A 55,132-nucleotide genomic window follows, 5' to 3' on the forward strand; every position below is an offset into this window, starting at 1 on the left:
GGAGGCTAGGGCGAACGCAGCCTCCAGCCGTCCGCCGGCCAAGTGCCCGGCGGCGATGTCGAGGACCAGCAGGGCGCGTTGCTTCGCGTGGCCGGTGGTCAGAGCCTCCACGTCCTCACCAAGCACCCACTCCGGCAGTTGGAGACGTGCGCCGCAGGTCACGCGGCAGGCGGCCACCTTGTCCGGGGTGAAGGAGAACACCCACGGCCACGGTGGCGGCTCCTGGTCGGCTTTCAGCGCCTCCGCGGCTGTGCGGGATGTCGTCAGCGCCTGGTCGGCGCTGCGCCGGTCCCCAGCCGCCGCGTGCCCGAGAGCCTCGACGCTGGACAGCCATGCGTCGGCGACGGCCGGACGCTGGTCACCGAGCACCCGGCGGGCGCGTCGGGCCAGGTTCAGGGCCTGGACGCCGTTGCCGGCGTGTGCCTCGAACTGGGCGAGCGTGCCGGTCTGGTAGGCGGTCAGAAGCGCATTCCCGGCTGTTCTCGCGGCTTTGACGGCCCCGCCGTACCAGGATCGGGCCGATCCGTGGTCGCCCTTGTCCCAGGAGAGCCAGCCCGCGAAGGAGGCGGCCTCGCTGCCCACAGCGGCCAGCCGCGACCGGTCTGCGTCGCCGGTCGCCCTGCGGGTGATGGTCTGGATGAGCCGGATATGGCCGTCGACCGCCTCGGCGAGGTCGCGGGAGGGGGTGGTGCCGTCGAGTCTGCGGTAGGCGCTCGTGGTCAGCCGTAGGGCGGCGGCCTGCCCGCCGGTCGTGTCGTGCGTGTCTGGCGCGGCGGCCAGGATGGGGGCTGCCATCGCGGCGACCGCGCCGCCAAGGACGGTGCGTCGGTGCATGGGGTCGTCGTCTCTCACCTGGACCTGCGCCGGGCGCCCGTCTGCCAGACCCACCAGCGCCGGCGGGATCTGAAGATGTGCAGCCGCCGCGGTCAGGACGTCCGTGCTGTATGAGGTCGAGCCGCGTTTCTCCAGACGGGAGACGGCGGATTGGGACATGCCCAGGGCCTGTCCCAGTGCCGCCTGCGTCATCTGCCGCTCCTTGCGGGTCAGTTCGATGACGCGTCCGTAGTCCCCGGCCCGGGAGGCGTCCCGGATCGGGCCTGTCTGGAAGTCCACGACGTGCCCCCACGCTACGAGTCCATGCGGCGTTCGGCGCCTGCCCGTACCCGCTGGGCGCATATCCGTATGCACATGCCGCATTGGTGATGGTCCCATAGCGCACGGTGATCGTTGACTGGGTGTCAGCCCAACCGCTCCCCGCCCTGGGGGGCGTTCGGCCGGTGGTCCTTCCCGCCCCGTTGGGGACGACCACCGCCACATCGACCGCAAGCGCTGAGGCGACGATGACCCAAACCGCGCAGCAGACGACCGGCCACGTGAGCACCGACCGCGGCCTGTTGCACCGCGATCACCGCTGGCTCGGCCGGGAGGTCGAGGACACCGCGTCCGGCCGACGGGGAATTCTGCGGGCCATCGCTCCGGACGGCGACAAGCCGCGGCCGGTGGCATGGCTGCAGCCGACGGGCGGGGGGCTGGAATGGACCACGGACCCTGGCTCGCTCGCCAACCCTGCTCCCCTCACCCCGGACACACACCAGGGGGAGGCACGGTGAACGGTGCGTACGGCCGTCCCCCGGAGACGCAGACCTCCGCCACGGTGCTGTGCGATCCGGACGGCTCGCTCACCCGGGATCTGCCCCTCGACCGGGAACCGGTCATGCTGCTGGCCCTCGCCGTGATCGCACTGCCCACGACCGGGAACACGCTCCCGCCGGGGGACTGCGAGCAGATCGCCCGGCTGATGGCCGGGCACGCACGCCTCGTCGCCGACGAAGTACAGGCGCTGTGTGCCCAGCTGCCGCGCCTCAGCACGCTGCGCCCGCTCACCGAAACCGTGCTCGGGGAAGCCCGCCGGCGGCTGTCGGTGGAACCGCGCCCCACCCTCGCCTCCGCGCAGAACCGGGCCCGGGTCGTTCGCATCCTGTACGAGCGTCTCGACCGACTGCAGGACCTTCCGCCTTCGTGACCATCTCCCCGAGACGCCCGATGCCCTCCCCCCCGTGGGCTCGGGTGCCGGGAGTCCCCTGCAGGTGTGACCGCTCCCCAACCCCCTGCAGGGGACTCCCGTCCAGCCACCATGCGCCGACCCCAGCCCGGTGCCCCGGGCGGGGTTCCCATCCACTGCCGTTGGAGGCGTACGTGAGCACCACAGCCGTGAGCACATCGCCCGAACCCGTTCCCCCCGTCCCGGACGCCAGCGAGGTGTTCGCCTTCGCCACCCGCGAGATCGCTGCCGCTGCCGCCGACCTGTGGCCGCGCGCCGACGTCGGCCTCGGCGACCACGTCCCGAGCGTCACCGGCTACGTGCGCCGGATCCGCGTGGACGGGCGCACCCTGTACGCCAAGTACGCCTTCCTGGGGGTGTCGCTGGTCTCGCTGCTGCGGGGCGCCTGCGGCCCTTGGTCGGATGTCCGGGAGTCTCAGCAGTCGTACGTGCAGCGGGCCGGCGCGCTGATGGACCGGGAGGCCGCGCAGCTGCGGCTCCTGGCCCAGCAGGGCTCTCTGCGGGTCTGTCCCGTGGCCGGACTGGCGCGCGGGGTGCTGTTCACCGAGTCGGTGACCGGCCCGACCCTGGCCGACCTTCTTCTGCAGCGTCCGCACGATGCGGCCGAACTCCTCGGCGGCACGTTCGGCGAACTGCGGCGGCTTCACCGCCCGTCCGCGGCCCGGCTGCTGGGCCCGGCCCGGGTCATCGGGGAACGCAGCATCCGGGGGACCTTCCAGCGCAAGTTCAACGGGCTGAGCGGCCCGACCTACGTGGAACGGCTCGGGGCCGCACGGTGCGCGGCCGGCGACCGCGACCTGGTCGTCGGACTGCTGCGCGACGTCGTGGTCCGGCTGCACAGGCTCCAGTCCACGGGACTGCCCCAGCAGGCGAGCAGGAGGGTGCTGGCGTACGGCGACCTCAAGCCTGAGCACGTGGTCTTCCCCGAAGGAACCTCCGGTCAGCCGGTGTTCATCGACCCCGGCCTGCTGCTCGCCCCTCCCGCCGTGGATGCCGCGAAGCTGATCAGCCGTACCGTGCTGCTGCTGGCCTCTGCCCGGCCCGGAGGCGAGACGGGCCAGCAGGCCATGGACGGGGTCAGCGCCTTCGCCGCGGCGCGGACGGACGTCCTGCCCGCCCGGGTCCGCCGCGCGTGGCTGCGGGAACTGCTGGTGCTGTGGCTGATGGACAGCGTCAACATCCTCACCACGTACCTGTCCGCGCCCGGCGCGCTGCCGCTGCCCGCCCGGGGCAACGCGCTTGTCGGCCGGGCCGTCGACCTGTGCCGGATGGTCGACCAGCTCAGCTCGGAGCTGGCGGCCGGCGCCGATGCGCGCGCCGTGTGGGAAAGCGCGCTCGGCCGTGCTCAGGCGGTGGCCGCGTGATGCCGGGGCCGGTGGGATCGGTCGGGGTCGTCGGTGCGGGTGCCGTCGGCCAGACAGTCGCGGCCACGCTGGTGTCCTCCGGCATCTGCCGTCGCCTGCTCGTCGTCTCCCGCACCATCGAGCAGGCGGCGGCGCTGGCCGCTGACCTCGACGACATGCGCCAGACCACGGGCTCGCCGGTGCACCCCGAAGCCCGCCGGGCGGCCGACCTGACCGGCTGCCACGCCGTCGTCGTCGCCGTGCGGGCCACCTTCACCAACACCCGTGCCGACGACGTACGGATGGGCGGCGCGACGGCCAACGCTCCCGTCATCCGCGCTCTGGCCACGGCCCTGGGCGGCTACCAGGGGACCGTGCTCGTGGTGACCAACCCGGTCGACCTGATGACCCGGCTGTTCGCCGAGACCTCCGGCTGCCCGCGCGTGTACGGGATCGGCTCGAACCTCGACTCCGCCCGCTACCGGCTCACCCTGGGCCAGCTGCTCGACGTGCCCGCAACCGCCGTGCACGGCCACGTCATCGGCGAACACGGCGACGGCGCGGTGGTGTGCGCCTCGTCGACCACCGTCAACGGCACGCCTGCCGTGATCCCCCTTGCGGAGGTACGCGCGGAACTGCGTACCCGCCCCGGCCGGATCAGCGCCGGCGTCGGCCGCACCCGCTCCGGACCCGCCGGAGCCGTGCTGTCCACCCTGCACAAAGCCCTCGGCCTGGTCGACGGCACCGAGGAACTGACCTGCGAACACCGCGGCGACTGGCTTGGAATTCCGTTGCGCTTCACCGCTGGTCAGCCCGTAGCGTGCCTGCCTGCCCTCGACGCGGGCGAAGACGCGCAACTGGCCGCGACCATCACCAAACTCCGTGGCGCCTACCAGGCGTTACGCAGTCCTGCCCCATCTTCGACCCGACTGGAGACGACGTGAGTACCCCCACCGCCACCCGGCTGCACGCCGCGGACGCGAGCGTGACCGTCCTGAGCAACACGCCCTCTGTCACCGACTGGGCCCGCCGATACTTCGGGTCCTGGTGGAACGCGTTCGAGGTCCCCGCGAGCAGCGTCTGCGAGGGACCGCTCGTCACGGCCGACCTCGACGACAAGGCGTACGCCGACCTCAACGCGCTGGTGACCGCCTGCCCGCACGACGAAGTCACGTACGCCAAGGCCCGGCTGCTGCTCGCCCGGGACAGCACGGGCACCATCACGGGCGTCTCGCCCGAAGAGGGCCTCGCCTACCGCTCCGAGCAGCTCGGCGGCCACGTCACCATCGCCGGACGTACGCCCGAGCAGCTGGCGCTGGCCACGGCCCGGATCGCCCGGGAGATGATCCGGGCGGCCCTGCTGCGGGACGGATGGACGCTCCTGCACGCCTCCGCCGTCGTCCGCGACGACCAGGCGCTGCTCGCCTTCGGGTCCAAGGGGTCGGGCAAGACCACCACGGCGCTGCTGCTGGCCAGCCGCGGTGCCCAGCTGCTCGCCAACGACCGCGTGTTCGTCAAGGTGGTCGGCGGTGAGCTGCGCGTGCTGCCGTGGCCGTCGGCGGCGGCCGTCGGGCTGGGCCTGCTCGACGCCCTCGGCCTGTACGACGTCGTGCGCGAGCGTCTGCAGGCGGGCGAGCAGCTCCACCCCACGCAGCACCAGGACGTCACCGACGCGCTCCTGGCCGACCGCCGCGAGCCGCTGTGGGAGCCGGGCGGCAAGCGGGAGATGAAGGTGCAGGTGTTCCCCGACCAGTTCTCCACCTGGTTCGGAATGGAGCTGGCGACCGGCGGACGCGCGGCAGCGCTGTTGTTCCCCCAGATCGACCCCTCCGCCGTGCCGGCCGTGGTCGACGGATCCCGGACCCTGGGCGAGGACGACTTCATGAGCGGCGCGACGGAGGACCGCTACCCCGACCACTTCGGCCTCGCCTACGGCATCAACGGCGGCGGCAGCGACCTGGCCCGCGCTGCGGTCGCCGACCGGCTCGCCGGACTCCCGCACCACCAGGTCGTCCTCGGCCATGACGTCGCGGCCAACGCCGACTTCCTGGCGAAGCTCGTGAGCGACCTGTGACCGGGTCGGGGCCCCGGCGTTCCGCTGCGGCCCCGGCCTGACCGGTCCACAAGCCCGCCCGCTGCTCTCCCCCCGGGAGCGCGGGCCTCCCCGGGCCCCGGTGGTGCGCGAAGAGCTAGGGCGGCTCGCGCACCACCGGGGCCCCTTCACGTACGCACGCGTGCGCGCGGGGACCTGCGCAACCTGCGCAATAACCCGTCGATACGTCCCGATTTCACATGCCGGGTACGGCACCGAGGAACATCGCCGCGGCGGTGGCGGGCAACTCGTCGATCTCGGCGAGGGCCGCGGCAAGGTTCTCGCGGGCGTGGGCCAGCTCGGCGGGGATCTGCCCGGCACGCTCGTCCTCGGTGGAGAACACGGCCGAGCAGGCGAGCAGGGAGAGCAGGGCACTGGCCGTACGGGCGGCTGCGGCGATCACCGGGCCACAGCCCTGCTCGTCCATCCCCTTGAGCAACTGCTGGACGTGCCCGGCCTGCCAGTGCAGCATCCCCATCACCCCGGGGCCGTCGGCGCCGGACGCCTTGAGTACCTGCTGGCGGGCCAGCCCCAACTCCTTGCCGCCCGCGCCCTGGGCGAGCATGTGGCCCTCGGCGAGCATCCCCGCCCCGATCGAAGCGCCGTACAGCGCGTTGCTCAGGATGGCGGCCAGTACCTGTTCGCCTCCCACGGCCTGGGCCTGCTCCTGCAGCTCGGCGTCGGTGGGCGGCTGGGCGTACGAGCCGAGCGCGGTGAGCGCTGCCGAGAAGTCTGCTGCGCTCGGGGCGGGCTCGGGCGCCTGGTGCTGGTTCGGGATCGACATGGCCCGGAGCGTAGCGGGACCGGATAGGCGGCAGGCTCGATGATCGGAAACGACCGGACCGGCCAGAAGCTGGCCCGGACCATCGACCACGCCATCGGTGCGGATGAGACCGCCACGCGCGCGCCCGCGTAGGACGGTCTCATAAGTCTCACGGATGTTCCTTTTTGCAGGTCAGCGCGTTGTGCGCCCGTCTCCTCCGGGGCGGCGGGTTGCCTGCCTGGCGGCTGGTCTGTCGCCTCACGTGTCAAACCGGCTACACTATGGGTGCGGACCTGGCCTGCGTACGCGGGAGCACCGGGTCTAGCTTTCAACGATCAAAGCGGGCCCGGCCTTGTGCCGGGCCTTCTTGCTGCTCAGATCTCGAAGGGCCCGTACGCGGCCGGGAGCAGCCTGTCCCACCAGTTCCACATGAACCGCTTGCCCGGGTGCCGCAGCACGGTCTGGTAGGCCGTGTATGCGAGCAGGTCGGCGGCCTGGACTGGCTGGCTGGTGTGGGAGCCGATGAACCAGGGATCCTCGACGATGTGCCGGGTGGCCAGCTTCAGCTTGCGGTGCTCGCGCTGGTAGGTGCCGTCCGTACCGTCCCCGTCCATGACGATGATGCCGTGGTCCCCGCCGGCGCCGAGCCTGCTGTCGAGGTGGCGCAGCAGTTGCTCGTACACCGCCGCGCGCTCGGCGTAGTAGTCGCGTCCGGTCTTGGTGGTGTGCCGCCACACCGCCCCGGTCCTGGTGCCGGGCATGGTCGCGATGGTGGCGAGGGCGTCCTGGGCCACCCGGCTGCGATTCGACTTCCGGCGGTTCCACTGTGCGTCAGTCGAAGGGCTACCACGGCCGGGGATGAACTGGGTGGCGTGCAGCTCGTAGTCGGCCGGGACCCCGGTGTCGGCGTACAGTTTCTTGCGGAAGTCCAGCCAGCACCGCAGGGCGGCACTCCAGTGCTCCAGGTCGATCGAGGCCCAGCCGTAGACGACGTACCCGGTGCTCTCGGCCCCCGAGTCGTCGATGTAGAAGATCTGCGCTGACACGCCCACAACCTACCGACCCGCCCGCCCCCGGACGGGAGTTATCCACAGACCGGGCACTCCCCGTGCGACGACCAGCCCCTTCTGCTGCCGCTTGAGATCCGGACCTCAGCCTGGAAGCCTTCCAACTGTCATACGGGAGACGGGAGGTACAGGCGGTGCCGGTGAAAGACGGATGCCCGAACTGCGGCGCACCCCGTGAGCAGAAGGACCGCTGGGGCGCCTGTACGAAGTGCGGGGCGTCGCACCGCCGGTTCGCGCCGGCCCCGGAGGACTGCCTGCAGGTGTCAGTGATCCGCTGACCTCCGCGGCGCCCCCAGGCCCGCCTGACGGACCCTGTTCCCGGGTCGTCGACGCAGGGGGTGGGAGGACCAGGGCCGAGCACGTCAGCAGCGGCCGGCGGCGAGGTACGACGGCAGCACGTCACCGCTGTCATCGCCCCTTGGGAGGCCCTGATGCCCGACCAGCCGCCGCACTTGCACGAAGTCCTCGTCTGGGACCCCCTCCTGCAGCGCCTCGCTCCCCGGCCCATGGACCTCACCCCACTCGATCCGCCCGAGATCTCGGGTCCTGTAGGGCTGGCCTTCGTCGACGTCACGTTCTCCGTGCCGAAGTTCTGGTCGGTGTTCGGATCCGTCCCGCTGACGACCGACGACCGGGTACCGCCCGAAGAGAACCCCCCACCGGACAGCAACCGTTGACCACAACCCCGTTGCTTCACGGCGCGCACGGATCTGCAGCACGACGAAACCGTTTCGCGCCGGGGAGTGACGGGGCAGCGGGGTCCCGGGGGCGGCGAAGCCCCCGGGTACCACGCAGCCCAGCCACTCGTTCCCGTCCGCCTCCTGCAGCCGGACCACTCGAACGAGCGACGTCTTCGGTTCCCGTGGCCCGGTCGTCAGGAGGAGACTGGAGCCATGACGAAGGACCCTGACCGCCCGCCGGTCGAGGGCGACCTGGTCGCCGCGCTCGACCCGGGCGAGGCCCGTGCGCTGACTGCCGAGATCCGGGAAGCGATCAAGGCCGTGCGGACGGCGACCGGGCGGCTGGCCGCTGCCGTGCGGCGCGCGCATGAGGCCCGGGTCTGGGTCGTCCTGGGCTATCCGACGTGGAAGGCGTACGCGCGGGCGGAGTTCGGGATCGGCCGTAGCCACGCCTACCGGCTGGTCGACCAGGCGGCGACGGCCGAGCAGCTCGGCGACGCGCTCGTCGAGCTGGGCCTGCTGTCCCCCGTGGGGGACGACGTCCTCAGCGACCTCTCCGGCCGGGCCTGGCGGGAGATCCAGGGAAAGGCGCAGGACGTGGCGGCGCTGGTCGCCGACCGTGCCGCCGCGCTCGGCAGCGCGCCGGACGTCGAGCAGCTGCGCGTCCTCGTCGTCCAGGCCGTCGAGGACGTACGCGCCGAAGCCGTCCCGGCGGGCCCGGGTCGGGCACCCGCGACGCCGGCCGACGACGCGGACGCGTTCGCGCACTGGGAGGGCACCATCGCCCTGGGCCACGCTCCGGCCCACCTGACGGACGACGAAGCCCTGGCCGCGCTGGACCTTGCCGGGTACGACACCGACACCCGGCGCGCGCACGCCATGGCGGTTCGTGCCTTCGCCCTGGACGGGGACCGCGAGCAGCTGCAGGCGTTCCGGGCGGCCCTGGACGTTCCCGAGCAGGGTGAGTACGGCTACGGCCGGGAGGTCGTGGTCGTCGGGCGGGAGCTGGCCGAACGGCTTCAGATGTCCTGCTGGCAGCAGGGGAGGCTGTACCTGGAGGTCGCGCCCGCGCGGCTCTCGGACCGGGCGGCGGCCCGTGCCCTGGCGGCGGTGTTCCGGGAGGACCCGCGCAGCTTCGAGACGGCCCAACGCATCGAGGTGCGCCGCTACGCCATGACCGGCGACTACCAGGCGTACGAGGAATGGGAGAACCGGGCTCTCCCCGTCGGCGCCTGACGCTCGCGACCTCGTTGCGGACAGGGTCTGCGCACGTTCCGGCCATTCCTCTGCACCGTAGGGAGCCGACCGGAACAATGGGCGCTCTGGCATCGACCGCACCGAGGGGGACTCCGTGCTCATCAGGCTGTTTGGGCTCCGGCGCACGCTGAAGATCACGGCTGTGTTCGTGGGTGGGCTGATGCTGTACGGCTGTGTGAAGGGCGGTTGACCCGCACTCTTCCGGTCACCTGTGGTGACCGTTCCCTGACCTGCTGTCAGTGCCCGCTGTTTTCATGGTCCGTTGCGCCAGACCGGCGCGCGGGCTGAGGGGAGCAGCGGTTCATGGTTGCCGTGCGCGAGTACGAACGGGCCGACGGGACGAAGGTCCGGTCACACACCAGGTGGCATCCGGGCGCCCGCAACGAGATGTTCAAGGCGGCGGTGTTCGTCGTGGCGGTCATCGCCATCGGCGGCGGGACGGGCGGGAACGGCAAGACGGGGACCGCCAGCACGGAGGGCTCGGTCAAGTCGCCGAAGCCGGTCTCGACTGCCGTGTACCCGGTGCACTTCCCCGGCTGGGACAAGCCGGGGCCGCGGCCGTCGCCGACGGTGTCGTATCCGATCCGATGGGATCGCGGCGAGTAGGCGCGGCTCCGCACGCCGAAGGGCCCCAGGTCTTCCCGGGGCCCTTCGTGCTGCTCGACCGCCCTCCTACAGATCGGCCGGGTGCGGCGGTGGATACCCGCCGGGATGGACCGCTGGCGCCATCCCCCAGGGCGAGGGAGCTTGCTGGTCGGGCACGGCGGCGGGCGCTTCCGGCTTCGGGTTGGGCGACTCGGGCACCTCGTGCACGGGGTACACCTTCCACACCAGCTGGCCGCCCTCGATGCGAGCGGTGACGACCTGGTCGTGGTCCTGCTCGCCAGCGGCACGGCGGGCGGTGTCGAGGGCCTGGGCGAGGGCGAGGGAGAAACCCGGGGGGATCTGCACTCCTGGCGTCCCCCAGACGACGGTCTCGCCGTTGACCCACACCTGTTCGTCGGGACCCTCACGCTGCGCGATCTGGGCGGTGGCCGCGGCACGGATCAGGCGGACTGGGCCGTCCGGGTACGGGTTCGAGTAGATCCACACGGTCGGTGGGGTCATCGTGGGCTCCTTCGCTGGTCAGCTCGGGACATCATCACCGGCCGTCCCTGCAGCGCGGGGCCGTACCCTCATACGTGGGCGCCCGCAGCCAGCTCGAATGGCTGCGGGCGCCCTTTGCGGTGCTGTCGGACGGTCAGCGGTCGACGACGTCCTTGTCGAGGTCGCGGTGGACCAGGTCCACGACCAGGTCGCGGCCGGTGAACTGCTCGGCGGCATCTGCCAGTCCGTACGCGGCGGCCTCCTCGACGTCCCCGGAGACCACGGCACGCAGGGCCATGGCCGTGGTAGCTGCCCTGTGACGTCCGCCGGCGCACTGGGTCACCACGGTGAGCGGCGCGGCCGTCGGCCCGGCGAGGTAGCCCTGGACCTGCAGCGCGGTCGCGGCGAGGACCTGCCGCACGCCCGGGGTGGCCATGACCGTGTCGCGCACGACCTGGTCGTGGGCGGTGAGCTGGCGCAGGTCAGCGCGCACGTGCGGGTCTCGAAAGTTCCGGCTCAGGTCGAGCGCGATGGTGGCGCGCTGCAGGACGTCGGCGTACTCGCCCTCGACGCCGTTGTGCAGGCGGCCGATGGACACGATCGTGACGTCCGGCTGCGGCGGCTGAGCGATGACACGGTCCCGCTTCGGGTCCCACCCGGTGCAGTGCGTGGTCGTGCGGCCGTCGGCCCATTGCACGGTCATCTCCCACGGCCCCCAACTGTCGGGGTTGTCGTCGATGTTCAGGACCTCGTACTCCTGCCCCCAGTAGCCGTTGTAGTAGCGGCCCCCCACCTTCCGGGGCCCGACCTGGTTGTCGATCCAGTCGGCGTCCTCGGCCGCGTCAGCCGCCTCGTCGACCGGCTCCGAAGGGATGGGGCCACAGTGCCCGTCGCAGCCTTCACCGTCGTGGATCGTGCAGCCGTAGCGGTGCACGCGGGTGCCGTCGTCGTGGAGCTTCCAGCCCTCGGCATCGTGGGGGCCGGCGTCGTGCGTCATGGTGTTCTCGGGCTCGGTGCTCACATCTGGCTCCCGTACAGGTGGCTGATCAGGGCGTCGAGCAGCTCGTAGAGGTCGGTGTGCTCGGTGACGGTCGGGTCGGCGGTGTCGAGGTGGCCCAGCTTCCGGGCCCGGGTGGTGAGCCGGGCGGAGACGAAGCGGAAGCCGTAGGCGTGGCCGTCGTACCCCTCGGGCTCCGGGTCGTAGGCGAAGGTGGCGAGGATGTCGACGCTGCGGCGCTGGTGTTCGGCGCGGGCCTCGAAGGTGAGGCTGATGGTGTCGCGGCTGTCGCCGTGGGTCTGGTTGGAGACCATGGTGAAGCCGGGCAGGCTGCTGGTTCCCTCGGTGAGCAGACCGGCCTCGCCGGTGACGTACTTGCGCTCTTCCCCATCCTCGTACCGGGCGATGAGCAGGGCCTCGCCCGTCTTGCGCTCCTCGCCCATCAGGCCGGGGAACGTGAACTGCCGGTGGCTGTACGCGCGCCACTGGGGGCGGGTGCTCTCCACGGGGCTGTGCTCGCGGGCGCAGCGGTTGCACAGCGGGTCGTCGTCGGCCGCGATGACGGTCGAGAAGGTGTCGACGCAGGAGAAGCACAGGAAGCCGTGGATGTCCCGGTTCCAGCGGGGGATGGGCCTGCCGGTGAGCACCAGGTTGTCCCAGGAGCCGATGGTCTCGGTGACGGTGCGCTGGCGGCGGCCGGCGTACTCCGTGTAGACGGAGGCGGTCCGGTCGTGGTCGTGCACGGAGACCAGGGCGCGGGCCCACGCCAGTTGCACCTGCTTGGCCTCCTCGCTCATGTCCGGGCGGCCGTTGTAGGTGACCAGGGAGCCGAGACCGGCGTCGTCGGCGAACAGGCGCTCCATCTCGGCGAGCAGGCGGGCGCGGGCGGTCTGCTGGGTCTGGAGGGTGGGTGACAAGGCCTTCTCCTTCTTCCGGTTCGGGTCGGCGGGGGTGGTCACCGGCTGGCGGGCTGGGTGTGGCGGGCCGTCTCGGCGGCCAGCTGCAGGCGGCGCTCGTGGGCCTGGTCGAGGTTGGCGCGCAGATGCTCGGCGGTCTGCGCCGGCGTCCGGTCGAGGTCGGCCAGCGCCTGCTCCAGCGCGGGGTGACCGGCCTCCTGGATCTGCCGGTAGGCGGCTTCGTCCCTCGGCGAGGAGCAGAAGAACGGACGCTTCAGGGCGGCCTCGGCGCGCTCCCGCCACATGTCGATGGCGATGCGGGCCTCGTCGACCGCGACGACGTAGGCGTGGTGGGCGGCCAGCCACGCGGCGGCGGTGCCCAGTGCCTCCCAGCGCAGCTCGACCTGGTGCAGCAGGCGGTCCCGCTCGGCGCGGGCGACCTGCTCGTGGGCCAGCAGGTCGCGGACGTCGGCGTAGCGGTAGGTGGTGTCCATCAGGCCCACCAGGCGCATGCCCTCGGCCTGGCCCTCCTCCTGGGTGGCGTTGGGGTGTTCGGTCGCCCAGCGGCGCAGTGCGGCGTCGAACTCGGCGTCGAGCCGTTCGCCGACGCCGGTGAAGCCCTCGATGTCGAGGGGGGAAAGGGTGGTGATCACGCTGGTGCCCTTCGGTCGGTGGTCGGGGTCGATGCCCCTCGATCGCAGATCCGCGTACACGGTCGGCCGGGAGATGCGCGCGGCCTCGGCGAGAGCGGAGACGTTGGTCTCGCCCGCCTGCCACGCGGCGGCGACCAGGTCGGCCCGGCGTCCGGGCTTCGACCAGTCCCGCAGTGCGGCCATCACGTCGTCTCGTCTCGTACTCACACAACGACGGTCCTGTAAAACGGCTTTACATGGCAAGCGGCTTTACAGTGCTCGGCCGGAACTCGTCACCGGATGTCCAGATCGCCCCTGTGGAAGGGGAGTTGGCCGGATCGGGGCCGGGTGTCGGTGCCCCTGGCTACCGTCGTCCTATGGCGCTGGACGACGCGATCGGCAAAGCGAGACAGGAACGGGACCGCCAGGAAGAACAGGCGCGGCTCAAGGAGAAGTGGGAGGCAGAGGCGCAGCAGCGGGTGCAGAAGCTGGCGGCCGAAGCGCTCGCCCGGCTCGCGCCGTACTGCCGGGAGACCCTGCACTTCTACCGCCCGGTTCGCGGGCCGCAGAACCGCACCACCTACCAGCTGGCCGGGTCGTGGTGGTGCTGGCGCATCAGGGACCTGGAAGGCGGGTCGGTCATCAATCCCCGGGTCATGCTGCTCGTTGCGAGCCAGGACAGGAAGACGGTGCACTTCGCCGCGGTGACCCTGGACCAGCCCCGGACCGACAAGGGCCAGTACCTGACGACGATGGCCGCTGACCCGGTCGGGCCGGTCCACTACTCCAAGCAGCACCCGATGGCGTTCTTCGGCCCGGAGTGGGTCAACTACCTGGAGCAGGACGTGGCCGACGCCATCGTCCGCTACGAACGCGAGGGCTGACCGCCCAAGCAGACGACACCTTCAAACCGAAGGCGCCCCTGACCTCGACGTCCCGGAAGGCCTCCGGGGTCGCGCAGGTCAAGGGCGCCTGGGAATCGCAGGGCGTCCTACAGCACCTTCACCAGGGCGTTCTCCTCCCAGCCGTCCCCGTCCTCGAAGTAGCCCTCCATCGCGGCGCTGTTCTCGACCCATCCGCCCTGCTTGGCGATGACCTTGCGGTCGTTGCCGGCGCGCTTGGAGCTGGTGGCCAGCCCGCGGCGCGGGGAGTGCCCGGTGGGCCGGAAGCTCAGCTCGGCCCACTTTCCCAGCCGGGTGATGACGTCGCCGATGGTCTCCGGGTCGAGCCCGCCGTCCATGACGGTGAGCCACCGGTTGTGCAGCGGCTTGTACGCGAAGTCGTCCGGGTCGGTCAGCTGGGCCTCTTCCTTCCAGGCCCGCCAGGCGCGCACCGGGCAGCTGCTCGGCCGGGAGCCGAACGGCACCTTCACCTTGCGGGGCTTGATCTTCGACACCCGCACGTCGACCTCCATGCCGTGCTCGGTCTCGACGAAGTCGCGTACCCGCAGGAAGGCGACCTCGTGCTCGCGCCCGGCGATGGCGAAGCAGGTCAGCCCGATGGAGCGGTCGCGGATGCCCAGCCGGGTGTCCGGGGCGGCGACCACGGTGGCGCGCAGGTGCTCGGCGAGCAGCGCGGGCGCCGGCCCCCGGCCCCGGGTCTCCTTGGTCTTCTCCATCTCCTTCACCTTGGCCTTGAGCACCCGGCGGGCGCGGGCGGCCACGGTCTTGTCGAGGACCAGGCGGTGGTCGGTGCGGCCGGTGACGACCACGCCAGACAGGCGGCGGTCGATGGTCGAGGGCGCGGTGTAGGTGCCCTTCTTCCAACCGGGCTGCCACCACAGCCACTCGACGAACGCGGTCAGCGAACCGGGCGTGACGGCGGTGACGGGCAGTTCGAGCAGCGCGCAGAACTCTTCCCACTGCCTCCAGTCGGCGGCGTAGGCGTCGGTGGTGTTGTCCGGCCGGAGGTTCTTCTCGTGCGCCGCGGATCGTTCCTCCAGCTCCTGGAGCTTGGCGAGCACGTCCGGGGTGAACGCCGCGGTGTCCGGCGCCGCGGTGGTGCCCGCCGGACCGGCCGACGCCGGCAGCACCAGCGAGGGGGTCACGACGTGGCGAACGTCCGTACTCGTCTCGGTCTGCTCCATGATGGCCCGTCACGCACCTTTGTTCGTAGCGTCGTTTGTAGCGTTTGTGTCCCGCATATGTGAGGTTATCCCGGCAGCATGGCGGGGGCCCGTGCAGGGGTGCGATTAACAGTCCGGACGTGTCGCGGCGCACCCTGGAAGGGAAGTCGCCCCCGGATCACTCGGACTACATCGGGCGCCGTTGCTGTCTGCGCGGCCTCCCGGACTCGGCAAGGGGCGAAAGATCCCTGCCGAACGTCCGGAGGCTCCCGTGCTCCTCGCCCTGCTCCACGCGCTGCTCGAGTTGGCGGCCCGTGCCGTTCCCGACGGTGACCCGCTGACCGTGCTGGACCACCTGCTCGGTGCCGCGACCGGCGGCGTCCGTCTGGTGCGGCTGCTGCGCCGCGGCGACCGGCGCCGGCCGGTGGTGTCCGCTTCCGATGCGAGGGTCCCGCCCATGAACAGGGACACCGACCACCTGCCCCGGCGCTCGATCGGCGCCCGCCTCACCGCGCCCCACTGGGTGGAGCTGTACGCCTGGCTGCTGGCCGGGCTGCTCCTCGACACCCTCGTCCGCTGCGGCGGCCACGGCTTCGATCCCGGATCGCCCCGGGACCTGGGCCTTGGGCTGTTCGCGCTCGCGGCCGTGCGCACCGGACTGGTGCGCTGGGTCGACGTGCTCCGGCGCCGAGACTGATCCCCGCTTCGGGCGGATCCGCCCGAAGCTGCCGGCGTCCCGCGCGCGTGTACGCGTGCGCGCATAAAGGGGGGTCCAGAAAGTCCAGAAACTCGGCTGTCTCCCCGGTCCGGTCGGCGGCCGTGCGCGACAATCGCCGCGTGCAGACGTCGAAGTTCCTCTCGGTCCGCGCGCTCGACCAGCTCCTCGACGGCCTGGAGGCTGGCGTGGCGCGGCGGCGTCAGCTGGACATGGTGCGCGGGGAGCTGGAGCGGGCGCTGGACCGGGGCGCGCTGCCGGTCGGTGCCCGGCGCAGTCTGCGGCGGCTCCTGGAGGAAGAGGCGCTCGACCCGTACGTGCGTCTCGCAGAGTCCGGGACGCTGCGGCACCGCCGGGTCGACGGGGGGCTCCCGCCCACATCGGAGGCGACCAACGAGATCCGCCGCAAGTGCATCGACCTGCTGCGCGAGGCGCTGGGAATGCCCGCGCTGCGCCTGGGCGGCGGCGAGATCCCCCTGCAGCCCGCACCGGAGGCGGCCACCCTGTCCGCGCTGTCCCGCCAGCTCGACCAGTACCTGGCCGGGGCGATGTCCCCGGCGCAGACCCGGCTGACGGCCCTGCTCGCCGTCGAGCTGGACACCGCGGCGCGCAGCGGGGAACTGGTCGAGCTGCGCACCACCAACCTGGGCGAGGAGAACACCGCGGTGTACGTCGAGCGTCGCCCCCAGGGCGGCGGCGCCGTCGAGGGCGAGTGGGTCGAGACCTCGGCGCTGACCCGGGCCGCGCTGGAGCGCTGGCTGGACGTGCGCAAGGACTTCGTCCGCCGGGCCCACGGCACCTCGAAGCTGTGGGTGTCGCTCTGGATGAACCACGACGGCGTCCTCGACGACCAGGGCAACACGGTGATCCGTCCCCCCGGGATGCCACTGGAGGAGAACGGGCTGATCACCTCGTACCGGGTCGGCCGGCTGCGGTACGAGGGGCTGCGCCAGCTGCTGCCGCTCAAGCTGGAGCAGCTGCGGCGCGCAGTTGACGCCGAACGCCAGCGCACCGCCGCGTAGTCCTTCTTCTTGTTGCTGCCTGACCTGGTCTTTTGCCGTGCGGCGGCCATGGTGCCCCGAAGGGCTTGTTATCGGCGGCAGCGAGGCGCTTGCGGTTGTTCTAAACGACGTCGTTTACTGGATTCATGCCACGCAAACGAATCACATTGCAGCTCTCGGTACAGCAGGCGGGCCGTCTCCGGCTGCTGATAAAGCGCCATCGGGAAGCCGAGACCCAGTTCTTCAAAAGCCTGGTGGAAGAACGGGCGGCGGACCTGGCCGAACCGGTGGACACCCCGCAGTGGGAGCGGGCCGTCGCGCGGCTGCGCCGGCAGGCACGCATGGAGGCGGCAGAGGTGCGGCCGGTGCGCTGGCCCGCCCTGGACGTGCTGATGGAACGGGCGCTCAAGGAGCGGCTGCAGCTGGAGGACCTGGCCGGGCCGTGGCTGCCACTGACGACGGGGGAGCGCACCCGGCTGTCGCTGTCGGGGCGATGGCCGGCCTGCCTGTCCGGGTGCGAACACGGCACGGCGGAGCGGGCGTTCACGCTCGACGACAAGGTGGTGCTGCAGCTGCGCACGGCGGCCTGGCGCGTCTCGGAACCGGTGCTGAAAGAGCTGGAGGAGAAGAACCTGATCGGGCCCCAGGCGGACCTGAGCGAAGAGGCCCGGGTCGAGCGCGATCGCCTGGCGGCGAAGCTGTACCCGTCCAGCCGGATCGCCCGGGAAGCGGTCGAGGACCACTGGCCGGACCCCGAAGAGGACCAGGTCGCGGGTGCTGGCACAGCCGGAAACATGTAACGACGTCGTTTACTCGAATCCGGCTCCGCGCGCACGTATTTAACGGCCCTTTCGGGTTTCTCAATTCGAATTCAGAAACCCGCAATTGTGGTTTACGCTTTCCAGTGCTGCGGTATTCCATGCGGTACGGGATTCGACTCTGGAGGAACAGGCTGTGGGGAAGCAGAAGGGGTTCGGGCCGGTGCAGCTGGCCGACCACGCGGGGCTGTACCGCTGGCAGGTGGACCGGGGCCTGGTGAAGGGCCTGGTGCCCCGGCCGGCGCTGGAGTCGGGCCGGTGGTCGGATGAGCAGGCGGACGACGTCGCCGCGCGCTCTGGGGAGATCCGCGAGGTGCTCGGCGACCGGCAGGGGTTCGGGGCGACGCGCACGGCCGAACTCCTGCAGGAAGCCACCGGGGTGGAGCTGTGGTCGTGCGACGTCGAGCAGCTCGCGGCGCGCGGCCTGATCGACGAGACGGGGGAGTGGAAGGACCACACCCTGTACGACCCCCGGGTGGCCGCTGAGCCGTCGGCGGAGGTCGCCGAAGCACTGCGCGAGATCGTCGAGCAGCGGGTGGCCTGGTACGCGTCGAGCGCCACCCGGGAGGCGGCGGCCGGTCGCTGCGGGTGGACGGAGCTGGAGTTCGAGAACCGGGCCCGGGAGGCGGGCATGAAGCCGGGACAGTTCGGCCGGTGGGCGCTGGATGGCATCGAGCGCCTGGCCGGGGTCGAGGAACCGGACGTCGCCGGCGCGCGGATGCTCGGCCCGGATGAGGCGGCGGAGTACATGGGCGTGAGGCGCAGGGAGTTCGACTACTGCGTCGAGGCCGGGTGGCTGACGGCTGTCTCGCAGGTCAGGCGCACGGTGTGGTCCGGGCAGTACCGCGGCTACAACAAGACCGTGGCGGTCCCGCTGTACCGGGCGGCGGACCTGGACGCGGTGCTGCGGATCGAGGACGTCGACTGGGACACGGTCCGCACGCTCAAGCCCCGGCAGGTGTCCCCCCTGCGGAAGTTCGTCTCACAGGCGCCGAAGCGGGCGGAGGCGGTGCGCGCGTTCGTCGAGCAGCTGCACGCCGACCACGGCCTGGTCGCCTGGTGCCGGTACGCCAACCTGGCCAACCGCTGGATCGTCGACTGGGAGCCGCGCGGGGACGGAACACCGACGGTCGAGGACGTCCAGGCGCTGGTCGCTGCCGATGCCGGGCTGGCGCCGTATGCCGACACGGTGCAGCTGCTCGGCGAGGTGGGCCGCGTCGTGCACTGGGCGCGGCAGATGCTGCAGCCCGGTGCCGCCGTGCTGATCGACACGGAGACGCACGCGCTGTGGGGCAGCGTCATGGAAGTCGCCGCGGTGGACTGTGCGACCGGCGAGACGCTGCTGAACACGCTGGTGAACCCGGAGGTGCCCGTGACCGACGGCGCGTTCGCGGTGCACGGCATCAGTGACGAGATGGTCGCGGATGCGCCCACCTTCGACCAGGTGCTGCCGGACCTGCTGAGGGTCACGGCTGGCCGGACGGTCCTCGCGTACAGCGAGGAGTACGACCGCACGGTCGTCAACGGCGACTGTCGACGGCTGGAGCTTCCTTCGGGGCACCTGGGCAGGAGCGCGAACTGGGACTGCGTGATGGAGGCGCGCTCGACCTGGGAGGGCGTGCGCGAGTGGCTGCCGCTGGGTGGCGGGCACCGGGCCCTCGGGGACGCGCTGGACGCGCTGGACGTCCTTCGTCAGCTGGCTGTCGCCCCTTCCTGGGTGCGGCCGAAGGAAGCCGAGAAGGTGAGTGCCTGATGCCGCAGATTCGCCTCATGGGTTCGGACTCGGACGACGTGCAGCGCACGGCCGACGCGGTCGTGCGGGCGCTGCGGGCCTGGCCGGAGTGCCGGGTCGGGGACGTCTCCAGCCCGGTGCCGAACCGGCGCGGGTCGGGCTGCCGCATCTACATCGAGGTCCTGGCCGACGTCGTCACGGACGGGGTCGAGGTCACGGTCGAGCGGGACGACCCGCCGCAGCAGCAGCCGGTACAGCGGCCGGCGCTGCCTGCCGGGCGGGGGCGCCGACTCCCGCGCTGAGCGCCTCATCTCCGGTCGGAAATCAGGAACTTGCCCAGGTCATGCGGGCGGCTGAGCCGTGCCGAGCACGCCGCGCTCGCGCAGCTGGGCGATGTGCTCCAGCCCGCCCGGCCGGTACAGCGGGGCGCTGTCGACGTCGGCCTCGGCGGCGCGGACCCGACGGGCGGAGCCACTGCCGGGCTGCGGAGCGGCGGCGGGCTGGGGCTGCGGACCGTGGCCCAGCGGCCGGCGCGAGGTGCTCATAGCGGCTGATCGTACGGACCCCCCGGCATGACATCTCTTGCAACTCGGGTGCCCGGTCGGTCGACGGGCCTCAAATCCGGTGCCGTTTCTATAAGAGGGACGGTAGCGGTGCAGGTCAGGGCCGGTTACCCGGCGAGCAGGTCGGCGGCCTGGTCCAGGGCCGCGGCGTCGTCGAGCGTGGCGTTGTACCGCGCGGCCTGCTCCGGCGTCCAGTTGCGGCGCCGGTAGGCGAGCAAGCTGACCAGGTTGACGAAGCGGAAGTTCCCGCGCTGCTCGGCGACCAGGTGCCCGCCCTCGATGAGCTGCCCGACGGTGTGCGGGCTGAGGCAGAGCAGGGATGCGGCCAGCGGCACGGGGACGGTCATCTCCTCCCATGCGCCGGACCACAGGGGCTCGTCGTGCAGCTGCTCCTCGTCCATGGACTCCTCCCCTCGTTGTGCGGTCAGCGTCGGCTGGGCGCTGTCTGCAGGTACTCCATCCGCTGCTGCGCACTGGTGAGGTGCCGCCGGTCGAGCGCGGGCAACTGGCGCAGCAGGTTGACCAGCTCGGGTCCGCAGTCGCGGGCTTCGGCGGTGTCCTTGATCTGCGTCCAGCAGTAGTGCGCAGACTTCGCGCCGTTGAGCACCTCGGTGGAATCCGGTGCCTGGTGCGCCAGCCGCGTGTGCGTCGCGGCGATCCACAGCTGGGTGGCGAACGTCCACCGGCCTGCGATCCGGGCGAGGTCCGCCCTGATCTCCGCCCACTGGGTGGCCTGGGGCGAGTCGGGGCCGAACTGCTGCAGCGCGTGCTGCTCCCACGCTGAGGCCATCTCGGCGGCCTCGTTGTGCCGTCCTGCCTGCGCGGTCTGCCAGATGTACGGCCGGGGGTCTTGCTGCTGCGGGGCCTGGACCGGCTGGTGGACGGGCGCTGGCTGCGGGGCCGGAGCAGGGGCCGGTGGCTGCTGAACGGGCGTCTGGTGAGCGACGGGAGCCGGGCTCGGGTGCGGGGCCCGGACGGGTTCCTGGCGCTGCTCGGGGCTGGGCTGGGCCGGGCGGACGTGGGACTGTGCCGCGGGCTGCGACGGCACGTACGGCTGTTGCCGGACCGGGGCCGGAGCAGGGCGCTCGGCCGGCGGGGGCGGCTGCGGAACCTGGACTGGAGCCGGTGACGGGTACGCGTACGACTCGGCAGGTGCGGGCGCGGACGGGAGGGCTTGGAGTCCCGGCGCGAATTCCTGCGGCTCGGGCCGTCTGCGGCGCACGGGCGGCAGGACGCTGGTGTCTCCGGCGAGCAGGCGCTGCAGGTTGGACATCGGCGGCCGGGGAGCGGGCTGCTCCTCCTCGTCGTCGTACGCCTCGATCTGCGGGGCGGCGGGGAGGACCAAGGCGCCGGGCGGGATGCCGGCGGCGGCGACGGTCAGCGCGTGCAGGCGCGGGGCGGCGGGCCGGTCGGGGTTGCGGCGCAGCTGCTCGACTATCTGGTGGGTGTAGGGGCTGGTTCCGTCGGTGCCGGGGAACCCGGGCGGGCTGACGACGCCGTACGTGTCGGCGTTCACCGCGGGGAGCGTGCCCAGCTCCTGCAGTTCGGCCCATGCTCCCTTGTCGGCGACCAGGTCGAGCAGCAGGGTCGTCCACCCGGCGGGGCGACTGCGCAGCTCGGTGGCGACCCATTCCCAGGGCAGCGCGGTGTAGCGGGTGTTCGAGGCGTTGGTGCCGGTCGAGGCGAGGTGGAAGCGGCGGCCCTTGCGGTCCACGGTCAGCCGTCCGGAGAGGTAGACCAGCAGGGGGCCGGGCGTCGCGGCGGCGGTCCGCAGTCGCAGCAGCAGAGTGTTCTGGTCGCGGACCCCGTCGAGGTGGACCAGGTCGGCGGGCAGCGCGCTGTTCAGCAGCACGGGCACGGGCACCACGGACAGCGCGGCGAGGTTCGCGCTCGGGTGGACCTGGACGGTGCGCCGGTGGACCGCCCGGTCGCCCGCGATCAGAAGTACGTGTCCTCGCTCCGCCCCGTTGTTCTGCATATCTGCACCGTACTCACCAACAACGACAGCCCCGGCGGGGTTTCCGCCGGGGCTGCCTGGTCGTGCCGTGGGTCAGATGTCGATGTCGATGTCGCCGACCTCGTGCTCGGCTCCCTCGGCGGGGGCCGGCGTGCTGCTGAGAAGGTGCTCGGCGACCTGGTCCCCCAGGACCTCGCGCGCCTTCTCGTCTCCGTGGGCCATGGCCTGCCGGAACAGCTCCTGGTTCTCTTCCGAGTTGCTGAACACGTCGTACTCGGGGTGCGCCTGCCAGAACTGGCTGATGGCGGCGTCCCGTGCGTCGAGGGTGGCGCGCTCGGCCGGTCCGAACGGGGCGGGGTTCTCCGGGAGGACACCGGCGGCCTGGGCTGCGGGCACGATCTCCTCGTCCCACACGCACGCCGCGTACTCCGGGTCTTCGCCCGACTCGGCGATGTACCGCGCGCGCTGGTCCTCGCCGTATCCGGCGGCGGTCAGCGTCTGCTCGTATGCCTCCTGCAGTTGCTGGTGCTCCGTGACCGCGTCGTCGGACACAGTGACCGGTGCCCAGGGGTCGGTCGGCTCCGTCTGCTGCTGGTCCTTCTTGTCCCCGTTCACAGGCTGATCTCCATCTCGTCGTCCCGCTTGCGGTCCTTGTCGCTGCCGGTGTCCGCGGCCGGGGTGGGCTCGAAGTGCCGGGTGTGGGTGGCGTGGTCGAGCGCCCGCGTGGTGAATCCGCGCTCGCCGTCGCTCCGGTGCTCCTGCTCGGCGGCGGTGATCTCGCTGGTGCTGGCTCCGGCGGCGTTCACCAGGTGGCGGGCGTGCGCGGCCTGCGTCTCGTAGGCGGCGATCTGCCCGGCGGTGACCTCCTTGCCCGCGGCGGCCTGCTGCTCCAGCTCGGCGGCCGTCTTGTCGAGTGCGGAGAGGGCCGGGAGTAACCCGGCGATCTCCTCCTGGCGGGCGGTCTCCTCGGCGTTCTGCTCTGCGGTGTCGCTCATGGTCGTGCCCCTTCTTGTCGGTTGATGCGGGCTACAGCTCGATGTCGAGGTCGTCGTCGACCTGCGGCGGCGCGGGCCCGGTGCCGGGCTCGTCGCGTACGAGACGCAGATGCCGCTCGGGCTGCTGTGGGGTCTCGGGCTGGTGTGCGGGTTCGGGCGGCCACTCGGCGCCCTTGGGGCCGTGCACGGTCACCTCGCCCGGGTGGACCTCGGCCTGGACACGGCCCCGGTAGACCAGGGAGCCGCCCTCGAGGAACTGCAGCGAGGGGTGCGTGCGCGGATCGTCGGCGGGCCGTACGGCGTCGCGTTCGGTGAGCGGGGCGGGGTCGACCGTGCGGCCGTCGATGGTCAGTCCCTTCGGGGAGACCTCGACGACGTGGCCGCGCCACTCCCGGATCAGCTTTCCGACGGCTGCGGTCGGCTTCACCGCTGCTGCTCTTCGCGCTCGGCGGCGGTCAGCTCGACGGGCGCCTCGTGCCCGGCGGCCTTGAGCAGCGCGGCGACGTTCAGCTCGTCGCCCGGCGCCACGGCCCGGGTCTCGCGTGCCTCGCTCGCGGCGACCAGGGCCTCCACGGTCCGGCTGATCGCCTCGACCCGGGCCACCTCGGTGCGGTGCTCCCACTGCTTCTCGGCGACGCGGGTCTGGCCCTCGATCAGGGCGACGGTCACCTTGGTGCGGCCGTCGGTCTCCGCCATGACCCGCTCGTGGCGCTGCTCGCGCTCCAGGCGGCGGTCGCCGCGCCACAGCGGGGCGCACACCGCGTAGACGGCGGCGGTGCCCAGCAGCCACATCAGGGCGCGCAGTGCGGAGTCCGGCGTCCAGGCGGTGATGCCGAGCAGGGCGAGAGTCCCGCCGGCCGCGAACGCGAACCGGGTGATGTCGCTGTCGCCGTGTTCCTTGGCGGCGGACACGGTCCCGGCGGCGCCCGCGAGGACGGTGAGCAGTCCGCCGATCCACAGCGGCTGGGTGGATCCGTCCGGGAGCTGGTTGTGCCACGCCCACGCCAGCGCGGTCGCCGCGGTGGTGGCCAGACCGGGGGCGACCCGGCCGAAGTGCTCCCACAGCACGCGGGCCGCGGACTTCGTCGGGGGCAGCGGCTCGACGCCCTGAACGTACGGGGCAGTGATCTGGTGTTCGCGGCTGAGCAGGTACTCGGTCGGGTCGAAGGGCACGGGCTCGTTCACAGGTCGATCTCCATCTCGTGCTGGGGGGCGGGGTGTTGGTGCGATTCGGCGGGAGCCGCTGGGGCGGGCTCCTTGTCGCCGGCGAGTTCGGGTTCGCGCTCGGCGTGCTGGATGCGCTGGTGGTCGGCAAGGCACGGCTCAAGGGCCTGGCCCGCGTGGTCGACCAGGGCGCCCGGGGCGAGGGACGGGTGCCGGGCGTAGTTGCGGATGTCGTGTCCGGCCGCGTCGACGCGGTCGAGGGCGGCGGTGTTCAGGACCTGCTCGCCGGTGAAGGCGGCGTGCCCGGGGTTGCCGCTGTGCTGCAGCTCGGCGAGGACCTGGTCGCTGGGCTGGGCGCCGGGGTGGCGCTGTGCCTCCCATGCGACGGTCAGCGGGTCGATCGGCGCGTGCCGCTCGTCGAGCGTGCGCATCGCCCGGTAGACGGCCTGGAGTTCGGGGTGGCTGAAGTCCTTGTCCTGCAGCCACGGGACCTCGGCCAGCTGGCGGGGCTCGGCGAGCAGGGAGGCGACGGTCTCCGCCTCGGCCTGCAGATCGACCCGGGCCCGCTCGGTGCGGGGCACCGGGGTGACGGGCTGCTCCGGCTGGGTGTCGAGCAGGTTGCGCACCACCTCGGGCGCGGCCTTCCAGGCGGCGTCCAGCTGGGCGAGGCGCCGCCCGGTGCCGTCTGCCTGTTCCAGCGCCTTGAGCGCCTGGTCGACCTCGGTCTGCCGGGCGGTGTCGCGCAGCCTCTCGCCGGCGTGCTCGACCGCCCGGTGGATGGCCGACTCCAGCACCATCCCGCCGTACAGCGGGGCGCGGCGCGGGTCGGGGCAGACGCCCGGGTTGGCCAGCCCGCTCACCCGGGAGGGGCTGAGCAGGTGCCGGATGCCCTGGTCCTCGATCTTCGCCACGGCTGCGGTGACGGCGGCCGGGACGTCGTTCGGGGCGACCTTGGTGAAGTCGATGCTGTGGAGGGCTCCCCACAGGGCGGCGTGGTCCGGGCGGCTGAAGGTGCCCGGCGGTATCCAGCGCATCGAGGCCAGCGCCTGGGGACGGAACAGCATCGCCCCCAGCAGCGCCTCCTCCGCCTTGTGGGTGAGCTTCTTCACCGGGCCACCCCCGGCTCGTACGGAGTGAGCGGGGCGGCCTTCGGCAGGTACAGCGGGTGGCGCGGGTGCCCGGCCTTGGTGGTGCCCAGGGCCCACAGCCGGGCGCCGTGTCCGGTGAGCGCCTCCTCGACGGCGGCGGCCCGACGGATCGCGCCCCACGTTCCCCACCCGAGGGTGATGTCGCGGGCGGCCTCGGCGAGCAGCCGCAGCATGTCGTCGTTGTGCTTGCCGACGGTGTCCGGCATCCCGGTCAGCGCGTACGGGTTGGTGCTCCGCACGGCGAACAGGTTGGCCAGCACCAGCCCGCCGTGACCCTCCCGGCGGGCGAAGCCGATCAGGCGGCGGACCGTGGGGTCGTCCTGGTCGGCGGTGGCTGTCGACGGGTTGAGCAGCACGAAAACGGTGTGCGTGCCGCCGGGCTCCCAGGTCCGGGTCAGCGCGTAGCGGTGGGTGTACCCGGGGCCGAACACAGCGGTGCCGGCGGCGTGCTGCTGGTGGGTCAGCCCGCGGGCTGCGGCCCACTCCTGGATCTGCTCGGGCAGCGTCACGACGTCACCTCCGCCGCGTTGGCCCGCTCGGCGAGCACGCGCGCGTGGCACGGCGCGTTCTTGGCACACCAGCAGCCCAGCCGCTTGCCTCGCAGCCGGGGCAGTTCACGGGCGAGCAGCTTCGGGTGCGCGTCCAGCCATGCCTCGTACTTGGCGACGACCTCGGCGGCCGTGCCGTCCTTGCCGACCTTGAAGGGGTTGGCGAGGGGGTGGCCGTGCAACTGCCATCCGCCCTGGTACATCGGGCGGCCGACGTAGACGACGCCCCGGATCTCGGGGTCGTCACGGCGGCCCTTGAGGCACACCACGGTGGTGCGCAGGACCAGGTGCGGGTCGTCGGCCAGCCAGACGGGGAACCACTCCTGGCGCTGGCCGCGCCGCCGGGAGCCGCACAGCTGGGTGAGGCGCTTGCCGGTGCGCTGGCACCCGTCGGCCATGTGGTCGACGCGCAGCGGGCCGATGCCGAGCAGGGTGTCGTTGGCGTCGGTCCACCGGTCGACGACGTACTCCGAGACCCACTCCGCCTCGGCCGCGCTCATCGTCCGCGGCGTGACCGGGGCGAGGGTCACGGCAGGGGTCGCCGGGGCGGCAGGCTGCGTCTCCTGCGCAGTGGGGTCGGCGAACAGGTCGAGCTGCTCGCCGCCGACCATCTGGGGGTTGAAGCGCTTGGTCATACCGGCAGCACCGCCTTGGTCCGCTGCGCCACGAACGTCGCCACGGTGACGGCGACGGCGTTGCCGACCTGGAGCCCGATGTCGGACTCGCTTCCGGCGAAGGGGTGGTGAGCGGGGAAGCCCTGAGCGCGGGCCTTCTCCGGGTTCTTCAGCGGCCGGTACTCGCAGCCGTCCACGGTCATGTCGGCGGTCGGGCGGACGAGATAGTGGTGCTCGCCGCCCTGTGCCGTCACGGTGCCGATCGGCGCGTCGAGCGAAGTGGCCCCGCCGTGGTTCCGCAGGGTGATGACGAACGGCTTGCCGCCGAACTCCTCGATGCCCTCCTGGACCCGGGCGCGGGTGGCGTCCTCGTACGGCACCCCGGGCCGGTCCCGGCGACCGTCGCCGAACCGGTGGCCGCGCACCTCCGGGTCGATGACCTCGCCGATTCCCCGGGTGATCGGCTCCACGCGGGCGTGGCAGCGCTCGGTCGGGCAGACGTAGTAGTACGACTGCCGCGCCGTCGAGTCCGCCTTCAACCGGGGGTTGTAGGAGCCGACCCGCCGGCCGCTGGGCTTGCCCGGCCAGTGCTGGATGCCCTCGACCGGGCCGCAGTTGGGGCAGATGGAAGCCGGGCGGGGCCGCAGGTCGGGCACGCGCCCGATGTCCTTGCGGACCATGGCCCACACCAGCCGGTCGCGGTACTGGGGGAGGGGGCCGAGCAGCCCGTCCGGGGTCTCGACGCTGATGTGAGCGGCGTTCACCGACGCGAGCGTCGGGTAGAAGCCGAGAGCGTCCCAGACGGCCAGCCAGGCGTCGAAGAGCCTGCGGTTGCGGGTCGCGAAGCCGGGGACGTTCTCGCCGCAGTAGGCCAGCACGTCGCGCCCGTGGACCTCGACGTAGCGGACCGGTTCCCATGCGGTCATGCGGGTCTGGGCCCAGTCGGAGCGCTTGCGGTTCTGGTTGTCGCCGAAGTCCAGCTCGTCCTGGACGCGGGCCTTGGAGTTGCCGCCGGCCGGGGTGGACTCCCAGCAGATCGGGGAGCCGACCAGGACCTGGCAGGACGGCAGGGTGCGCATGTCGATCGTCTGAATCGCCGCTTCGCGCACGTAGATGCCGGGAACGTTGGCGCGCGCGGTCGCGACGGAGGCCGGGTGGTGGTTGGCGCCGAACACCGGGGCGTACCCGGCGTTCATGAAGCCGCGGCCGTCGCCCCACCCGCCGCTGAACAGATGACCAGAGGTGTGCACGGCGGCTACGCCTCCTGTCCCAGAAGGCGGGCGGCGGTGTCGTCGTCCAGCTGCAGGCGGACCCGGGCGACCAGTTCGGCCGGCGGGAACCACAGCCCCAGCTGGCCCTCCTGGTGCGGGACCGGGAGGTGCAGCGCGGTGACGTCGTCGAGGACGAAGTGGTTGTAGCCGGGCAGGGACCACGGGGTGCACGCGCCGTCGTCGGCGTGGCAGTCGACGATGCGGGCGACGGCAATGACGGCGCGCTGCTCCAGCTGCAGCCCGCGCACGACGGCGGCCATGGGCGGGTGCTTCCTCGCGGCCTTGTCGATCGAGGCGCCCGCGTGGATCAGGATCGTCCCCCGGTAGGACCAGGGCTGGACACGATTTTCGATCGTCTTGCCCGCGTAGGCGATGCACGCCGCGTGGGGCTGGCGGACGGTCAGCCCGCGGACCTCGCGCGGCTCGGCGGCGGTCATGCCAGCCCCTTGAGGGCACGCCAGATGCCGATGAGCACGATGGCCGTGACGACGGAGGTGATCAGGGCGCCCTTGCCGGTGGCGACGACCACGCGGCTCAGCTGGAGCGGGACCTTGCAGGCGATGCCGATGACGGTGATCACGTAGGCGAGGAACGCGGCTCCGGCGACGTTGCCGATCCCGGCACCGGCCTTCATGGTCAGGACACCGACCAGAACGCCGATGACGGTGGCGACCAGGGCCGTGATGCGCTCGGCGGTGACGTCGTCGGTGAAGGTGAGCTTCATCGGGTCACCGCCACGCTCTGGTCGGGGACGAAGGTCTGGAAGTCGGCGGACTCGACGGCGAGCAGGCAGGCGCGCATGTGGGCGGCGGCGGTCTCGGGGTGCCGGCCGTACTCTGCGGCCCACTCGGCGACCGCGGCGGCGGCGCCGTTCGGGCCGAGTCGGTCGGCGGTCTTGTGGACCAGCTCGCGGGTCCGGGCCGGGTTCTCAGCGAACTCGGACTGCGGGGCCTGGGAGACGAACAGGAACTGAGCGAGCGTCGTGGTGACGCGCGAGGTGGAACGCACAGCAGCCTCCGGTGAAGGAGAGAAGAGACAGGGGGTCCGGCCTGCCCCGGGCGGGAGCGCGTGGCTCATCCGCCCGGGGCGAGGCGCAGGGGAGTGGTCAGCCGTTGCCCTGCTGGGCGGCGCGCTGGGCGGCGGCACGCTGGGCGGCCTCGGCGGCCTCCTGCGCGCGGCGCAGCGCCTCGCTCGCGGCGGGGTCCTGGATGACGGCGGTGGCGATGTTCACGGCGGCCACGGCGGTCAGCCGACGAGCAGCGCGGCGCGGGAGCGCGGGCGGGCGGGCTCGACCGGGGGGTCCTGCCGGCCGTCCCGCTCGTGCGGGGTCGGGCGCATCGGCAGCTGCGGCTTGGTCTCGGCGTGCACCGGGTTGTCGCAGGTGACGACACCATTGCGGGTGACGACGCTCTCGAAGTCGCGGCAGTCGCGGCACTTCGGGCCGATCCGTCCGACCACCGCGAGGCGGGGGCCGACGACGACCGGCAGGGCGCGGATGCCCTCGGGCGACAGGCGCAGGGCGGGGAGGTCGTCGACCTTGACCTCGACGCCGGGAAGGAGGCTGAGAGAATTACGCACGGAGATCCCTCCAACTAGGGGTGTCCCAATCCCGGGAGGCGTTCGCTCGCCTGTCCGGGGGTCGGCCGGCGGCTGCAACCACCGGTCAGAGAGAGGGTCAGGGCCTGCAAGCCCTGGCCCTCTCTCGCTTGCAGAACCAATCTAACCCCCAGACCTTTGAACTTCAATACCCTTGAACTCTCGGAGTTTTGAAGTTAGGTTGATCTCGACACCGAATGAAGGGAGTTACGGATGGGAATCGCCTCGGTCCGTGAGAGGTCTCCGGTACGGCGCACAGTGCCGGTCCCCCGGACCCATAACCTCTTGGGGTCCATGACTCCACGACCCCAAGGGGGACACCAGATGGCGGACAACTCGCCAAAGCGCAAGGCCGTGCAGTCCGAGGAACGGCCCAAGTGGGTGCCGTTGCGCGAGGACCAGCACAGTGAGCTGTCCACCCTCGCCCGGGAACTGATGCTGGCCCGGTCGCGGAAGACGGAGCGGATCACGGAGAACACCGTGATCCGGCTTGCCGTTGACCTGGTGCTTCGGCACCCGGAGCTGCTGGTCGGCGACACGGAGGACGACCTACGCACGAACATGCTCGGTCGGTTCGAGCAGCTGCTGGAGCGGGAGCGGGAGCTGCTGGCCGGCGGAGCGGGAGAGAAACCGGGGGAGGGCCAGTGATCTCAGCAGCAGCCACCGACACGATCGACTGGCGGGGAACCGCGGAACGCATGGTCAATGACGCGCCTGCCTGGACTCTCGCTGCGGCCGGCGGTGCGGTGCTCGTCACGGCACTGATCCTGGGGTTCCTGAGCTGGAACCGCGCCTCCAAGCGGCGGGCGAAGCGGGAAGAGCGCCACCAGGAAGCCCTGCTCCTCGCCCGCGAGGAGGGCCAGCCCCTTCCGGCTGAGCGCCCGCAGATGGACTACAAGCCCCTGCTGGGCGGCATCGCGGTCAGCCTTCACGGCCTGTGGGGATTCGCGACGCAGACGGCTGACCTGTCGTTCTTCTTCGCAATCGGCTTTGTGTCGATGTTCGACATCCTGCAGCTGCGGCTGTTCTCACAGATGTTCAAGACGGCCGACCCCCGTAAGGGCTGGACTCGCTCGATGCGGGTCCTGCGAGCCACGACCTGGGGCTTCGTCTCCCTGTCGGCCGTGGCGAACTTCCAGCACGCGCCGAACATCTGGTCGGCGCCCTGGCTGGCCGCAATGCCGATCGGTGCCGCGTGGGTCATCCAGATCCCACTCAAGGACGCCCTCGACAGCCCAGACCTGGAGGAGGAGAAGCGACCGGAGGGCACCAAGCCGGGCCCGTTCCGGCTCATCGCCCTGCTGTGGCGCCGTATCTGGGCCTGGTTCTTCCGCTGGTTCGGCCTGGACGTCAACGACCGTGCGGACGAGATGGTCCGCCGTGCTCTCGCACGGGACGCGGCCGACGCCTCGTACGCGCTGCGCAACATCCTGCTGGAGAAGCGGGAGTTGGAAGACCTGGTGGAGCGTGCCACGACCCCGGGGGACGACGGGAAGCCCCCGGTGACCCGGAGCGAACTGCAGCAGGCTCAGAAGCGGCTGACGGCGATCAACAAGGACCTGGAGAAGAAGGTCCGTCCCCGGGCACAGCAGGCACTGGAACTGGCGGAGACGCAGGATCCTGAGCAGGGCCTGCAGCTCATGCAGCGCATGGCCTGGCTGACCCGGGCTGACGACGTGGCGCTGCTGGACTACGGCCCCGACAGCACCGCCATGGAGCTGCTGGAAGAGCTGAACATCGCGGCAAACGCCGACTTCATCAAGTCCCGCAAGCGGGCGGCGGAGGCAGACCAGAAGGCTTCGGAGGCGGAAGAGATCCGGCTCAACGCACAGAAGGCCGTGCGCGAAGCCAAGGAGAAGCTCGCGGCCGTGGAAGAGGAGCTGGAGCGGACCCGCAAGGAGATGGAAGAGGCCCAGCAGAAGCTGACGGCCGACCGGGAGGCGGAGGAGAAGCGACTCAAGGCGCTCCGGGAGGAGCGGACGCTGCTGGAGTCCAGCGACGCCACGTCAGCCCAGCTCTACCAGAAGGCCGCTGAGGAACTGGACACGCTCAAGAGCCAGATGGCCGGGCTGCAGGAAGAGCGGGGCAAGCTCAGCGACGCCTACAGCCAGCTGCAGAGGACGGCGCAGCAAGCCAGCGAGAAGGCGCTGCGCCTGGAGGGGGAGCAGGGGGAGCTGAAGGTCCGCCTGGAGACTCTGCAGGATGAGCGGACGCGTTTCGAGACGGCGGCCACCAACGCGCAGAAGGAGGCGCAGGAGGCTCGGGCCGAAGCGGAGACGGCCAAGCGGGAACTGGTCGGGCTGCAGGCCACCCTGACCGCGCTGGAGGCACAGCGGCCGGTGTCGGCGCGGGCCCAGCAGTCCGGCCGGGTCGACGCCCGGATCAGCTCGGCGGGCGCAGACACCCGCCAGCGCGTCCGCGACCTGCTCGCCGCGATGAGCCCCGAGGAACGGGCCCAGTCTCAGCGCAAGCTCGCCGAGCAGCTGATGGACCCGCTCGGCCTCAGCCTGGACGGGGTCCGCAACCACCTGCGGGCCATCAAGCAGGAAGACGAAGAGGCGGCGGGGGTGCCCAATCCCCGCACGGAGCAGGACGACCCGGCGGAAGAGGACTCCGAGGACGGCGAGAAGTGAGCCCGGCCGTCAGCGGAATCTATCCACAGGCCCGACTCCGCAAGATGTGCGGACCGGCGACCACGGCCGGCGGGGAGGGCACCGGACGGCGCTCGCTCGACGGACACGCGCATCCGAACGTGTCCGGTCTGGCGGGCAATCTGCCCAGGTCATCCCGCCCGGCGGGAAGCTGCGCTACCGGGCGCAGTAGGTCCGTAACGATCGGCGATAACCATGCCGCACTTGTCAGTGCTGCGACGTATACAGACAGGAGTGGCCCCGGTGGTGCGTGAAGAGCTTGGCGGCTACAGCACCACCGGGGACCCGAAGGAAAGGACCTTCGTGAACGACAACAGTAAGGCCAGCATCCACCCCGACGACTCCACCTCGACCGAACACGAGCAGGCCCTTCAGGGCCCGCTGTTCAGCGAGACCCGCGCCTGGCGCGGATCGGGCGTGAAGGTCACCGCGCTCGCGGTGCCCACCACGTTCATCGCGGCCGGGGAGGTCACCCCGGCTGACAGCTCCTCCAGCTCGGGAGACATCCTCAGCCAGCTCCTCGGCCTCGTGACCGACGGCGTCGGCTCGATCTTCGCCGCGCAGCCGCTCCTGGCAACCGGCCTGACCGCCGGTCTGGCCGGCGCGGGCTACATGTACGTGAAGACGAACATGGACTTCGGCCGCGAGACCGACGGCTTCGCGGACAGGAAGCGGCTCAACAAGCAGATGTCACGCCGCGCGCTGATCGCGAAGAAGAAGCGCAAGGTCCTGCGGCCCAGCCTCGCCGACGTGCCCGCGCGGAAGGTGCCGACCAACGCGGTCGGCTTCTACATCGGCAAGTGCCGCAAGACCGGCATGCACCTGTACGCCTCGATCGAGGAGTCCTCCCTGATGCTCGCCCCGATGGGCGCGGGCAAAACGGCCAAGCTCGGCAACTGGCTGCTGGACGCCCCGGGCGCGGTCCTGGCGACCAGCACGAAGTACGACATCGTCGAGCTGACCGAAGCAATCCGGGCCCGGGTCGGCAACATCCTGATCTGGAACCCGGAGGGCCTGGCCGACCGTGACTCGAACATCTCGTGGGACCCGGTCATCGGCTGCTCCGACCCGAAGCTCGGCATCGAGCGGTGCAAGCGCCGGGCCAAGTCCCTGCTGGAAGGCAGCGACTTCACCAAGGGCATGGAGAACCGTAACTTCTGGACGTCCAGCTCCTACCGGGTGCTCAAGGCGTTCCTCTGGGCGGCCGACGCCGAAGGGCTGACCCTGATCGACGTGGCCCGGTGGTCGAAGCAGCCTCACCGCTACGAAGCGATCGAGATCTTCAAGAAGCACTCGGACACCGCGCCCGGCGGCTGGCAGGACGACCTGGAGCAGCAGCAGAAGGTCGACGGCAAGGCCACGACCCTCGAGAACGTCTTCGGCACGCTGAGCCAGACGTTCATGTTCCTGGACTCGCCGGACATCCAGCAGGTGATCCGCTCGGCGCACCGCCCGAACGCGCAGTTCGACACCGAGGCGTACCTGCGCTCGCGGGACACGCTCTACATGCTCGGCAACGACTCCGACGTCGGCGGCATGGGTCCGCTGTTCACCTGCCTGACCAGCGAGGTGTACGCGGGGGCGCGGGCGATGGCGTCCCGGATGCGCGGCGGCCGTCTGGACCCGCCGATGACGTTCGTCCTGGACGAAGCGGCCCTCATCTGCAGCGTGCCGCTGCAGCGTTGGACCGCTGACAGCCGGGGCATCGGCATCACGATCCACGCGGTCTTCCAGTCCCCGGCGCAGATCTACGAGCGGTACGGGAAGTTCGCCTACCAGACCATCTGGGAGAACTGCGTCAAGCTGATCCTCGGCGGCCTGAGCAACGTCGAGCACCTGGAGGACCTCTCGAAGCTGGCCGGCAAGAAGCGGGTCAAGCAGGAGAGCCAGTCGGAGTCCAACTCGGGGGCGGGCCTGAACGCCACCTCGAACCGCTCCACGTCCTACACCTGGGTGGAGAAGCCGACCCTGGAGATCTCCGACATCATGTACCTCGACCCGGGCGAGATCTTGATGTTCCGCAAGTACCTCGGCGGTCCGGTCATCGCGACCTACACCCCGGTGTGGGAGCGCAAGGACGTCAAGAACGTCGTACGGGACAACAAGCGGGCGGCCAAGGCCGAACTCAAGGCGCGCAAGCGCAAGCTCGCCACGGTGCCGGCGGCCCCGGAAGCCAGCCCGTGGGACGCCGTTCCGGCCCCGGACGTGTGGGGACCGCAGTCCGATGAGCCCTGGGCGCCGCCCGCTCCGGCGGCTGAGGCCAGCCCGTGGACGTCGGACCCGGCGGCCAGCGGCTGGAGCAGCGGCGGCTTCCCCGGCCCGCGTGAGCACCTGCGGGTCGTGTCCGGCGAGGTCGTCGAGCCGATGCCGTCTCAGCCGCTGCCGGAGAAGCCCTCGTTCGAGCCGACCGCGCACCTGCTGCCGCAGCAGCCCGCGCCCGTCGAGGAGCCTGCGGTGAAGGCGCAGCCCGAGCAGCTGCGTGACACCGGTACGGCCGGACCGAGCAAGCCGACCGGCCCGGCCCGGCCGACCCGGCGGCGCAACGCTGACGAGATGGGGGACTTCTGATGAAGCTGGAGCCGTCGGAGATGCTCCTCGCCCTGGCCCGCGACCTCTCGGAGACCAGGACCACCCTCACTTCCGGTATGGAGAACGTCGTCGAGCGCCTGGAGGCGCTGGAGGGTGCGGAGTACGACGACGCCATCTCGGGGCTGCGGAAGCTGCTCGGTGACCTCTCCGAAGCGGTCCAGAAGCTGCAGGAGAAGGAGGAGGAGCCGGAGCCGGAGGGGCCGGGGACGGCGCCGAACTGGACCAACCTCGACAAGGAGCAGTGCCAGGAACTGTGGGACTGGCTGCTGACCTGGTGCGGGAAGATCCTTCTGCCGGTCTACGCCCGGGAGGTGTGGCGGCCGTGCTGGTTCCGCCACCAGCAGCTGCGGATCCAGCTGACGTGGCTGTGCGCCTACTGGCACTGGTCGTATGAGAAGACGGCTCCGCCGACCCGCGCGGCCGAGTGGCACATGCGGTGGTGGCCGGCCATCGAGAAGTTCATGAAGGACGAACTCAAGGAGTGCGGATACGTCAGCGAGAGCCTGCGCGATCCGGTTCACGAGATCCCGCAGGACGGGGACGACGCGCTCGCCTACGACGACTTCGCCGACCACGGGCTGATGGACTGGGTGGCCAAGGACGTCGCCCGGCGCCCGGACCCGCCGGAGAAGTAGTGAGGCCAGCAAGACCAGCGGCTGACTGACCGGGCCCCGGCAGCAGCAGAAGGGGGAGTCACCCAAATTCGGGTGACTCCCCCTCTGCGTTGCCCGGGGCCTCGCCTGCTACCGGTTCTTGAGGACCTCGTCGACCGCGTGCGAGATGGCCAGCGCCGCGGCGCTGATCTCCTTCAGTATCTCGGCGGGGGCGTCCTGCACCCCGCCCGCCTCGATCCCGACCAGCATCCCCTGCAGCAGGTCACGCGTACGGCTGGCCTGGTGGTGTGCCGGGGGATCGTCCACGATCTCGGCATCGACCACCGACTCGTCGCCGTCGGCCTCGACCTCGGGAGCACCGCCCCCTGAGTCACCCAAATTTGGGTGACCCGCCGTCTCGGGCTCGCTCTGCTCCTGGGCGTCCGTCTCATCGCCTGCCGCCGTCTCCGCCTCGGCCGGGCGCTGTTCCTTCTTCCTCGACCGTGTCGCCTTCGGCTTCGGCTCCGCCTCGATCGCCAGCTGGAAGGTGTTCGAGGTCGTCAGCGCCGGCGGCTCGGCGGCCCGCGCCAGCTCGACCAGGCCGTCGACCACGTTGGCCGTGACCCGGTGGCGGCGTTCGGCGGCCCACACCCGCAGCGCGACGTACGCGCGGGCGGTCACGTCCTGGCCGTGCTGCTCGACCATGGGCAGCAGTTGCTGGACGTGGGAGTCGGGGATCGCGCGGGGCTGGTCCTGCTGCTCGGTGATGGCCTTGAGCAGGGGCCACTGCTGGATCCGCCGGTTGACCTCGCTTTCAGACTCCCCGAACCGGTCCTGGCAGTAGTCCGGCCACGTACGCCCGCCCCGGCGGTACAGGCGTCGGCCGCGAACGGCGTGCGCGGCCTTCCACTTCATCCACTCGGCCCGGTTGCCGTTGGCGAACGCGGCTTCGCAGTGCCCTAGGTCGTCGACCTCCTGGGGCGTCAGCTCGCCCTGGGCTTCGACCTCGATGGGCTCGGGGATCAGGTCCGGCGTGAACGGCTGGGGTCGGTACGGCTCCGGCTCGGCGGTGGGCGGCGACGTCTCGACCTCTCCGGCCGGGGCCGGGATGGTCGGCACGGCGGGCGCGGCCGTCTGTGCCTTCTCCTCCTCGGCTTTGCGCCGTGCCTCGGCCGCGGCGGCGCGCTGTGCTCGGATCTCCTTCTGGGAAGGACTCACCGGCCGGCCTCCTGCTCGCCGACGGGCAGCAGCCCGCGCTGCTTCATCTCCGTCACCAGTGAGCCGAACGCCGTCTTCGCGGCCCCTTCGACGGGGGCTCCGATGGAGTCGGCCAAGCGCTCGCTGCGCGGGATGACCGTGGTGAACACGTTGTAGCCCTCCTTGGTCATCTCATCGCGGTAGTAGCCAGTCGAGCCCGCGTTCGCCACGGTGCGGTTGAGCAGCACCCATGTCTCGGGCTTCCTGCCGGTGGCCCTCAGTGGGGCGCTGCGGGCCAGGATGTCCTTGAACGGGGTGGCGTCCTCCGGCTCGACGATCCGCTCCCAGTCGCCGGCGGTCGGCGACATGTGCAGGATCACCAGGTCGGCGACGCGGAGCACCGAGTCCGCGATGTGCGGGTGGTTCTCGCTGTGTCCGCAGTCCACCATCGCGATGGTCTTCCCCGTCGGCGGCACGACTTCCTTGTGGAACTGGGCGGACGCCATCAGGTGCACGGGAAAGGCGAAGTTCCCTTTGTGCGGCTGGCTCCAGCTCCAGAACTGCTTGCTGTGGTCGGCGTCGTACCCCTCGACCTCGTACGCCTCCTCGTCCTCCACCAGGGCGTGCGACAGCCACCCGGTGTCGGTGGTCTTGGCCATGGTGCGGGGCGACATGTTCGCGATGAGCATGGCGGGAGCCTATGGGCACAGCCGAGATCAACACATCACGGACGCCCGCTTCCGCCCCCGTAACGCCCGCTTGATACGCGAACGCCCGCCCCGGCCGGGGCGGGCGTGGTACTGCGTCGCGCTGTCAGGGCACGGGGCTCACTCGAAGATGGGGCGCTCCACGTCGGTGGACATGGCCCACTCGACGGTCCGCTTCACGCCGCCGGCGTACCACTCGGAGGTCTCGGCCCACTTGTAGCCGAAGATCGCGTCCTCGGCGTGGGTGCGGATCAGGGGCACGGGCAGGTCCGGGTAGTCGTACATCTCGCGGGAGATCGGCGCCCACTCACGCTCGCCGAGCAGCCAGCGGGTGGTGTGGATGATGGCCTCCAGCGCGCTCGCCACGCCTTCGGGGGAGACCCAGATCATCCGCACGTCGCCCGGCTCCATCGGCTGCGAGGCCAGCGCGTCGTCGCGGAGCTTCTCCAGCTCGCCGCGCGACCGTACGACCCGCTGCGGCAGGGTCGGCGCCGCGGGCGCATGGGTCGGCTGGGCCGGCGGCTGCGGGCCGCCCCGGTTCCACCACGATGTCTCGGCCATATCGCTCAAGGTAGCGGCCTCCTCGGACACACAGCCAGGAAACGGAGCGGGCCAGCGGATTGACCGCTGGCCCGGGTCCTACATCTCGATGTCGATGTCGAAGTCCGGAGCCGGGGGAGCAGGGGGCTCCGGCGCCGGGGGCGGGGCCATCGCGGGCTCCGGCTCGGGCATGGCGGCCGGGCTGCCGCCCGCGGCCTCGATGTCGTGGTCGGCCTCGGCGATTTCCCGGCCCAGCCGCGCGTACTCGTCATGGATGCCCATGCCGCTGTCGCGGCGCTCGCGCTCGACCTCCTCGGCCGCGGGCTGCGCCTCGCGCTCCCGCTGCGCCTCCTGCTCCCGCTCCTGGGCACGCTGTTCGAGGATCAGCTGAGCCTGGCGGGCCTGCTCCATCGCCCTCGCCAGCTCCTCCTCGACAGACCAGTGCGGCTTCGGCGCCGCCGGGGCCGGGGCCGACTCCGGCTCGGCCGGCTCGGGCTCCGGAGCGACGGGGTTGCGGCGCTCCAGCTCGATCCGCGCGTAGTCGGCCTCCTCGCGCACCTGCTGCGTCTCGGCGAACCACTTCTCGCGGGTCTCGTGGACCTCCTGGTACTTCCGCGCCCGCTCACCCATCGACTCGGCGATGTCCCGGCTGGTCTCCGCCCGGTCGAGGGTGTCCTTGACCAGCGCGCTCGGGTCGACCTCGGCCTGGAGCGTGGGCACCTGCTGCAGCGCCATCGCCTGGGCGAGGGCCTGCTGGTGCTCGTTGTAGCCGGTCGCCTTCGAGACCTCGACCATCGCCTTGTTGATGCGCTCCTCGTGCTCGGCGGCCTCCTTCTCCGCCATCTCCTGAGCACGCAGCTCCATCTGCACGGCCTGGTCCTCGTAGTCGCGCGCCGCGCCGAACGACTTCGCCATCTCGTCGCCGACGTACGGCGGCGCCCATGCCTCCTCGCGCTCGGCACGCTCGATCGACTGGCGCAGGCTCTCCTCGCTCGCGCGGGAGATGTCGGCCAGTTCATCCGGCACGCCCAGGGCGCGGCGTGCCCGCTCCCAGTCGGCGAGCGCCTCGACGGCACCCGGCGGCGGGGCCTGACCGATGGCGTCGGCCTCCTGGTCGAAGCTGTGGGCCTCGCGGTACCGCTCGACGCGGCCGGCGCGCAGCTCCCAGCTGGCCCGCTCGATCGGGTCCTCGGGCACCGGGCCCAGCCGGTCGATCGCCCATTGCGGCTGCTCCTCGGCGACGCGTTGGCCCAGCCGCTCGACGCGCTGGTCCATCAGCTCGGCCCACTCGCCCATGAACCGGCCCAGGTCGCCGTCGAAGTCCGGCGTCCGGGCGGCGTAGGAGTCCATGGCCTCCAGCTGCGCCTCGCGCTCGGCGGCCTGGCGCCGGGCGACCTCCTGGTCCTGCCCGGCGTGCAGGACCTCCACGTTCTGCGTGTAGGCGAGCGACTGCTTGAGCAGCTCGGCGTGGTGCAGGTCGAGGGCGTCGACCGGCTCGGCCTCGGTCTCGGGGGCGAGGACCAGCTGCTGCAGCTGCTCCTGGTCGACCGGCTCGGTGGTCGTGGTCTCCAGCACAGCCGCTTCCGCGCCGTCCCCGGCCTGCATGACCTCGACACCCGTCTGCGCGGCGAGGGTCTGCCGCAGCAGCTCCTCCTGGTGCGGGTGGACCTTGGCGGCCTCATCCGCGGCGGCGACCAGCTCCTGCAGGTGCTCCGGGTCCACCGTGCCGTGCCCGGCCTCGATCGCGTCGTCGACCTTCTGCACCTGCTCGGCGAGGGCGGCGCGCTGCTCGGCCTTCTCCGCGTTGACCTGGTCGCGCTCGACCAGCCGGTAGGCGTTCTTCAGGCGGTGGTGCATCGCCTTGCTGGCGTCGTCGGCCGTGTCCAGCTCACGCGAGCGGGCAGTGCGCACCAGCAGGTCCTCGGCGTCGAACCCGCGCTCCTCGACGGTGCGGGCCAGCCGCATGAGGGAGCCGTACGCCTCGCCGCTGCTCACGCGGGCGTAGTCCTCCGGGCCCAGCGCACCGAGCAGGGCCTTGCCGAACCGCTTCTCGGCGTCCTGGTCCTTGACCCCGGCCCACGCCGGCTGGATCGCGGCGAGGTGCTCGCGGCGCTCCAGCTCGGCGGCGATGGCCTGAGTTGCGGTCTGCTGCGTGCCGGAGCGCTGCAGCGTCTGGTCGAGCACCGACAGGTAGTGCGGGACGTCCTCGTCCTTGATGCCGTCGCCGTCCCGGTGGGTGATGACGTAGGCCCAGTTCCCGTCCTGGCCTCGGGTGAGGCTGACGTACAGGGCCTCGCGGGAGGTCTGCTCGTCGACCAGCGAATGGCACGGGCCCACCGTGCGGCCCTGCGCGCCGTGCACCGTGGACGCGTACGCCAGCTCGACGTGCGTCTGGACGTAGGCGGCAGGCAGGTGCATCCGCGAGCCGTCCTCCAACTGCACCATCAGGGCGCCGTTGTCGCTGATCCCGGTGACGGTGGCGGTCAGCCGGTTGGTGGCGAACTGCCCGCCCTCGCCCGTGACGTGGCGGTCGTTGCGGCGCATCTGGATGACGTCGCCGCGACCGGCCCGGGTCTCGACGCCGTACTTCTGCCCGGTGCGCAGCGCGACGCCGTCCTCCTCGACCAGGCCGGCGCGGACCAGGTCGGCGCGGGCGCGGGCGGAGAGTTCGGCGGCCGTCTCGTTGTCGGGGGCGACCAGCAGCGGGTTCCGCCCGGCCAGCTGGTCGGTGACCCATCCCTGGTAGGCGCGCTCCTTCATCTCCTCGGCGCTGCCGCCCCTGAACCGCTTGTGCAGCTCGTACTGGGCGAGTGCCTCGGTGTTGCCCTCGCGCAGCTGCAGGGACGCCTTGGCCTCCCACTCCCGGACCTTCGACTCGCCGGTGACGGGGTCGATGTCGCGGAAGCGCCGGACCTCTTCGAGCGTGTGGACGCCGGGCATCTCCTCGGCGAGCTGGCCGAACATGCCGCCCGCGCCGACCGCCGTGAGCTGGTGGTGGTCGCCGCTGCCGATCATCTTGGCGCCGCACGACTCGACCAGGGCCCGCACACGGTCCATGTCGCGGGTGTTGGTCATGCCGGCCTCGTCGACGATGACCAGCGTGCCGGGCGCGATGCGGTACTTGTCCGCGTCGGGAACGTTCTTCCCCGCGGCCATGTCGGCGTGCTTCTTGAGCAGCATGGAGATGTTGGCGACGTTGGTCAGACCCTCGTCGGCGAGGACCTGGGCGGCGCGCTCACCGCTGGCCAGACCGATGACCTGGCGGCCTTCGTGCGCCTCCCACACCTCGGTCAGCGCGGCGAGGGTGTAGGACTTGCCCGCTCCGGCCGGGCCGATCAGCAGGTCGAGCTTGCGGCCGGACGTCGCCGCGCTGCGGACGAAATCGGCCTGCTTGCCCTTGAGCCCACGCCGGGCGATGACCTCCTCGACCAGCTCGCTGGGCACCGTGGGACCGCCGCGCTCACCCGCGAAGGTCCGCATCCGCTCCTCGGTCGCGATGTGGCCCTCGGTCGAGAACCGGTTCACGTTGTTGTCGGCCGGCTCGTAGACGAAGGACCCATCCGCGCGCTGCAGCTCGACGGGGATCTCGACCATGTGCGGCGCGGTCGCGCAGACCACGCCGTTGTCGGTGGCCGGGTCCAGCGCCTCGTCCGCGAGACGGTTGAGCAGGTCGCGGACCTCGTGGGCCTCCATCCCGCCCAGCGTGTCCGGCAGCTGCCGGTTCAGCTCGACGATCAGGTCCGCCCGGCGCCACGTCGACTTCTGCTCCTGCACCGCGGCGACGGCGCGCTGCTGGATGACCGCCGGGTCGAACTCCTTGTACGGGCGGTGCAGGTCGTGGAGCAGGGACTCGTGCTCTACCTGGTCGGGAACGTTGGCCAGCGAGTCGCGGAAGCGCTCCTTGCTGAACGCCTCCCACCGGTCGAGCAGCTGCTCACGGGTGACGGCGTCGTGCTTCTTCGCCTGCCGCTGCTGCAGCGTGACGTCCTCGGACATCCGGGCCAGCACGTACGGGCTCGGCGCGGTGCCGTACCGCTCCTCGTACGCCTTGGCGACCTCGGCGACCTCGGCCTTGATGGCGACACGGCGGGAGGAGAACCCGTCGCGCAGGTCCTGTTCGATGCCGACGATCTCGCGGGCCTTGCCGTCGGGGCGGGTCATGAACCGCACGCCGTCGGTGCGCTCCAGCTCCTGCTCGGCGATCCGCTCGGCGAGGTGGCCCACGGCCTGCTTGTGCACCCACAGCCCGTGCCCGTCGACCGATCCCCAGGTCACGCGCTCCTGGCCGGTCACCGGGTCGATCTCAACGGCCTTGATCTTGTTCAGGACCGTCGCGTGGACGTGCAGCTGGGGGTCGTCCTCACGGCTCGTGTGCTGGGCCCAGGCGGAGACGATGAAGCCCTCGCCCTTGACGTAGCGGCCGGTCGAGCGGCCCTCGACCTTCTTCCCGTGGTGGCCCAGCCGGGTGTAACCGGCCTCCTCCTGCATCTGCTCCAGACCGGCCTTGACCCCGACCTTCCAGGCGTCCCAGACCCGGTCCGCCTTCGCGGCGTACCGCTCGGCGCCTTCCAGGTCGCCGGCCTCGCGGCACTGCGCGGCCTTCACCTGCAGGCTCGCGTGGTAGACGCTCCAGGACTTCGGCGCGGAGAACGTCAGGTCGTAGTACAGCGTCGCCGACGGCGAATGCTTCCTGGTGTCCAGCTCGATCGCCTTGACACGCTCCGGAGTCAGCTCGACCCCCGGCGTCTTCGCCCTGGCCTCGCTCAGCGCGGCCTCGAACCGCTTCTGGAAGCTCTTCTCGTAGTTCTTCGGCGCGTTCCCCAGCCGGGCGTCCTTGCGGATCCGCTTCTCGGCCTTGGCGTACTCCGGCGTGCCCTCCTCGTGGGGGATCGCCGCGAGACGCTCCAGCATCTCGTCGCGCTTGCGGGGGTCGATCCAGTCCTTGTAGAGGTCCGTGAAGACCTCGTTGTCGACCGTTCCGGTCAGCCCCAGCTCGGCCGCGCCGTCGCCGAGCCAGTAGCCGGGGGGCTCGCCCTGCAGGTCCACGCTCCGGGCGTAGTAGTGCTCAGCACCGGCCGCTACCTCACGGGTGAGGTAGGCGGGGTCTGAACCTGCGGAGATCGAAAGCATCGCGACTCAGAGTAGGCGACTTTCAAGATCATTAACACCCATTGGATCGTGATGCATAGGTGTGAGGGCTTGTGGTCGTTGCATCTAGCTCTACGGTCTGCATCCGGTCTGAATGATCAAGGTGAGAAGTGGGGTCCGATTACCTCGTCCTGCAGGGGGTCAAAAAGGGGGCTACGACGGTGAGATTGGGGCCGTCCCGGCTCCTGATCCTTGGCCTCCGGCCTGCCGTGGCGCGCTCGAACCGGCGCGCGGGATGTACCGAAATGTGCCGGTCGGCGGCTGACTGCTGCGCCCCCACCTGCGGCGCGCTCGTGGGAGCGCCCACCGGGCGGCCGACGCCCAAACGTGGCGGGCACGCTGGCCACCAACCGGACCCGTGCGCTACGGTCGGGCTCGACGTCATCGACCCCCGTGCGGACCCCCGCCCGGGGGTCGACTGTTACCAAGGGCCGGACGCGAGGACGGCCACGCACCGCACCCGCCCCACCCCCGGCCGGCGCGCTCGCGCGGCGGCCGGGCACTCCCCACCCACCCGCTCACCGGTCGACGGAGAGTGACCGACACCCGGGGCGGCAGCAGCGCCTCGGCGGCGCGCGCGTGGTGACGCTCACCAGCCGGTGACGGCTCCCCGGGTCACCAGACCCCGGCCTCTCTCACCACCAGGTGGTGAGTCCCCACCCGAGACGGGGTGGTGAGCGTCGGCGCGAGCAGGGGCGGCGGCACGGCCGTACGGCGGTGAGGCTCACCAGTCGGCGGCGGCGCCACGGCGCTGGACGGTGGTGACGGTCACCACGTCGACAAACCGATCCGCGGGGCCTCGGCTGGTGAGTGGTGAGGCTGCTCCGCGACGTGCAGTCTGCTCACCGGTGAGCCACCGGTGAGCCGCTCCCCAACGCAACCCGGCCCCGGACGGATGTCCGGGGCCGGTGGTGAGCAGTCGGTCAGAAGAGCGGGTTCTGCAGGGCGCCGCTGGGGTTGCCCGCGTCGAGCGCGGCGGCGATGGCGGCCTCGATCTCCTCGGGTCCGGCGGCGGCGGCGATGGCGGCCTGGACCGCCCGCGCCCGCCCCACCGCGCCGCGTACGTCGGCCAGTGCGTGACCGGCAAGTCGCCTCCGAGCTGCGGCGTCGCGGTTGTTGTCGCCCCGGGTGCCGAGCAGCCAGTGGCGCGGCTGCTGGCACGGTGGCTCGTCGCACGTGTGCCGCACGACGTGGCCGGCGGGGATCGAATCGGGCCCGTTGGCGAGGCGGAAGCCGAACAGATGGGCGGGGACGACACGGGACGTGTCGGTGGTGTGCGACCCAGCGCGGAAGGTTCCGTGGGCCGTGTCGGTCAGCCCGCCGGTCCACCACCAGCACTGGTCCGGGCCGCGCCGCAGGACGTGGCTCCAGTAGCGCGCGACGGTCTCACCATCGGCCAGCAGCTGCGCCCACCCCACCGGAACTGGTGACGGCGGGAGCCCTTCCTCACCACCTTCGGGCGGCTCCGGGTGGTGAGGCTCACCAGTGAGGTGGTGAGCCTCGGGGTGGTGAGCCGTCCGCTCCTGCGGGCCTGGTGCGCTCACCACGCTCACCGCCTCACCAGTCGGGCCGGGCCGGGACGGGTCGCGGTGGGGACGCTGTCGGGTCCGGTCCTCACCAGTCGGGCCTGCGGCCACGGCTCCTCCCTCACCACCTCACCATCGCTGTACGTGATCGTCACCGTGGTGTCGCCGCGGTCGGCGTCGTACTCGGCGCTGGTGAAGAAACGCCACCCCTCGGGGTCGCCGTAGATCCACACCCACGCTCCGGTGAGCACGGCGGCGAGGTCCTTCACGCGGACGTCCTGCGCGTGCGGCTCCCAGCCGGTGACCGCGGCGCGGCCGGCGGGCTGCTCGTCGTCCTGGTCCTCGTCGTCGGGTCCGTGCTGGGCGTCGTGCTCGGCGGTGGCCTCGACGTCCAGTTCGCCGTTGCCGCGGTACAGCAGGGTGGCGCCGCCCTCGTCGACCTCGGTGTACGGGGGCAGGGCGTCGTCGGCGTCCGGGTCGCTGGTGCCGTAGGTCCGTCGACCGCACCCGGGAGCCGGGCAACGGAAGACGTCCTCGCCCTCCACCTGGATCGGCTCGGTCACGGCCTGGCACTCGGGGCAGGGCGGCGGTGTGACGGACATCACGCCTCCCCGGTGCGGAGGGATTCGGCGATGCGGGCGAGGGCGTCGGGGGCCTCGATCCACTCGGCGAGGGACTCGACGGTCCTCGTCGAGCGCCGGTCCCGCCACCGGGCGCCGGCCTCCTGCAGGGCCCGGGACAGGTCGATGACCTCCTGGGTGCCGAGCATCCCGCTCAGCTCGACCAGCCGGTCGGCCTCGGCGAAGTCGCCGTCGCCCGCTGCGCCGTCGGCGGCGGCCATCAGTTCGTCCCCTCGGCGCAGCGCGTGCGCGAGGTCGGGCCGCAGCAACTCGGGCAGCGTCTCCTGGGTGCCGGTGAGGACGGCCAGCTCGCGGTACCACCAGGTCCCGTCCGGGCGGCGGGCCAGCTGTCCGCCCGGACCGACGGGGTGCGCGGCGGCGATCGGGCGGAAGAGCAGGGCGTCGGGGTGCGGGGGCACGGTGTCGTGCCACGGGTGGGTGCTCGGGGTGGTCACGGGCGGCTCCCGTCGTCGGCCGGCGGCTCCTCGGCGGGCCGCGCCTGGACGTCGAAGCTGGGATAGCCGAAGCCGTCGATGTCGTAGGTGCCGCGCCGGAACGCCACCACCTCGTGGTCGTCGCCGAGTGCGTCGGCGACCTGGCCCAGCAGCTCGACCGCCCCATCGAGGAGGGTCCCTCCCAGCCGGGCCAAGGGCGTGCCGCCCGCGCGCCACTGGACGACGTCGTACAGCTCCCACCCGTCGGCGGCGGAGTCCTTGTCGAGCAGTTCCCCGGGGAACCAGGCGAGCACGTGGGTGGTCGGCTGCAGCGCCCCGGATTCCCCGGTGCCTCCGCAGTGCCCGCACTGGCCGTCTCCGTCGGACTGCGCGCGCCGCTGGGTGTCCCGCTCGGACTGGACCAACAGCAGCAGGTCCTGGACCTGGCCGGGGGTGAGCTTGAGGTCGACGACCTCGCCCACCCGGCCCGGGTCGGCGGGGTCTTGGATGGTGAGGACGGCGCCGACCGGGTCGTCGTCGCCGGTGACGTCGTAGGTGGGGTATTCGGCGAGCAGCTGCTCTACGGCGAAGGCCAGCTCGCTGCCTCGGGCGATGGTCATGCCTGGGTCTCCTTCGGGGTGGCGTTGGCGGCGAGGAAGGCGCCCGCGATGGCGGCGGCCTCCTCGCTGGTGTCGTACGTGACCTCGTCGCCGGCGTCCTCCTGGCGGCCGTTGGCGGCCTGGCCGATCCACCACCAGCCACCGTCCTCCGGGTGCCAGGCGACGCGGGCATGCCCGCCGAACGCCTCGACCTCGACGGGCTCCTTGTTGGCGTGCGGGTTGATGACGGTCACCGCGCCGGGCCACTTCTTGCGCGCGGCCTGCCGGGAGACTCCCCAGGCGTCGCCGATCTGCGGGTAGTTCACCCCGCCCCCGCCGGCGCCGCGGGCATACTGCTCGGTCATCGGCTCGACCTCGTCCCGGGCGATGCGCAGGGCACGCAGCATGGCCAGCTGCCAGTCGGGGGTCGAGCGCACCGGGAGGTCCGGGTCCGGCCTGCCGGGGCTGGTGTCGCGTACGGAGATCTCGTCGGCCAGCGCGGCGGCGACGGCGCGCAGCTCCTTGCGGAACTTCGTCAGCTGGTCCTCGGTCGGCTCGGTCCACGCGGGATCGCGTGGGGCCATGAACGCCTCGTAGTCCGGGGCGTCGTCCTCGTTCGTCGTCATGGCGACAATGGTAGTTGTCGTGAACCTGGATTGTCACGGGAACCGTGATTGTCGGTGTGCGGCTCCTGGGGACTGCCGCAAAGTCACCCAAATTTGGGTGACCGGCGCCCCGGAGGGCTTGTTATCAGCGCCGGGGGTCGGAATCAGCCGTACGGCTGTCTGATCTGGGGTGTCTCAGCTGTACGGGCACCCGGACGGGCAGATATGACATGGGGCGACATAGGCACGGCACGGGGGTTGGTGGTCGGGGGTGAGCGACGTGTTGGGGCGGCTGCGTCGGTCTCCGGAGGGGACACCGCGCAACTTCCGGCGGGATCAGGAACTGCAGCTCCGGCTGCGCGGGGAGTACGGCCCGGAGTGGTGGCAGGTCCTGCCGGGCTTCACGCTGCTCCTGCTGGGGATCGCCGCGCCGCTGTTCACCCTCGGCTGGCTGTGGGACCGGATCGGCTGGTGGGCCGCGTTCCTGGGCGCGGTGGCCCTCGCGTACGCGGCACGCGCCGCGGTGCTGCGCCGGCGGCAGGCGTTAGCGCGCAAGAGGCGGCGGGCGGTGCGCTTCACCCTCGACCAGGTCGACGCGGCCGACGACCGCGGCTTCCGGACCATCGTCGGCCGGCTCCTGATCCGCGACGGCTGGACGCGGGTGCGCGGGGTGCGCATCAGCGGGACGGTGGTGCACCTGGTCGGGAACGGGCCCGATGGGCGCCAGCTCGGCCTCGCCTTCGAGCGCGGTGTCGAGCGGGCCGGGCAGGAAGACGGCGGCCGGGCGGCGCTGCGCCCGGTGAGCGGTGCCCCGCAGCTGCCGGACGGGGTCGAGGCTGGCCCCCGTGCGCTGTTCGTCGTCGTCAGCTCCGGCTCGTTCGCCCGGGAGCGGGTGGTGTGGGCGGCCCGGACGGACGTCCGGCTCGTCGACCGGCCGATGCTGCAGCGGTGGGCGGCCGGCGAGGACCTGGCGGTGCTCCTCGACCTCGGCCTGGACGACGTCCGGGCGGACGCGCCGTAGCCGGACGGGACATGCCGAGGGGGCCCGGGAGTTCTCCCGGGCCCCTTGTCGTCGGCGGGCTGGGGTCAGCCGGTGTGCCGGGGCAGGCGCTGCTCGGCCAGCTGCTCTACGGCGGTGACCCGGGCGGCGTCCCATCCCGGCTGGGGAGAGAGACCGGCCAGCATCCCGCGCAACTTCTTCGCCTCGACGACGGTGACGCCGTGCAGCTCGGTGCGCCCGCGCGGCGCGGGGACCTTCGCCCCGTGCACCGCGAGGATCGGCCGGACCGGCACCCCCAGCACCTTCGCGGCCTGCTGCGCCTCCCACACCACGGTCTGCAGCGCCTTGGTCTGGTCGTACCGCCCGTACCGGAGCAGCCCGCCCGTGATGACGATGCGGGACTTCTTCGACCGCCAGTTCTTACTGTCGACCAGGGCCACGCCGAACACGCCCACGACCAGGTGGTCGAGGTTGGCCTTCGACCCGGGGATGGCCCGGTCGTGCAGTACGGCGTAGCCGCGGCGGGCGAGGGGAGCGAGCAGCCGGGCCGTGGCCTCCTCGCCGTCTGCGCCGGACTTCCAGCTGTTGCGCTGGCGGCGGTAGATCTGGCGGACGCCGTAGGCGAGGACGGTGGCGGCGACCAGGGCGCCGACCTGCCACACGGTCACGGTGCCGGCGGCCCAGCCGGTGACCGCGGCGGCTGCGGCGGTCAGGGGCAGGGCCCACTTCGCACGGCGGTGCTGGGCGGCGCGCTCGGCCGCGCGCTGTAACTCGCCCTGGCGGCGGGCGCTGGCTCCGGCGTTGCTGCGGCGCCCGGGTGTGGTCGTCATGTCGTCGCTTCCTGGGTGGTGGTGGCGGGCGGGTTGAAGGGACGGAGAGGGGTGGCTGGTCAGCCCTGCGGGTGCTGGCAGGAGGGGCAGTCGATGGACTCGGACGCATCGGCGGCGGACGCGCCAGCCGCTTCGGCGACCGCGCGCCAGCACAGAGGCAGGCCGCTCTCGTCGAGCGTGCGCCCATGACTGGGGAATTCGTCGTCCCGGCCGTAGAAGACGGCTACGAAGGGCTCGACGCCGGGCAGGACAATGCGAGTCGGCTCAACTCGGAGGTAGCCGTACACATCCGCAGGCGGGATGGACGCGAGGCTCTCCCACACCAGGCAGTTCAGGACCTGCGCGACGGTCCGGCGCTCGTGGTCGTGCCCGAAGCACAGGTCCCAGGTGCTGCCGTTGGGACGCAGCACGTCCAGGCGGTCGGTGATGGTCAAGGTGAAGGTGTCGGAGATGTAAACGGGCTGGATGGCGGGCGTGGGCGTACGGCGGCGCAACAGCTGACGGATGTTCATGGGGTCGGGTCCTCCTCGTCGTCGAATGCGTCGGTGATCAGGTCGGGCCAGCGGGCATGGCCCCGGAACTCCAGGCGATGGCGCAGCATCTCGGCGGCCTGGTCCCGGGGGACCTCCAGGGCGAAGTCGTCCCTGGCGCGGGCAACGACGTCGCCGACGGAGACGCGCATCGGGCGAGTGATGCGCAGGTCGGTGACGGGCTCGGCGAGTTGGGCGCGCACGGCGGTGGAAATGGCCTGGTCGGTGGCTGCCAGCAGCCGCTTGCGGTAGTGCTCGGCGGCGGCCCGACGGTCCTGCTCGGCCCGGTGCCGGCGGACGCGGCGACCGATCCACGGACTGAGCAGTGCGAGCAGCAGTGCCGTACCGAGCAGGACGTAGACGGTCATCGTCACTTGCCCCCGGCGGTGGTGAGGCGCTTGACCTCGGCCTGGGCGAGGGCCAGTTCCGTCTGCACCTCGCGCATCTTGTCCTTCGTGTCGTTCACGGCCGTGTTGAGCTTCTCGACCTGGCCCTCCAGCACGCCCTGCCGCTCGATGGCCCGGCCCAGCTCGGCCGCGTGCGCCTTCTCCTGCTCGGTCCGGCGCTCCTTCTCGGCGGCGACCCTGGTCTCGGCGTCCCGCTCTGCCTGCAGGGCGAGGGCCTCCGCCTCCCGGGCACGCCCCTCGGCAGCAGTCGCTGCGCCCTGAGCCGCTGTGACCGCCTGCTCCTTCTCGGCCTGCACCGCCTTGACGGTCTTCTGCATCGCCTCGACCTCGGCCTTCGCCGCGACCTCGGCCTTCCCTGCCTTGTCCTGAGCTTCGCGGACGCGCTTGTCGGCCTCCTCCTTGGCGGCGGTGACCTGCTGCTTTGCCTCGTCCTGGGCGCGCTTGACGGCTGCGGCGGCCTCCTCCTTCGTCTTCTCGACGGCCTGGTCGGCTTCGGCCTGCAGGCGCTCGACGCGCTCCTCGGCCTCCGCGCGGATCCGCTCGGTCTCGGCCTCGAACCGGGCGGTCTCCTGCTCCAGTTCGGCGATGGCCCGGTCGGCTGCCTCCTGGGCTTCCTCGGTCTCCGCGCGGGCGAGGTCGCGCTGACGCACGGCGGCTTCCCGCTCGGTGTTCGCGGTGGTGGCCTTCTTGCGCCACTCGGCGACCTGGGAGTCCGCAGCCGCGGCGACGGAGGCGACCTCGGCCTCGGCGGCGTCCGGGTCGGTGATGGTTGTGAGCAGCTCGATGTACCGGGCCAGTTCCGCCCGCAGCTCGTCGACCTTCTGCAGCACGATGCCCTGCACGATGCCGGCGGTCCGGGCGGAGTCGGTGACGACGCGGTCGGACGGCTCCTCGACGGGCGCGGCCTTGGTGGCGCTGGCCTTCCCGCGCTTGGCCCGGTAGGCGCTCATGGCGTTGTGATCAGGGTCGGAGCAGTATTTCGGCGCGCGGCCCGGGGCGTTGGGGTCCTTGGGGACCGGCCGGGCGGTGCACTCGGGGAACGCGCACCGGGGCGCCTCCTCGACGGTGGCCTCGGCGGTCTGCTCGGTCGGCTGCTCGGTCATCTGCAAGAACTCCTACGGGGCGGTGCGGTCGGTACGGCGCGCTGCGGTCGACAGCGTGCCGTATCCGGGGACGGGTGCGGGTACGGGTGCGGGTCGCGGCTCACGCGGCGGTCGTGTAGTGGTCGGCGTTCTCGCGCATGGCGGTCAGTCGGCCGCGCTGCTTGCCGATGGCGAGGTGGGCCAGCGGGGTGCGGGCCTGGGGCCAGACGGCGGCGGCGCGCTGGGTATACCGGCTCGGGGTGAGCAGGATGACGTCGGCGTCGGTCAGTCCCAGCTCGGCGGCCTGGGCGCGCAGTTCCTCGACGGTGATACTGCCGGCGTCTTCCCATGTGTGGTCGTACGGCTCGACGTCCTGGTCGAGCCGCAGGAAGCCGTGCAGCGCGCTGAGTACCAGGACGGTGCCGCCGTGGGCGGTGAGGGCGTCGGCGGTCCGGCGGGCGTGTGTGTGCAGCTTGCCGACGTAGAGCTTCCCGGCCGGGGCGGCGTGGTCCAACTTCGCCCCGGAGCAGGGGATGACGACGACCGGCCCGGCCTCGGCGGGGGAGGTGGTGCCGTGGAACAGGGCCAGCTGCTCGCCATGTGCGGCGGTGACCGGCCAGCGCGCGGCCGGGGCCTCGATCCGCTCGGCGGTGTCGAGCAGCTCCACGGCGGCGGCGGGGTCGTAGGCGTCTCGGATCTCGACCCACCCGTACTCGCCGAGGGTCCCACCGAGGGTCTCGGCCTGCTCCCACAGGGGGAGGGCGGGGTCGACCTCGACCACGGCGGCGGGCTGGGGTCCGGTCAGCACCTGGACGATCCGGCGGAAGGCGACAGCTCGGAAGTAGGCGGCGGCGGCCCGGCGACCGCTGACGCCCAGGGCCTCGAAGTGGCCGGCGTGCCGGGGTCGGCGGGCGCACTCGCCGTACATGCGGGCGGCCCAGCTGGTCAGCTGCTCGGCATGGTCGAGGACGCGGGGGAGAGCGGCGGCGTAGCGGGCCACGTCCTCGGCGGGGCCGGTGACGCGCAGGGCTCGCCCGGACCGGTCGAGCTGGCGGGCCTCAACGCCGAAGCGGACGGCGACGGTGCGGGCGGCCTCGGCGCGCTGGGGACCGCGGCCGGTGGCGTAGGGGAAGTTCAGGCGGACCGCGGCGCGGCCGTGCGCACGCAGCTGCAGGCGGTCGGTGTCGACGTAGCGCGCGCACCGGGCGGCGTAGCGGGCGGCGCGCTCCGGTCCCCAGCCGGTGTCCCACAGCGGCCGGCGGGCGGCGGTGCCGTCCTCGCGCTGGATCTCGTGGCCCTCGTCCCGCAGTCCCATCCCGTGCCCCCTTCGTGGTGACTTGTGAAGGATTCCAGTCTAATGCATTGCATTGCATTTCGTCAATGCATTTCATCACGTGCGATGCAATGAAACGCAATGTTTTAGGAGTGTGAGCATGATCGACGGCCGTGTGTTCGCCGGTCGCGGCGACCTCCCCGGGGTGTCACGGCCCTGCCGTGCGCGCCACGGCACCGGGCAGGCCCGGTCCCCGCGGCCTTGGGCGGTGGGTCCTCACCGGGCCGGGCCGACGACCGACGACACGCTCCTGGCCACGGCGAGACCCGGGCCGACGCGGAGCGACCTCACCGGCCGGTCACCACGGCGCGGCAGCAGCTGCTCCCCCTCGGCCACGGCCGGCGGTGCGCTCTCCTCACGCGCCCGTCATGCGCGACGGCGGGAGTACGGCGGGCTGCCCCGCTCCGGCCAGGCAGACGGCGACCCGTGCGCCACCGACCCCCCTCCCTCCGCCGCTGGCCGTCTTTTCCCAGCCCGAAGCACCTGCAGCCGCGCACGCTGCGGGCCACGGAGGCTTACGGACCCTGGGCGCCCCCTCCCCCGGCGCCCGCGCCATGCCCCGGGCCGGAGTGGGGTGCTCCCTCGTCGGTCGGGCGCGCGCAGCGCTGCCGCAGGGTTCCCGGGAGCGGAGGGGATCGCGCTCGCGCGACCGCGTGCGGCGCCGGAGGCGTCCTCGGAGTGGACGGGGTTCCTGTGGCACCCTCCGGGGCCCGGTCGTCGAGGGAGCGCACCGCGACCCCCGCACCGACCCCATTCCCCCACCGGTCGGCGGCCGACGACGTTCTCCCCGCCCCCTCGGAGTAAGGGCCTGCCGGAGGCGCCTTGTTCTGTGACCCGGGCCAGTTGCCGGGCGGCGGTCGCCGTGCTCGCTCGGATGCCCGGGGCAAAGGCGTTGGCCTGGGCCGGTTTCAGAAATCCGACCGTGGCTGAGGCGTGCGGCGTTCGTTCGCGGCGGCTGCTGCGGTCACCCAAATTTGGGTGACCGGCGGTCCTGCCGCGCGGCGGCGCGAGCAAGTTGGCTCCGAAGGGGAGCTTTCCTCGAGGGCGCCGGACCGGGGGCGGGACCAGCGCCGGGGGCCGCTTCGCGCGCGGGCGCGTAGGGCGGTCCCAAAAGTCCCAAAACCCCGGCGACCAGCAGCACAGTGCGCCGGGACCTGGGGGCGGTCTCGGCGCACTGACGGTGGGCGGGGCGGGTGTCGGCTACGCCGTGGTGTTCGGCGGCGGGGTGCCGATGGCGATGCGGGCACCGACCAGCCGCCCGGCCTGGGCTGCCGTGCGCAGTGCCTTGGTGGCGGCCTTCGCGTCGTCGCGCAGCTCGGCGAGGCCGACGTCGCCGACGTAGAGCACGGCCCAGCCGTAGTGGGCGACGGCAGGGAGCCAGCTGTCGGGCAGCTCGACGCTGCCGGCGTAGAACTTTCCGCCCTCGGGATCGAGGACCAGCAGCCCGTCCTCACCGGCCGGACCGTGGCCGAGCAGCAGCACGCCGACCCACTCGGGGATCTGCGGTGGGGCGTGCTTGATGCGGGAGATCAGGGTGAAGCCGTCGCCCAACAGGGAGCTGGCGACCAGGTTGGTCAGCTCCGACATGGGGCCGGGGCCGCTGGAGTCGTCGAACGCGTACGCCTTGGAGACGGTCTCGGCGACCAGGACGGGGAGGGTGGCGCCGCCGTGGTCGAGGACGGCGGCGGTCATCGTCATGTCGTAGCCGTCGGCGGGCACGGGCGGCTGGTGGTCCTCGGGGAGCGGGACGACCTCGGAAGGGCCGCACGCGGCGTGGACGTAGACGACGTGCACGAAGGTGCCGTTGGTGCGCACCACCATGTTCACGGTGCCTTCCAGCCGGGTCCGGCAGTACACGCACGTCCCGTCGACCAGGGAGACCTCGGCGGCGCGGGCGAGGCCCTCGGGCCCGAGCAGGGCGCGGACCTCGGGGCTCATCTGCAGCTCAGTCACGGGCGTGCTCCTGGTCGTGCTCGTCGCGGACGGCGGCGGCGTGCTCCTGGCGGGCGTAGCCGCGCGGGTCGGTGTCCCATCGGGGGTCGGCGGCCGGCACGGGGCCACGGCCAGTGCCGTGGGCGCGGTCGTGCTGCAGCAGGCGGCGGGCGGTGTCTTCGGCGTCCTGCTCGCTGGTCGCGGGGTCCTCGACCTCGGCGAGGGCGGGCACGGCCCGGTCGGCGAGGGCGGCGCGGTGCACCCGGTACGCGCGCTCGCGCTGCGGGTCGCCGGGGCTCACGGTCAGCTCGTCGTCCAGGCGCTGGACGGCGGCCGTCGCGCGCAGCAGGGCGAAGGGGTCGGTGGTGCTCATCGGGTCCTTCCGGGAGAGGCGGAGCGGCCGGAGCCAGCTCGAATGGCTCCGGCCGCCGCGGTGTTGGGATCCAGGGTCACGCCTGCGCGGGGTCGTCGGCCCCGGTCTTCTCGCGCATCTTGTGCACGGCCTGCCGGGAGATGCGGGCCCGGCCGGCGATGTCGGAGTCGCTGTGGCCCCAGTCGATCGCCCGGTTGACCAGCTGGCGGCGCTCGGCGAGGTACTTCTCCAGCCGGGCCACCTCGGCGCCGACAACGGCGAGGCGGTCCCAGTCCTGCTCTCGCAGCCGGGCCCGGTGGCTGTGGGCGGCGTCCGCGGTGCCGAAGAGGCGTACCCCCCGCTGCCCGGCGTGCAGTTCCTCGCGCTCGATCCAGGCGTTCAGGGCGGCGTCGGTGGTCTCGGAGGTGATCTCACTGGCGGCCAGACGGCCGTGTTCGGCGTCCCAGTCTCGGAAGTCGCGGGCCGGCCGGGGGTCTCCGTCCATGAGGACGGTCCGGTACCAGGAGCGCACGCCCAGCACGTGCAGTCCCACGCCGCTGCCGTCGCGGTACGGGCGGCCGAAGACCTTCTTGATCTCCGGGTACCAGTGCTCCGAGCCAAGGCACCTGGTGTGGACCGCGCACTCGTGCGCGAGCTTGTCGAGGGACAGGCCCAGCAGTCCGGGCCGGTAGACCTGGGGGCAGCGCGCGACGATCTCGGCGAGGTCGACCAGGTCGGCGTCGACCTCGCGCTGGGCTGCCTCGCGGTGACGGGAGGTCAGGCGGCAGAGTTGGCGGCCGGCGTGTGCGGAGGCGGCCGACCAGTCCAGCTCGCCCCCGGCCTCGAAGAATCCGTCGAGCAGCTGCTGGGCGTACGGCGCGACCAGTTCCAGCAGGGCGTTGGCGGCCTCGACGTCGAGGTACGGGTGGCCGGTGAAGCCGGAGTCGACGGTCCAGCACAGCAGCTCGGGGACCTGCCCGGCCCACATCTCCGCTCCGGACCCGGGCAGGTACAGCGTGCCCGGGTGCCAGCGCTTCCAGATCTCGCGGGGGACGTCGTTGACGGCCGTCCAGCGCCGGTCCCACGGCTCCCGGTGCTGGGTGCTCTCGTGGAAGCTCAGCTCGCCCGTGACGGTGTTGAGCAGGACGTGCTGGTAGGCCCCGGGCTTGTGGGAGCCGTGGACCGGCTCGGACGGGATCACGCTCTCCACGGTGGTGATGGTGACGCGGGGCGCCTGGTAGGTGGCCACTTCGATCTGCGGCACGGACACGGTCTCGTTCATCCAGTTCTCCTCGCTGAATCCGGGTCTGACGTAAACAGGTTGACGGTCATTCGGCTCTAGCGTCAACCGGTTGACAAAGGATGGCCGGAAGTCGGATGAGCGGCTGATAACAA

At 71.9% G+C, this 55,132-nt stretch carries 60 protein-coding genes; 19 read left to right on the forward strand and 41 right to left on the reverse strand.

What is annotated here, in order from left to right; genetic code table 11:
• The coding region (locus ACIO3P_RS37675; protein ID WP_401978283.1) for a helix-turn-helix domain-containing protein at positions 1-1,113 on the reverse strand (1,113 nt) is incomplete at its 3' end.
• A 227-nt stretch (positions 1,114-1,340) separates the two neighbouring features.
• Between ACIO3P_RS37675 and ACIO3P_RS37680 the strand changes: the two genes are divergently transcribed.
• The 5 genes from ACIO3P_RS37680 (at position 1,341) to ACIO3P_RS37700 (ending at position 5,479) form a co-directional block, all read left to right on the forward strand.
• A complete protein-coding gene (locus ACIO3P_RS37680; RefSeq protein WP_401855849.1) occupies positions 1,341-1,610 on the forward strand; it encodes a hypothetical protein in 270 nt (89 codons plus the stop codon).
• A complete protein-coding gene (locus ACIO3P_RS37685) occupies positions 1,607-2,023 on the forward strand; it encodes a DUF6415 family natural product biosynthesis protein (protein WP_401855847.1) in 417 nt (138 codons plus the stop codon). The genes ACIO3P_RS37680 and ACIO3P_RS37685 overlap by 4 nt, the downstream gene beginning before the upstream one ends.
• Positions 2,024-2,196: 173 nt before the next feature.
• A complete protein-coding gene (locus tag ACIO3P_RS37690) occupies positions 2,197-3,426 on the forward strand; it encodes a hypothetical protein (RefSeq protein WP_401855844.1) in 1,230 nt (409 codons plus the stop codon).
• On the forward strand, positions 3,426-4,349 hold the full coding sequence (locus ACIO3P_RS37695; protein ID WP_401855842.1) for an NAD-binding protein: 924 nt from the start codon (positions 3,426-3,428) through the stop codon (positions 4,347-4,349). The genes ACIO3P_RS37690 and ACIO3P_RS37695 overlap by 1 nt, the downstream gene beginning before the upstream one ends.
• The gene (locus tag ACIO3P_RS37700) at positions 4,346-5,479 is read left to right on the forward strand and encodes a hypothetical protein (RefSeq protein WP_401855839.1); all 1,134 of its coding nucleotides are present in this window, start codon (positions 4,346-4,348) and stop codon (positions 5,477-5,479) included. Before ACIO3P_RS37695 ends, ACIO3P_RS37700 begins: the two co-directional genes overlap by 4 nt.
• A gap of 214 nt (positions 5,480-5,693) precedes the next feature.
• Here ACIO3P_RS37700 and ACIO3P_RS37705 read toward each other — a convergent pair whose 3' ends face one another.
• Together ACIO3P_RS37705 and ACIO3P_RS37710 are read right to left on the reverse strand one after the other, a co-directional pair.
• A complete protein-coding gene (locus tag ACIO3P_RS37705) occupies positions 5,694-6,281 on the reverse strand; it encodes a DUF6245 family protein (RefSeq protein WP_401855836.1) in 588 nt (195 codons plus the stop codon).
• Positions 6,282-6,634: 353 nt separating this feature from the next.
• Entirely contained in the window at positions 6,635-7,306 is a 672-nt protein-coding gene (locus ACIO3P_RS37710; protein ID WP_401855833.1) for a DUF3800 domain-containing protein, read from the reverse strand.
• A gap of 452 nt (positions 7,307-7,758) precedes the next feature.
• On the opposite strand from ACIO3P_RS37710, the gene ACIO3P_RS37715 reads away from it, so the two are divergent.
• The 3 genes from ACIO3P_RS37715 (at position 7,759) to ACIO3P_RS37725 (ending at position 9,870) form a co-directional block, all read left to right on the forward strand.
• Complete coding sequence (locus tag ACIO3P_RS37715) at positions 7,759-8,004, forward strand: hypothetical protein (protein WP_401855830.1); 246 nt, start codon at positions 7,759-7,761, stop codon at positions 8,002-8,004.
• 216 nt (positions 8,005-8,220) lie between these two features.
• The gene (locus ACIO3P_RS37720) at positions 8,221-9,243 is read left to right on the forward strand and encodes a hypothetical protein (protein WP_401855827.1); all 1,023 of its coding nucleotides are present in this window, start codon (positions 8,221-8,223) and stop codon (positions 9,241-9,243) included.
• A gap of 324 nt (positions 9,244-9,567) precedes the next feature.
• A complete protein-coding gene (locus ACIO3P_RS37725; RefSeq protein WP_401855825.1) occupies positions 9,568-9,870 on the forward strand; it encodes a hypothetical protein in 303 nt (100 codons plus the stop codon).
• Between the two features lie 66 nt (positions 9,871-9,936).
• On the opposite strand, the gene ACIO3P_RS37730 is transcribed toward ACIO3P_RS37725, so the two are convergent.
• From ACIO3P_RS37730 to ACIO3P_RS37745, 4 genes are all read right to left on the reverse strand, one after another.
• Positions 9,937-10,371: a hypothetical protein gene (locus ACIO3P_RS37730; protein ID WP_401855822.1), complete on the reverse strand. Its 435-nt coding sequence runs from the start codon at positions 10,369-10,371 to the stop codon at positions 9,937-9,939.
• Positions 10,372-10,504: 133 nt separating this feature from the next.
• The gene (locus ACIO3P_RS37735) at positions 10,505-11,371 is read right to left on the reverse strand and encodes a P-loop ATPase (RefSeq protein WP_401855819.1); all 867 of its coding nucleotides are present in this window, start codon (positions 11,369-11,371) and stop codon (positions 10,505-10,507) included.
• Positions 11,368-12,264 (reverse strand): hypothetical protein, encoded by an 897-nt coding sequence (locus tag ACIO3P_RS37740; protein WP_401855816.1) that lies wholly within the window; start codon positions 12,262-12,264, stop codon positions 11,368-11,370. Before ACIO3P_RS37740 ends, ACIO3P_RS37735 begins: the two co-directional genes overlap by 4 nt.
• 38 nt (positions 12,265-12,302) lie before the next feature.
• Complete coding sequence (locus ACIO3P_RS37745) at positions 12,303-13,103, reverse strand: hypothetical protein (protein WP_401855813.1); 801 nt, start codon at positions 13,101-13,103, stop codon at positions 12,303-12,305.
• Between the two features lie 149 nt (positions 13,104-13,252).
• Between ACIO3P_RS37745 and ACIO3P_RS37750 the strand changes: the two genes are divergently transcribed.
• A complete protein-coding gene (locus tag ACIO3P_RS37750; protein WP_401855810.1) occupies positions 13,253-13,759 on the forward strand; it encodes a hypothetical protein in 507 nt (168 codons plus the stop codon).
• 107 nt (positions 13,760-13,866) lie between these two features.
• Here the strand turns inward: ACIO3P_RS37750 and ACIO3P_RS37755 are convergent, their stop codons facing one another.
• The gene (locus ACIO3P_RS37755; RefSeq protein ID WP_401855808.1) at positions 13,867-14,961 is read right to left on the reverse strand and encodes an integrase; all 1,095 of its coding nucleotides are present in this window, start codon (positions 14,959-14,961) and stop codon (positions 13,867-13,869) included.
• A 250-nt stretch (positions 14,962-15,211) separates the two neighbouring features.
• Between ACIO3P_RS37755 and ACIO3P_RS37760 the strand changes: the two genes are divergently transcribed.
• From ACIO3P_RS37760 to ACIO3P_RS37780, 5 genes are all read left to right on the forward strand, one after another.
• Positions 15,212-15,637 (forward strand): hypothetical protein, encoded by a 426-nt coding sequence (locus ACIO3P_RS37760; protein ID WP_401855806.1) that lies wholly within the window; start codon positions 15,212-15,214, stop codon positions 15,635-15,637.
• 140 nt (positions 15,638-15,777) lie between these two features.
• Positions 15,778-16,677 (forward strand): hypothetical protein, encoded by a 900-nt coding sequence (locus ACIO3P_RS37765; protein WP_401855804.1) that lies wholly within the window; start codon positions 15,778-15,780, stop codon positions 16,675-16,677.
• A gap of 125 nt (positions 16,678-16,802) precedes the next feature.
• On the forward strand, positions 16,803-17,456 hold the full coding sequence (locus ACIO3P_RS37770) for a hypothetical protein (RefSeq protein WP_401855803.1): 654 nt from the start codon (positions 16,803-16,805) through the stop codon (positions 17,454-17,456).
• A gap of 154 nt (positions 17,457-17,610) precedes the next feature.
• Positions 17,611-19,227 (forward strand): exonuclease domain-containing protein, encoded by a 1,617-nt coding sequence (locus tag ACIO3P_RS37775; protein WP_401855801.1) that lies wholly within the window; start codon positions 17,611-17,613, stop codon positions 19,225-19,227.
• Positions 19,227-19,508, forward strand: coding sequence for a hypothetical protein (locus ACIO3P_RS37780; RefSeq protein ID WP_401855799.1), 282 nt, complete (start codon positions 19,227-19,229; stop codon positions 19,506-19,508). The genes ACIO3P_RS37775 and ACIO3P_RS37780 overlap by 1 nt, the downstream gene beginning before the upstream one ends.
• A gap of 39 nt (positions 19,509-19,547) precedes the next feature.
• On the opposite strand, the gene ACIO3P_RS37785 is transcribed toward ACIO3P_RS37780, so the two are convergent.
• The 16 genes from ACIO3P_RS37785 to ACIO3P_RS37860 form a co-directional block, all read right to left on the reverse strand.
• Positions 19,548-19,751, reverse strand: a complete 204-nt coding sequence (locus tag ACIO3P_RS37785) for a hypothetical protein (RefSeq protein WP_401855798.1) — start codon at positions 19,749-19,751, stop codon at positions 19,548-19,550.
• 125 nt (positions 19,752-19,876) lie between these two features.
• Positions 19,877-20,170 (reverse strand): hypothetical protein, encoded by a 294-nt coding sequence (locus tag ACIO3P_RS37790; protein WP_401855795.1) that lies wholly within the window; start codon positions 20,168-20,170, stop codon positions 19,877-19,879.
• A 23-nt stretch (positions 20,171-20,193) separates the two neighbouring features.
• Positions 20,194-21,747, reverse strand: a complete 1,554-nt coding sequence (locus ACIO3P_RS37795; protein WP_401855793.1) for a hypothetical protein — start codon at positions 21,745-21,747, stop codon at positions 20,194-20,196.
• A 72-nt stretch (positions 21,748-21,819) separates the two neighbouring features.
• Positions 21,820-22,341 carry a hypothetical protein gene (locus ACIO3P_RS37800; protein ID WP_401855791.1) on the reverse strand — a complete coding sequence of 174 codons (522 nt, stop codon included), beginning with the start codon at positions 22,339-22,341 and terminating at the stop codon, positions 21,820-21,822.
• On the reverse strand, positions 22,338-22,721 hold the full coding sequence (locus ACIO3P_RS37805) for a hypothetical protein (RefSeq protein WP_401855789.1): 384 nt from the start codon (positions 22,719-22,721) through the stop codon (positions 22,338-22,340). Before ACIO3P_RS37805 ends, ACIO3P_RS37800 begins: the two co-directional genes overlap by 4 nt.
• Before the next feature lie 31 nt (positions 22,722-22,752).
• Positions 22,753-23,148 (reverse strand): hypothetical protein, encoded by a 396-nt coding sequence (locus tag ACIO3P_RS37810; protein ID WP_401855787.1) that lies wholly within the window; start codon positions 23,146-23,148, stop codon positions 22,753-22,755.
• Positions 23,145-23,906 carry a hypothetical protein gene (locus ACIO3P_RS37815; protein ID WP_401855785.1) on the reverse strand — a complete coding sequence of 254 codons (762 nt, stop codon included), beginning with the start codon at positions 23,904-23,906 and terminating at the stop codon, positions 23,145-23,147. Before ACIO3P_RS37815 ends, ACIO3P_RS37810 begins: the two co-directional genes overlap by 4 nt.
• Positions 23,903-24,994: a DnaB-like helicase N-terminal domain-containing protein gene (locus ACIO3P_RS37820; RefSeq protein ID WP_401855783.1), complete on the reverse strand. Its 1,092-nt coding sequence runs from the start codon at positions 24,992-24,994 to the stop codon at positions 23,903-23,905. The genes ACIO3P_RS37815 and ACIO3P_RS37820 overlap by 4 nt, the downstream gene beginning before the upstream one ends.
• The gene (locus ACIO3P_RS37825) at positions 24,991-25,542 is read right to left on the reverse strand and encodes a DUF1643 domain-containing protein (RefSeq protein ID WP_401855781.1); all 552 of its coding nucleotides are present in this window, start codon (positions 25,540-25,542) and stop codon (positions 24,991-24,993) included. The genes ACIO3P_RS37820 and ACIO3P_RS37825 overlap by 4 nt, the downstream gene beginning before the upstream one ends.
• Positions 25,539-26,216: a DUF4326 domain-containing protein gene (locus ACIO3P_RS37830; protein WP_401855778.1), complete on the reverse strand. Its 678-nt coding sequence runs from the start codon at positions 26,214-26,216 to the stop codon at positions 25,539-25,541. The genes ACIO3P_RS37825 and ACIO3P_RS37830 overlap by 4 nt, the downstream gene beginning before the upstream one ends.
• A complete protein-coding gene (locus ACIO3P_RS37835) occupies positions 26,213-27,445 on the reverse strand; it encodes a DNA cytosine methyltransferase (RefSeq protein WP_401855775.1) in 1,233 nt (410 codons plus the stop codon). The genes ACIO3P_RS37830 and ACIO3P_RS37835 overlap by 4 nt, the downstream gene beginning before the upstream one ends.
• Before the next feature lie 5 nt (positions 27,446-27,450).
• A complete protein-coding gene (locus tag ACIO3P_RS37840) occupies positions 27,451-27,903 on the reverse strand; it encodes a hypothetical protein (protein ID WP_401855774.1) in 453 nt (150 codons plus the stop codon).
• The gene (locus tag ACIO3P_RS37845; RefSeq protein ID WP_401855772.1) at positions 27,900-28,190 is read right to left on the reverse strand and encodes a hypothetical protein; all 291 of its coding nucleotides are present in this window, start codon (positions 28,188-28,190) and stop codon (positions 27,900-27,902) included. Before ACIO3P_RS37845 ends, ACIO3P_RS37840 begins: the two co-directional genes overlap by 4 nt.
• Positions 28,187-28,474 (reverse strand): hypothetical protein, encoded by a 288-nt coding sequence (locus tag ACIO3P_RS37850; RefSeq protein ID WP_401855770.1) that lies wholly within the window; start codon positions 28,472-28,474, stop codon positions 28,187-28,189. Before ACIO3P_RS37850 ends, ACIO3P_RS37845 begins: the two co-directional genes overlap by 4 nt.
• 97 nt (positions 28,475-28,571) lie before the next feature.
• Positions 28,572-28,706 (reverse strand): hypothetical protein, encoded by a 135-nt coding sequence (locus ACIO3P_RS37855; RefSeq protein WP_401855769.1) that lies wholly within the window; start codon positions 28,704-28,706, stop codon positions 28,572-28,574.
• Between the two features lie 5 nt (positions 28,707-28,711).
• Complete coding sequence (locus tag ACIO3P_RS37860) at positions 28,712-29,044, reverse strand: hypothetical protein (protein ID WP_401855766.1); 333 nt, start codon at positions 29,042-29,044, stop codon at positions 28,712-28,714.
• 342 nt (positions 29,045-29,386) lie between these two features.
• Between ACIO3P_RS37860 and ACIO3P_RS37865 the strand changes: the two genes are divergently transcribed.
• The 4 genes from ACIO3P_RS37865 (at position 29,387) to ACIO3P_RS37880 (ending at position 34,937) form a co-directional block, all read left to right on the forward strand.
• Positions 29,387-29,710: a chromosome segregation ATPase gene (locus ACIO3P_RS37865; protein WP_401855764.1), complete on the forward strand. Its 324-nt coding sequence runs from the start codon at positions 29,387-29,389 to the stop codon at positions 29,708-29,710.
• Between the two features lie 50 nt (positions 29,711-29,760).
• On the forward strand, positions 29,761-31,695 hold the full coding sequence (locus ACIO3P_RS37870) for a hypothetical protein (RefSeq protein ID WP_401855761.1): 1,935 nt from the start codon (positions 29,761-29,763) through the stop codon (positions 31,693-31,695).
• 321 nt (positions 31,696-32,016) lie between these two features.
• Positions 32,017-34,281 carry a TraM recognition domain-containing protein gene (locus ACIO3P_RS37875; RefSeq protein WP_401855758.1) on the forward strand — a complete coding sequence of 755 codons (2,265 nt, stop codon included), beginning with the start codon at positions 32,017-32,019 and terminating at the stop codon, positions 34,279-34,281.
• A complete protein-coding gene (locus ACIO3P_RS37880) occupies positions 34,281-34,937 on the forward strand; it encodes a hypothetical protein (protein WP_193241320.1) in 657 nt (218 codons plus the stop codon). Before ACIO3P_RS37875 ends, ACIO3P_RS37880 begins: the two co-directional genes overlap by 1 nt.
• A gap of 108 nt (positions 34,938-35,045) precedes the next feature.
• On the opposite strand, the gene ACIO3P_RS37885 is transcribed toward ACIO3P_RS37880, so the two are convergent.
• The 9 genes from ACIO3P_RS37885 to ACIO3P_RS37925 form a co-directional block, all read right to left on the reverse strand.
• Positions 35,046-36,113 (reverse strand): hypothetical protein, encoded by a 1,068-nt coding sequence (locus tag ACIO3P_RS37885; protein WP_401855755.1) that lies wholly within the window; start codon positions 36,111-36,113, stop codon positions 35,046-35,048.
• Complete coding sequence (locus tag ACIO3P_RS37890) at positions 36,110-36,781, reverse strand: ParA family protein (protein WP_401855753.1); 672 nt, start codon at positions 36,779-36,781, stop codon at positions 36,110-36,112. The genes ACIO3P_RS37885 and ACIO3P_RS37890 overlap by 4 nt, the downstream gene beginning before the upstream one ends.
• Before the next feature lie 138 nt (positions 36,782-36,919).
• Positions 36,920-37,360: a hypothetical protein gene (locus ACIO3P_RS37895; RefSeq protein ID WP_401855751.1), complete on the reverse strand. Its 441-nt coding sequence runs from the start codon at positions 37,358-37,360 to the stop codon at positions 36,920-36,922.
• 78 nt (positions 37,361-37,438) lie between these two features.
• Positions 37,439-42,469 carry a MobF family relaxase gene (mobF, locus tag ACIO3P_RS37900; RefSeq protein WP_401855748.1) on the reverse strand — a complete coding sequence of 1,677 codons (5,031 nt, stop codon included), beginning with the start codon at positions 42,467-42,469 and terminating at the stop codon, positions 37,439-37,441.
• Positions 42,470-43,410: 941 nt separating this feature from the next.
• The gene (locus tag ACIO3P_RS37905) at positions 43,411-43,905 is read right to left on the reverse strand and encodes an HNH endonuclease (protein WP_401855745.1); all 495 of its coding nucleotides are present in this window, start codon (positions 43,903-43,905) and stop codon (positions 43,411-43,413) included.
• Positions 43,906-44,036: 131 nt separating this feature from the next.
• On the reverse strand, positions 44,037-44,615 hold the full coding sequence (locus ACIO3P_RS37910) for a hypothetical protein (protein WP_401855742.1): 579 nt from the start codon (positions 44,613-44,615) through the stop codon (positions 44,037-44,039).
• Positions 44,615-45,088 (reverse strand): hypothetical protein, encoded by a 474-nt coding sequence (locus tag ACIO3P_RS37915; RefSeq protein ID WP_401855739.1) that lies wholly within the window; start codon positions 45,086-45,088, stop codon positions 44,615-44,617. The genes ACIO3P_RS37910 and ACIO3P_RS37915 overlap by 1 nt, the downstream gene beginning before the upstream one ends.
• Positions 45,085-45,687, reverse strand: coding sequence for a hypothetical protein (locus tag ACIO3P_RS37920; RefSeq protein WP_401855736.1), 603 nt, complete (start codon positions 45,685-45,687; stop codon positions 45,085-45,087). Before ACIO3P_RS37920 ends, ACIO3P_RS37915 begins: the two co-directional genes overlap by 4 nt.
• Positions 45,684-46,292 carry a hypothetical protein gene (locus tag ACIO3P_RS37925; RefSeq protein WP_401855733.1) on the reverse strand — a complete coding sequence of 203 codons (609 nt, stop codon included), beginning with the start codon at positions 46,290-46,292 and terminating at the stop codon, positions 45,684-45,686. Before ACIO3P_RS37925 ends, ACIO3P_RS37920 begins: the two co-directional genes overlap by 4 nt.
• Positions 46,293-46,542: 250 nt before the next feature.
• Here ACIO3P_RS37925 and ACIO3P_RS37930 point away from each other — a divergent pair, with 250 nt between their 5' ends.
• Positions 46,543-47,292 (forward strand): hypothetical protein, encoded by a 750-nt coding sequence (locus ACIO3P_RS37930; protein ID WP_401855731.1) that lies wholly within the window; start codon positions 46,543-46,545, stop codon positions 47,290-47,292.
• Between the two features lie 65 nt (positions 47,293-47,357).
• On the opposite strand, the gene ACIO3P_RS37935 is transcribed toward ACIO3P_RS37930, so the two are convergent.
• From ACIO3P_RS37935 to ACIO3P_RS37970, 8 genes are all read right to left on the reverse strand, one after another.
• Complete coding sequence (locus ACIO3P_RS37935) at positions 47,358-48,101, reverse strand: nuclease-related domain-containing protein (protein WP_401855729.1); 744 nt, start codon at positions 48,099-48,101, stop codon at positions 47,358-47,360.
• A gap of 59 nt (positions 48,102-48,160) precedes the next feature.
• On the reverse strand, positions 48,161-48,613 hold the full coding sequence (locus tag ACIO3P_RS37940; RefSeq protein ID WP_401855727.1) for a hypothetical protein: 453 nt from the start codon (positions 48,611-48,613) through the stop codon (positions 48,161-48,163).
• A complete protein-coding gene (locus tag ACIO3P_RS37945) occupies positions 48,610-48,999 on the reverse strand; it encodes a hypothetical protein (RefSeq protein WP_401855725.1) in 390 nt (129 codons plus the stop codon). The genes ACIO3P_RS37940 and ACIO3P_RS37945 overlap by 4 nt, the downstream gene beginning before the upstream one ends.
• Before the next feature lie 2 nt (positions 49,000-49,001).
• On the reverse strand, positions 49,002-50,141 hold the full coding sequence (locus tag ACIO3P_RS37950; RefSeq protein WP_401855723.1) for a hypothetical protein: 1,140 nt from the start codon (positions 50,139-50,141) through the stop codon (positions 49,002-49,004).
• Positions 50,142-50,241: 100 nt separating this feature from the next.
• Positions 50,242-51,435, reverse strand: a complete 1,194-nt coding sequence (locus ACIO3P_RS37955; RefSeq protein ID WP_401855720.1) for a DUF6884 domain-containing protein — start codon at positions 51,433-51,435, stop codon at positions 50,242-50,244.
• Positions 51,436-52,653: 1,218 nt separating this feature from the next.
• A complete protein-coding gene (locus tag ACIO3P_RS37960) occupies positions 52,654-53,406 on the reverse strand; it encodes a hypothetical protein (RefSeq protein WP_401855717.1) in 753 nt (250 codons plus the stop codon).
• Positions 53,399-53,758: a hypothetical protein gene (locus ACIO3P_RS37965; RefSeq protein ID WP_401855714.1), complete on the reverse strand. Its 360-nt coding sequence runs from the start codon at positions 53,756-53,758 to the stop codon at positions 53,399-53,401. The genes ACIO3P_RS37960 and ACIO3P_RS37965 overlap by 8 nt, the downstream gene beginning before the upstream one ends.
• A gap of 76 nt (positions 53,759-53,834) precedes the next feature.
• Positions 53,835-55,019 (reverse strand): hypothetical protein, encoded by a 1,185-nt coding sequence (locus ACIO3P_RS37970; protein WP_401855712.1) that lies wholly within the window; start codon positions 55,017-55,019, stop codon positions 53,835-53,837.
• Positions 55,020-55,132 lie beyond the last annotated feature (113 nt).

This window comes from Streptomyces sp. NPDC087310, assembly GCF_044744405.1.
Classification (GTDB): domain Bacteria; phylum Actinomycetota; class Actinomycetes; order Streptomycetales; family Streptomycetaceae; genus Streptomyces.

Bases quoted from the DNA above. Each gene is read 5' to 3' on its own strand.
- mobF (WP_401855748.1), bottom strand. From the start codon at position 42,469: ATGCTTTCGATCTCCGCAGGTTCAGACCCCGCCTACCTCACCCGTGAG.
- ACIO3P_RS37840 (WP_401855774.1), bottom strand. From the start codon at position 27,903: ATGACCGCCGCCGAGCCGCGCGAGGTCCGCGGGCTGACCGTCCGCCAG.
- ACIO3P_RS37920 (WP_401855736.1), bottom strand. From the start codon at position 45,687: ATGACCATCGCCCGAGGCAGCGAGCTGGCCTTCGCCGTAGAGCAGCTG.
- ACIO3P_RS37890 (WP_401855753.1), bottom strand. From the start codon at position 36,781: ATGCTCATCGCGAACATGTCGCCCCGCACCATGGCCAAGACCACCGAC.
- ACIO3P_RS37780 (WP_401855799.1), top strand. From the start codon at position 19,227: ATGCCGCAGATTCGCCTCATGGGTTCGGACTCGGACGACGTGCAGCGC.
- ACIO3P_RS37950 (WP_401855723.1), bottom strand. From the start codon at position 50,141: ATGACCGAGCAGCCGACCGAGCAGACCGCCGAGGCCACCGTCGAGGAG.
- ACIO3P_RS37965 (WP_401855714.1), bottom strand. From the start codon at position 53,758: ATGAGCACCACCGACCCCTTCGCCCTGCTGCGCGCGACGGCCGCCGTC.
- ACIO3P_RS37720 (WP_401855827.1), top strand. From the start codon at position 8,221: ATGACGAAGGACCCTGACCGCCCGCCGGTCGAGGGCGACCTGGTCGCC.
- ACIO3P_RS37940 (WP_401855727.1), bottom strand. From the start codon at position 48,613: ATGAACATCCGTCAGCTGTTGCGCCGCCGTACGCCCACGCCCGCCATC.
- ACIO3P_RS37945 (WP_401855725.1), bottom strand. From the start codon at position 48,999: ATGACCGTCTACGTCCTGCTCGGTACGGCACTGCTGCTCGCACTGCTC.
- ACIO3P_RS37730 (WP_401855822.1), bottom strand. From the start codon at position 10,371: ATGACCCCACCGACCGTGTGGATCTACTCGAACCCGTACCCGGACGGC.
- ACIO3P_RS37750 (WP_401855810.1), top strand. From the start codon at position 13,253: ATGGCGCTGGACGACGCGATCGGCAAAGCGAGACAGGAACGGGACCGC.
- ACIO3P_RS37805 (WP_401855789.1), bottom strand. From the start codon at position 22,721: ATGAGCGACACCGCAGAGCAGAACGCCGAGGAGACCGCCCGCCAGGAG.
- ACIO3P_RS37935 (WP_401855729.1), bottom strand. From the start codon at position 48,101: ATGACGACCACACCCGGGCGCCGCAGCAACGCCGGAGCCAGCGCCCGC.
- ACIO3P_RS37880 (WP_193241320.1), top strand. From the start codon at position 34,281: ATGAAGCTGGAGCCGTCGGAGATGCTCCTCGCCCTGGCCCGCGACCTC.
- ACIO3P_RS37910 (WP_401855742.1), bottom strand. From the start codon at position 44,615: ATGTCCGTCACACCGCCGCCCTGCCCCGAGTGCCAGGCCGTGACCGAG.
- ACIO3P_RS37715 (WP_401855830.1), top strand. From the start codon at position 7,759: ATGCCCGACCAGCCGCCGCACTTGCACGAAGTCCTCGTCTGGGACCCC.
- ACIO3P_RS37830 (WP_401855778.1), bottom strand. From the start codon at position 26,216: ATGACCAAGCGCTTCAACCCCCAGATGGTCGGCGGCGAGCAGCTCGAC.
- ACIO3P_RS37925 (WP_401855733.1), bottom strand. From the start codon at position 46,292: ATGACGACGAACGAGGACGACGCCCCGGACTACGAGGCGTTCATGGCC.
- ACIO3P_RS37865 (WP_401855764.1), top strand. From the start codon at position 29,387: ATGGCGGACAACTCGCCAAAGCGCAAGGCCGTGCAGTCCGAGGAACGG.
- ACIO3P_RS37770 (WP_401855803.1), top strand. From the start codon at position 16,803: ATGCCACGCAAACGAATCACATTGCAGCTCTCGGTACAGCAGGCGGGC.
- ACIO3P_RS37705 (WP_401855836.1), bottom strand. From the start codon at position 6,281: ATGTCGATCCCGAACCAGCACCAGGCGCCCGAGCCCGCCCCGAGCGCA.
- ACIO3P_RS37790 (WP_401855795.1), bottom strand. From the start codon at position 20,170: ATGGACGAGGAGCAGCTGCACGACGAGCCCCTGTGGTCCGGCGCATGG.
- ACIO3P_RS37895 (WP_401855751.1), bottom strand. From the start codon at position 37,360: ATGGCCGAGACATCGTGGTGGAACCGGGGCGGCCCGCAGCCGCCGGCC.
- ACIO3P_RS37795 (WP_401855793.1), bottom strand. From the start codon at position 21,747: ATGCAGAACAACGGGGCGGAGCGAGGACACGTACTTCTGATCGCGGGC.
- ACIO3P_RS37725 (WP_401855825.1), top strand. From the start codon at position 9,568: ATGGTTGCCGTGCGCGAGTACGAACGGGCCGACGGGACGAAGGTCCGG.
- ACIO3P_RS37870 (WP_401855761.1), top strand. From the start codon at position 29,761: ATGGTCAATGACGCGCCTGCCTGGACTCTCGCTGCGGCCGGCGGTGCG.
- ACIO3P_RS37970 (WP_401855712.1), bottom strand. From the start codon at position 55,019: ATGAACGAGACCGTGTCCGTGCCGCAGATCGAAGTGGCCACCTACCAG.
- ACIO3P_RS37695 (WP_401855842.1), top strand. From the start codon at position 3,426: ATGCCGGGGCCGGTGGGATCGGTCGGGGTCGTCGGTGCGGGTGCCGTC.
- ACIO3P_RS37680 (WP_401855849.1), top strand. From the start codon at position 1,341: ATGACCCAAACCGCGCAGCAGACGACCGGCCACGTGAGCACCGACCGC.
- ACIO3P_RS37755 (WP_401855808.1), bottom strand. From the start codon at position 14,961: ATGGAGCAGACCGAGACGAGTACGGACGTTCGCCACGTCGTGACCCCC.
- ACIO3P_RS37785 (WP_401855798.1), bottom strand. From the start codon at position 19,751: ATGAGCACCTCGCGCCGGCCGCTGGGCCACGGTCCGCAGCCCCAGCCC.
- ACIO3P_RS37845 (WP_401855772.1), bottom strand. From the start codon at position 28,190: ATGAAGCTCACCTTCACCGACGACGTCACCGCCGAGCGCATCACGGCC.
- ACIO3P_RS37955 (WP_401855720.1), bottom strand. From the start codon at position 51,435: ATGGGACTGCGGGACGAGGGCCACGAGATCCAGCGCGAGGACGGCACC.